Annotated in this window: 54 protein-coding genes and 1 pseudogene; 45 read left to right on the forward strand and 10 right to left on the reverse strand. The window is 72.3% G+C overall.

The window, feature by feature from the left end:
- The 6 genes and pseudogenes from arc to prcA all read left to right on the forward strand — a co-directional run.
- The coding region (arc, locus tag VE614_RS12370) for a proteasome ATPase (RefSeq protein ID WP_324935740.1) at positions 1-1024 on the forward strand (1024 nt) is incomplete at its 5' end.
- Between the two features lie 232 nt (positions 1025-1256).
- Positions 1257-2768 carry a depupylase/deamidase Dop gene (dop, locus tag VE614_RS12375; protein WP_349256430.1) on the forward strand — a complete coding sequence of 504 codons (1512 nt, stop codon included), beginning with the start codon at positions 1257-1259 and terminating at the stop codon, positions 2766-2768.
- A gap of 169 nt (positions 2769-2937) precedes the next feature.
- Positions 2938-3156 (forward strand): ubiquitin-like protein Pup, encoded by a 219-nt coding sequence (locus VE614_RS12380; RefSeq protein WP_324935742.1) that lies wholly within the window; start codon positions 2938-2940, stop codon positions 3154-3156.
- A gap of 138 nt (positions 3157-3294) precedes the next feature.
- A pseudogene (locus tag VE614_RS12385) lies at positions 3295-3458 on the forward strand (endonuclease domain-containing protein); the annotation flags it as partial.
- Positions 3410-4255: a proteasome subunit beta gene (gene prcB, locus VE614_RS12390; protein ID WP_324935744.1), complete on the forward strand. Its 846-nt coding sequence runs from the start codon at positions 3410-3412 to the stop codon at positions 4253-4255. The pseudogene VE614_RS12385 and the gene prcB, both read left to right, overlap by 49 nt.
- A gap of 59 nt (positions 4256-4314) precedes the next feature.
- Positions 4315-5064 carry a proteasome subunit alpha gene (gene prcA, locus VE614_RS12395; protein WP_324935746.1) on the forward strand — a complete coding sequence of 250 codons (750 nt, stop codon included), beginning with the start codon at positions 4315-4317 and terminating at the stop codon, positions 5062-5064.
- A gap of 68 nt (positions 5065-5132) precedes the next feature.
- On the opposite strand, the gene VE614_RS12400 is transcribed toward prcA, so the two are convergent.
- The gene (locus VE614_RS12400; RefSeq protein WP_324935748.1) at positions 5133-6149 is read right to left on the reverse strand and encodes a LacI family DNA-binding transcriptional regulator; all 1017 of its coding nucleotides are present in this window, start codon (positions 6147-6149) and stop codon (positions 5133-5135) included.
- Between the two features lie 116 nt (positions 6150-6265).
- Here VE614_RS12400 and VE614_RS12405 point away from each other — a divergent pair, with 116 nt between their 5' ends.
- The 17 genes from VE614_RS12405 (at position 6266) to VE614_RS12485 (ending at position 23559) form a co-directional block, all read left to right on the forward strand.
- On the forward strand, positions 6266-7525 hold the full coding sequence (locus tag VE614_RS12405) for an MFS transporter (protein ID WP_324935750.1): 1260 nt from the start codon (positions 6266-6268) through the stop codon (positions 7523-7525).
- A 9-nt stretch (positions 7526-7534) separates the two neighbouring features.
- Positions 7535-8896 (forward strand): Pup--protein ligase, encoded by a 1362-nt coding sequence (gene pafA, locus VE614_RS12410; RefSeq protein WP_086169183.1) that lies wholly within the window; start codon positions 7535-7537, stop codon positions 8894-8896.
- A 133-nt stretch (positions 8897-9029) separates the two neighbouring features.
- A complete protein-coding gene (locus VE614_RS12415) occupies positions 9030-10031 on the forward strand; it encodes an FKBP-type peptidyl-prolyl cis-trans isomerase (protein ID WP_324935753.1) in 1002 nt (333 codons plus the stop codon).
- 121 nt (positions 10032-10152) lie between these two features.
- Positions 10153-10524 carry an FKBP-type peptidyl-prolyl cis-trans isomerase gene (locus tag VE614_RS12420; RefSeq protein ID WP_324935755.1) on the forward strand — a complete coding sequence of 124 codons (372 nt, stop codon included), beginning with the start codon at positions 10153-10155 and terminating at the stop codon, positions 10522-10524.
- A 188-nt stretch (positions 10525-10712) separates the two neighbouring features.
- Complete coding sequence (locus VE614_RS12425; protein WP_324935757.1) at positions 10713-11690, forward strand: WYL domain-containing protein; 978 nt, start codon at positions 10713-10715, stop codon at positions 11688-11690.
- Between the two features lie 17 nt (positions 11691-11707).
- Complete coding sequence (locus VE614_RS12430; RefSeq protein ID WP_324935759.1) at positions 11708-12739, forward strand: WYL domain-containing protein; 1032 nt, start codon at positions 11708-11710, stop codon at positions 12737-12739.
- Entirely contained in the window at positions 12736-13026 is a 291-nt protein-coding gene (locus tag VE614_RS12435) for a hypothetical protein (RefSeq protein WP_324935761.1), read from the forward strand. The genes VE614_RS12430 and VE614_RS12435 overlap by 4 nt, the downstream gene beginning before the upstream one ends.
- 20 nt (positions 13027-13046) lie before the next feature.
- Positions 13047-13241 carry a hypothetical protein gene (locus VE614_RS12440; protein ID WP_043499210.1) on the forward strand — a complete coding sequence of 65 codons (195 nt, stop codon included), beginning with the start codon at positions 13047-13049 and terminating at the stop codon, positions 13239-13241.
- A gap of 260 nt (positions 13242-13501) precedes the next feature.
- Positions 13502-13786 carry a Sec-independent protein translocase subunit TatA gene (gene tatA / locus VE614_RS12445; protein WP_324935764.1) on the forward strand — a complete coding sequence of 95 codons (285 nt, stop codon included), beginning with the start codon at positions 13502-13504 and terminating at the stop codon, positions 13784-13786.
- Positions 13787-13833: 47 nt separating this feature from the next.
- Positions 13834-14784, forward strand: coding sequence for a twin-arginine translocase subunit TatC (tatC, locus tag VE614_RS12450; RefSeq protein ID WP_324935766.1), 951 nt, complete (start codon positions 13834-13836; stop codon positions 14782-14784).
- A gap of 30 nt (positions 14785-14814) precedes the next feature.
- Complete coding sequence (locus tag VE614_RS12455; RefSeq protein WP_324935768.1) at positions 14815-15705, forward strand: diacylglycerol kinase; 891 nt, start codon at positions 14815-14817, stop codon at positions 15703-15705.
- A gap of 40 nt (positions 15706-15745) precedes the next feature.
- The gene (locus tag VE614_RS12460) at positions 15746-18598 is read left to right on the forward strand and encodes a DEAD/DEAH box helicase (protein ID WP_324935770.1); all 2853 of its coding nucleotides are present in this window, start codon (positions 15746-15748) and stop codon (positions 18596-18598) included.
- A 380-nt stretch (positions 18599-18978) separates the two neighbouring features.
- Entirely contained in the window at positions 18979-20676 is a 1698-nt protein-coding gene (locus tag VE614_RS12465; protein WP_324935772.1) for an ATP-binding protein, read from the forward strand.
- Positions 20673-21083: a roadblock/LC7 domain-containing protein gene (locus VE614_RS12470; RefSeq protein ID WP_324935775.1), complete on the forward strand. Its 411-nt coding sequence runs from the start codon at positions 20673-20675 to the stop codon at positions 21081-21083. Before VE614_RS12465 ends, VE614_RS12470 begins: the two co-directional genes overlap by 4 nt.
- Entirely contained in the window at positions 21080-21475 is a 396-nt protein-coding gene (locus tag VE614_RS12475; protein WP_324935777.1) for a DUF742 domain-containing protein, read from the forward strand. Before VE614_RS12470 ends, VE614_RS12475 begins: the two co-directional genes overlap by 4 nt.
- A complete protein-coding gene (locus VE614_RS12480; protein ID WP_324935779.1) occupies positions 21456-22076 on the forward strand; it encodes a GTP-binding protein in 621 nt (206 codons plus the stop codon). Before VE614_RS12475 ends, VE614_RS12480 begins: the two co-directional genes overlap by 20 nt.
- Positions 22077-22110: 34 nt before the next feature.
- Complete coding sequence (locus VE614_RS12485; protein WP_324935781.1) at positions 22111-23559, forward strand: cytochrome P450; 1449 nt, start codon at positions 22111-22113, stop codon at positions 23557-23559.
- Here VE614_RS12485 and VE614_RS12490 read toward each other — a convergent pair.
- From VE614_RS12490 to VE614_RS12500, 3 genes are all read right to left on the reverse strand, one after another.
- Positions 23553-24482 (reverse strand): RluA family pseudouridine synthase, encoded by a 930-nt coding sequence (locus VE614_RS12490; RefSeq protein WP_324935783.1) that lies wholly within the window; start codon positions 24480-24482, stop codon positions 23553-23555. The genes VE614_RS12485 and VE614_RS12490 overlap by 7 nt on opposite strands.
- 91 nt (positions 24483-24573) lie before the next feature.
- Complete coding sequence (locus tag VE614_RS12495) at positions 24574-25425, reverse strand: siderophore-interacting protein (protein ID WP_324935785.1); 852 nt, start codon at positions 25423-25425, stop codon at positions 24574-24576.
- Positions 25426-25577: 152 nt separating this feature from the next.
- Entirely contained in the window at positions 25578-26507 is a 930-nt protein-coding gene (locus tag VE614_RS12500; protein ID WP_324936029.1) for a 5'-3' exonuclease, read from the reverse strand.
- Positions 26508-26705: 198 nt separating this feature from the next.
- On the opposite strand from VE614_RS12500, the gene VE614_RS12505 reads away from it, so the two are divergent.
- The 4 genes from VE614_RS12505 (at position 26706) to VE614_RS12520 (ending at position 31292) form a co-directional block, all read left to right on the forward strand.
- Positions 26706-27785 (forward strand): betaine/proline/choline family ABC transporter ATP-binding protein, encoded by a 1080-nt coding sequence (locus VE614_RS12505; RefSeq protein ID WP_324935787.1) that lies wholly within the window; start codon positions 26706-26708, stop codon positions 27783-27785.
- Entirely contained in the window at positions 27778-29607 is a 1830-nt protein-coding gene (locus VE614_RS12510; RefSeq protein ID WP_324935789.1) for an ABC transporter permease/substrate binding protein, read from the forward strand. Before VE614_RS12505 ends, VE614_RS12510 begins: the two co-directional genes overlap by 8 nt.
- A 399-nt stretch (positions 29608-30006) precedes the next feature.
- On the forward strand, positions 30007-30573 hold the full coding sequence (locus tag VE614_RS12515) for an XRE family transcriptional regulator (protein WP_324935791.1): 567 nt from the start codon (positions 30007-30009) through the stop codon (positions 30571-30573).
- Positions 30573-31292 (forward strand): helical backbone metal receptor, encoded by a 720-nt coding sequence (locus tag VE614_RS12520; protein WP_324935793.1) that lies wholly within the window; start codon positions 30573-30575, stop codon positions 31290-31292. The genes VE614_RS12515 and VE614_RS12520 overlap by 1 nt, the downstream gene beginning before the upstream one ends.
- Here VE614_RS12520 and VE614_RS12525 read toward each other — a convergent pair.
- A complete protein-coding gene (locus tag VE614_RS12525; RefSeq protein WP_324935795.1) occupies positions 31204-32328 on the reverse strand; it encodes a TDT family transporter in 1125 nt (374 codons plus the stop codon). The two genes, VE614_RS12520 and VE614_RS12525, sit on opposite strands and share 89 nt — an antisense overlap.
- Positions 32329-32398: 70 nt before the next feature.
- Between VE614_RS12525 and VE614_RS12530 the strand changes: the two genes are divergently transcribed.
- Positions 32399-33346, forward strand: coding sequence for a LysR family transcriptional regulator (locus VE614_RS12530; protein ID WP_324935797.1), 948 nt, complete (start codon positions 32399-32401; stop codon positions 33344-33346).
- A 658-nt stretch (positions 33347-34004) separates the two neighbouring features.
- Here the strand turns inward: VE614_RS12530 and VE614_RS12535 are convergent.
- Positions 34005-34712, reverse strand: coding sequence for a gamma-glutamyl-gamma-aminobutyrate hydrolase family protein (locus VE614_RS12535; RefSeq protein ID WP_324935799.1), 708 nt, complete (start codon positions 34710-34712; stop codon positions 34005-34007).
- Positions 34713-34775: 63 nt separating this feature from the next.
- A complete protein-coding gene (locus VE614_RS12540; RefSeq protein WP_324935800.1) occupies positions 34776-35534 on the reverse strand; it encodes a FadR/GntR family transcriptional regulator in 759 nt (252 codons plus the stop codon).
- Between the two features lie 77 nt (positions 35535-35611).
- On the opposite strand from VE614_RS12540, the gene VE614_RS12545 reads away from it, so the two are divergent.
- The 4 genes from VE614_RS12545 to VE614_RS12560 are packed head-to-tail and all read left to right on the forward strand — an operon-like array spanning position 35612 to position 40138.
- Positions 35612-36976: a glutamine synthetase family protein gene (locus tag VE614_RS12545; protein ID WP_324935802.1), complete on the forward strand. Its 1365-nt coding sequence runs from the start codon at positions 35612-35614 to the stop codon at positions 36974-36976.
- An 8-nt stretch (positions 36977-36984) separates the two neighbouring features.
- A complete protein-coding gene (locus VE614_RS12550; protein WP_324935803.1) occupies positions 36985-38388 on the forward strand; it encodes an aldehyde dehydrogenase family protein in 1404 nt (467 codons plus the stop codon).
- Positions 38385-39167 (forward strand): 3-oxoacyl-ACP reductase, encoded by a 783-nt coding sequence (locus VE614_RS12555; protein ID WP_324935805.1) that lies wholly within the window; start codon positions 38385-38387, stop codon positions 39165-39167. Before VE614_RS12550 ends, VE614_RS12555 begins: the two co-directional genes overlap by 4 nt.
- A gap of 29 nt (positions 39168-39196) precedes the next feature.
- On the forward strand, positions 39197-40138 hold the full coding sequence (locus VE614_RS12560) for a DUF2510 domain-containing protein (RefSeq protein WP_324936031.1): 942 nt from the start codon (positions 39197-39199) through the stop codon (positions 40136-40138).
- A 4-nt stretch (positions 40139-40142) separates the two neighbouring features.
- Here VE614_RS12560 and VE614_RS12565 read toward each other — a convergent pair whose 3' ends face one another.
- On the reverse strand, positions 40143-41345 hold the full coding sequence (locus VE614_RS12565) for an amino acid deaminase/aldolase (protein WP_324935807.1): 1203 nt from the start codon (positions 41343-41345) through the stop codon (positions 40143-40145).
- 1059 nt (positions 41346-42404) lie between these two features.
- Between VE614_RS12565 and VE614_RS12570 the strand changes: the two genes are divergently transcribed.
- The 3 genes from VE614_RS12570 to VE614_RS12580 all read left to right on the forward strand — a co-directional run bounded on the left by VE614_RS12570 (position 42405) and on the right by VE614_RS12580 (position 45175).
- Positions 42405-43196: a hypothetical protein gene (locus tag VE614_RS12570; protein ID WP_324936033.1), complete on the forward strand. Its 792-nt coding sequence runs from the start codon at positions 42405-42407 to the stop codon at positions 43194-43196.
- Positions 43193-44365 (forward strand): type VII secretion-associated serine protease mycosin, encoded by a 1173-nt coding sequence (gene mycP / locus VE614_RS12575; protein WP_324935809.1) that lies wholly within the window; start codon positions 43193-43195, stop codon positions 44363-44365. The genes VE614_RS12570 and mycP overlap by 4 nt, the downstream gene beginning before the upstream one ends.
- 78 nt (positions 44366-44443) lie before the next feature.
- Positions 44444-45175 carry an SseB family protein gene (locus VE614_RS12580; RefSeq protein ID WP_324935811.1) on the forward strand — a complete coding sequence of 244 codons (732 nt, stop codon included), beginning with the start codon at positions 44444-44446 and terminating at the stop codon, positions 45173-45175.
- 10 nt (positions 45176-45185) lie between these two features.
- Here VE614_RS12580 and VE614_RS12585 read toward each other — a convergent pair whose 3' ends face one another.
- Complete coding sequence (locus tag VE614_RS12585) at positions 45186-45554, reverse strand: DUF1844 domain-containing protein (RefSeq protein WP_324935813.1); 369 nt, start codon at positions 45552-45554, stop codon at positions 45186-45188.
- Between the two features lie 343 nt (positions 45555-45897).
- Between VE614_RS12585 and infC the strand changes: the two genes are divergently transcribed.
- From infC to VE614_RS12635, 10 genes are all read left to right on the forward strand, one after another.
- Positions 45898-46575, forward strand: coding sequence for a translation initiation factor IF-3 (gene infC / locus VE614_RS12590; protein ID WP_324935815.1), 678 nt, complete (start codon positions 45898-45900; stop codon positions 46573-46575).
- A gap of 112 nt (positions 46576-46687) precedes the next feature.
- Positions 46688-46882 (forward strand): 50S ribosomal protein L35, encoded by a 195-nt coding sequence (gene rpmI, locus VE614_RS12595; RefSeq protein WP_003977225.1) that lies wholly within the window; start codon positions 46688-46690, stop codon positions 46880-46882.
- A gap of 100 nt (positions 46883-46982) precedes the next feature.
- Positions 46983-47366 (forward strand): 50S ribosomal protein L20, encoded by a 384-nt coding sequence (gene rplT, locus VE614_RS12600; protein ID WP_006141703.1) that lies wholly within the window; start codon positions 46983-46985, stop codon positions 47364-47366.
- A 110-nt stretch (positions 47367-47476) separates the two neighbouring features.
- Entirely contained in the window at positions 47477-48325 is an 849-nt protein-coding gene (locus VE614_RS12605) for an RNA methyltransferase (RefSeq protein ID WP_324935819.1), read from the forward strand.
- Positions 48326-48378: 53 nt separating this feature from the next.
- Entirely contained in the window at positions 48379-49530 is a 1152-nt protein-coding gene (locus VE614_RS12610; protein WP_324935822.1) for a sensor histidine kinase, read from the forward strand.
- Positions 49531-49664: 134 nt separating this feature from the next.
- Entirely contained in the window at positions 49665-50786 is a 1122-nt protein-coding gene (gene pheS / locus VE614_RS12615; RefSeq protein ID WP_324935824.1) for a phenylalanine--tRNA ligase subunit alpha, read from the forward strand.
- Positions 50786-53299: a phenylalanine--tRNA ligase subunit beta gene (pheT, locus tag VE614_RS12620; RefSeq protein WP_324935826.1), complete on the forward strand. Its 2514-nt coding sequence runs from the start codon at positions 50786-50788 to the stop codon at positions 53297-53299. The genes pheS and pheT overlap by 1 nt, the downstream gene beginning before the upstream one ends.
- Before the next feature lie 223 nt (positions 53300-53522).
- The gene (locus VE614_RS12625) at positions 53523-54578 is read left to right on the forward strand and encodes a PP2C family protein-serine/threonine phosphatase (protein WP_324935828.1); all 1056 of its coding nucleotides are present in this window, start codon (positions 53523-53525) and stop codon (positions 54576-54578) included.
- 263 nt (positions 54579-54841) lie between these two features.
- Positions 54842-56182, forward strand: a complete 1341-nt coding sequence (locus tag VE614_RS12630; protein ID WP_324935830.1) for a transcriptional regulator — start codon at positions 54842-54844, stop codon at positions 56180-56182.
- A gap of 229 nt (positions 56183-56411) precedes the next feature.
- Positions 56412-56963 (forward strand): NUDIX domain-containing protein, encoded by a 552-nt coding sequence (locus tag VE614_RS12635; RefSeq protein WP_324935832.1) that lies wholly within the window; start codon positions 56412-56414, stop codon positions 56961-56963.
- On the opposite strand, the gene VE614_RS12640 is transcribed toward VE614_RS12635, so the two are convergent.
- The gene (locus VE614_RS12640) at positions 56960-57217 is read right to left on the reverse strand and encodes a hypothetical protein (RefSeq protein ID WP_324935835.1); all 258 of its coding nucleotides are present in this window, start codon (positions 57215-57217) and stop codon (positions 56960-56962) included. The genes VE614_RS12635 and VE614_RS12640 overlap by 4 nt on opposite strands.
- Positions 57218-57366: the final 149 nt, after the last annotated feature.

The following is a 57366-nucleotide window of genomic DNA, read 5'->3' on the forward strand; positions in this document are numbered from 1 at the left end:
CGAGCTTCCGTTCCTGCACAAGGACCTGTTCGCCGAGTACGAGCTCAAGGCGCCCAAGGGCATCCTGCTGTACGGCCCTCCCGGCTGCGGCAAGACCCTCATCGCCAAGGCGGTGGCCAACTCCCTGGCCCAGAAGGTCAGCCAGGTCACCGGCAACAAGGCGGCCCGCAGCTACTTCCTGAACATCAAGGGCCCTGAGCTGCTCAACAAGTACGTCGGTGAGACCGAGCGGCAGATCCGCCTGGTCTTCCAGCGGGCCCGGGAAAAGGCCAGTGAGGGCACCCCCGTCATCGTCTTCTTCGACGAGATGGAGTCCCTCTTCCGCACCCGTGGCTCCGGTGTCAGCTCGGACGTGGAGAACACCATCGTCCCTCAGCTGCTCGCCGAGATCGACGGTGTGGAGGGCCTGCAGAACGTGGTGGTGATCGGCGCCTCCAACCGCGAGGACATGATCGACCCCGCGATCCTGCGGCCCGGCCGGCTCGACGTCAAGATCAAGATCGAGCGTCCGGACGCCGAGGCGGCCAAGGACATCTTCGGGAAGTACCTCACCGAGCGCCTCCCGCTGCACTCCGAGGACCTCGGCGAGCACGGCGGCGACAAGGCGGCATGTGTCCAGGCCATGATCCAGACGGCCGTGGAACACATGTACGCCGAATCCGAGGAGAACCGCTTCCTCGAGGTCACCTACGCCAATGGCGACAAGGAAGTCCTCTACTTCAAGGACTTCAACTCCGGCGCCATGATCGAGAACATCGTGGGCCGCGCCAAGAAGATGGCGATCAAGGATTTCCTCGAGCACAACCAGAAGGGCCTCAGGGTTTCCCACCTCCTCCAGGCATGTGTGGACGAGTTCAAGGAGAATGAGGACCTGCCGAACACCACCAACCCGGACGACTGGGCCCGGATCTCCGGAAAGAAGGGCGAGCGGATCGTCTACATCCGCACCCTCATCACCGGAAAGCAGGGCGCGGACACCGGACGCTCCATCGACACGGTGGCGAACACCGGACAGTACCTGTAAAAGGCAGGGCGGCTGCGGGTGCCCTCTCCGGGTACCCGCAGCCGACTGTTTTTCCGGCCACGCTGGAGCAGGCAATGACGCAAATGATCTCCCCACCAGCGCAAAGGCGTTCTAGGCTCTTCCGTACCGCCAAGTCGCGCAGTGCGGGGACGGGCACCGCACCGGCGACCGAGCGCCAGCGGTATCTGCGCGGGGCCCACGACCGAGGGCTTCGCCGGGCAAGGAGGGCCGCATGACCGTACGGCGAGTAATGGGCATCGAGACGGAGTACGGGATCTCCGTCCCCGGCCACCCCAACGCCAATGCCATGCTCACCTCGTCCCAGATCGTCAACGCCTACGCGGCGGCGATGCACCGGGCCCGCCGGGCCCGCTGGGACTTCGAGGAGGAGAATCCGCTGCGCGACGCGCGGGGCTTCGACCTCGCCCGCGAGGCCGCCGACTCCAGCCAGCTCACCGACGAGGACATCGGCCTGGCCAATGTGATCCTCACCAACGGCGCCCGCCTCTACGTCGACCACGCCCACCCGGAGTACAGCGCGCCCGAGGTCACCAACCCGCGTGACGCCGTCCTGTGGGACAAGGCCGGCGAACGGATCATGGCCGAGGCCGCCGAACGGGCCGCCCAGCTCCCGGGCGCCCAGCCGATCCACCTCTACAAGAACAACACCGACAACAAGGGCGCCTCCTACGGCACGCACGAGAACTACCTGATGAAGCGGGAGACCCCCTTCTCGGACATCGTGCGCCACCTGACGCCCTTCTTCGTCTCCCGCCAGGTCTTCGCCGGCGCCGGCCGCGTCGGCATCGGCCAGGACGGGCACGAGCACGGCTTCCAGCTCAGCCAGCGCGCGGACTACTTCGAGGTCGAGGTCGGCCTGGAGACCACCCTCAAGCGCCCGATCATCAACACGCGCGACGAGCCGCACGCCGACGCCGAGAAGTACCGCCGGCTGCACGTGATCATCGGCGACGCGAACCTCTCCGAGATCTCGACCTATCTGAAGCTGGGCACCACGGCCCTGGTCCTGTCCATGATCGAGGACGGCTTCATCGCCGTGGACCTGGCCGTCGACCAGCCGGTGCGAACGCTGCACCAGGTCTCGCACGACCCGTCCCTCAAGCGTCTGATCACGCTGCGCAGCGGCCGGACACTCACCGCGGTGCAGCTCCAGATGGAGTACTACGAGCTGTCCCGCAAGTACGTGGAGGAGCGCTTCGGGGCCGACGCCGACGAGCAGACCAAGGACGTCCTCGCCCGCTGGGAGGACACCCTCAACCGGCTCGAGCACGACCCGATGAGCCTCGCCGGCGAGCTGGACTGGGTCGCCAAGCGGGAGCTGATGGAGGGCTACCGGCGCCGCGACAACCTCGACTGGGACGCGGCCAGGCTGCACCTCGTCGACCTCCAGTACGCCGACGTGCGCCCCGAGAAGGGCCTCTACAACCGCCTGGTGGCCCGTGGCCGGATGAAGCGGCTGCTGGACGACGCCGAGGTCGAGCGGGCGATGCTGAAGCCGCCGGAGGACACCCGCGCGTACTTCCGCGGGCGCTGCCTGGAGCAGTACGCCGACGACGTGGCCGCGGCCTCCTGGGACTCCGTGATCTTCGACCTCCCGGGCCGGGACTCGCTCCAGCGGGTCCCAACCCTGGAACCGCTTCGCGGAACGCGTAATCACGTCAAGGAGCTGCTGGACCGCTGCCGCACCGCCGAGGACCTGGTCAGGGTGCTGTCCGGCGGCTGAGCGGGTACCCGGCGTGAGTCGGTCGGGCAGGGTGGAAAACACCGGCTCCGGGAATCATCGAGGTGGGCCCCGTACGTTGGAGAAACTGCGGGGCCATTGTCAGACCCGGCGAGTAGGGTCTGATCTTGACCGAGCAACTGTGTCGGGCGAACCGAGCGGGGTGAGGGTGATGGCGACCAAGGACACCGGCGGCGGACAGCAGAAGGCCACCCGGTCCAGCGAGGAGGTCGAGGAGCAGGCGGCAGAGGCGCAGGCTTCCGAGGACCTCAAGGAGCGGCAGGAGAAGCTGAGCGACGACGTGGACTCCGTCCTCGACGAGATCGACGATGTGCTCGAAGAGAACGCAGAGGACTTCGTGCGCAGCTTCGTGCAAAAGGGTGGCCAGTAAAGGCAGCCTGCCTCATCCGCCTTCGAAACGCAGGGCTGGAGAGGGCGAGGGTACGCCCGGAAGCAGTACACCGGCGCGGTGCCGGGAGCGCGTGGCTGAGTGTCCTGCCGCGCGCGACCGGCGCCGCGCTGTCGTAACCGTTCCGCTTCCGCCGCACATGTGGATCACCGCCACGAGACGGGTAGGGTCCGTGGCGTACTGTGCTTCAACTGCAATTCCGGCCTCGGCCTGTTGACTATTTGGAAGGAAACGCGTGGAAGCCAACACTCGTAGCACCGGGCGTCTACCAGCTGCCTTCCTGACGCCTGGATCCTCTTCGTTCATGGACTTCCTCTCCGAGCACCAGCCCGAGCTGCTGCCCGGCAACCGGCAGCTGCCGCCCACCCAGGGCGTGGTGGAGGCGCCGCACGGCACGACCATCGTCGCCGTCTCCTTCCCCGGCGGGGTCGTGCTCGCCGGTGACCGGCGGGCCACGATGGGCAACGTCATCGCGCAGCGGGACATCGAGAAGGTCTTCCCGGCCGACGAGTACTCGGCGGTCGGCATCGCCGGCACCGCCGGTCTGGCCGTCGAGATGGTGAAGCTGTTCCAGCTGGAGCTGGAGCACTTCGAGAAGGTCGAGGGGGCGCAGCTCTCCCTGGAGGGCAAGGCGAACCGGCTCTCGACGATGATCCGCTCCAACCTGGGCATGGCCATGCAGGGCCTGGCCGTGGTGCCGCTCTTCGCCGGCTACGACCTGGACCGCGGCAAGGGCCGCATCTTCTCCTACGACGTGACGGGCGGCCGCTCCGAGGAACAGGGCTACGCCGCCACCGGCTCCGGCTCGATCTTCGCGCGCGGCGCCATGAAGAAGCTCTTCCGCGAAGACCTGACCGAGGAGCAGGCCACCACCCTCGTGGTGCAGGCCCTGTACGACGCGGCAGACGACGACTCGGCGACCGGTGGTCCCGATGTCGCCCGCCGGATCTACCCGATCGTCACCGTGATCACCGAGGACGGCTTCCGCCGGCTCACCGAGGACGAGTCCTCGCAGATCGCCCGTTCCGTGCTGGAGCGGCGTATGGAGCAGCCGGACGGCCCGCGGGCCGCCCTGCTCTGACCGCGGGCGCTCTGTTGTCAGGTGATCCAGTGACTTCCACAGAAAGGGACGGATAACCGGTGTCGACGCCGTTCTATGTCTCACCCCAGCAGGCCATGGCCGACCGGGCCGAGTACGCCCGCAAGGGCATCGCCCGCGGCCGCAGCCTGGTCGTCATGCAGTACGCCGACGGCATCGTGTTCGTCGGTGAGAACCCGTCCCGCGCGCTGCACAAGTTCAGCGAGATCTACGACCGGATCGGGTTCGCCGCGGCCGGCAAGTACAACGAGTACGAGAACCTGCGCATCGGCGGCGTCCGCTACGCCGACCTGCGGGGTTACACCTACGACCGGGGCGACGTGACCGCGCGCGGCCTGGCGAACGTGTACGCGCAGACGCTGGGCACGATCTTCTCCAGCGCGGGCGAGAAGCCGTACGAGGTGGAACTGGTCGTCGCCGAGGTGGGCGAGACGCCGGAGGGCGACCAGATCTACCGGCTGCCGCACGACGGCTCGATCGTGGACGAGCACGGCTCGGTCGCGGTCGGCGGCAACGCCGAGCTGATCAGCAGCTACCTGGACCAGCGCCACCAGGACGGCATGACGCTGTCGGAGGCGCTGAAGCTGGCGGTCCAGGCGCTGTCCCGCGAGTCGAACGGCTCGCAGCGGGAGATCCCCGCCGAGCGGCTTGAGGTCGCGGTGCTGGACCGCACGCGCCCGCAGAAGCGGAAGTTCAAGCGGATCACCGGCGGCCAGCTGTCCCGGCTGCTGGCGGAGGGCACCACCACCCAGACCGAGAGCGAGTCCGCCGAGGGCCCCGAGGACGAGTAGCCCCCGCCCGAGACCCCCGTTTCACCGTGCGTGTGCCCCGGCTCTGTGGAGGCCGGGGCACACGGCGTTCAGGAGGCCGCCGGCGGGGCCGTGGAGCCGCGGACGACCAGCTCGACCGGGATGTCCCCCCGCGCGGGCGTGCGGCCCTCCAGGACGGCCAGCAGGGCCTGCATACCGCGTTCCCCGAACAGCTCGGCGTCCAGGCGCACGGTGGTCAGCTCGGGGTCGATGGCGGTGGCCAGGGCGAGGTCGTCCAGGCCGGTGACGGAGATGTCGTCGGGGACGCGCAGGCCCAGGCGGCGGACCGCCTTGTAGGCGCCGGCGGCGAGTTTGTCGTCGTCGCAGACGATCGCGGTGGGGCGGGGCCCCGGCGCGCTCAGCGCGGCCTCGGCGGCGGCGCGGGCGCCCTCGATGGAGATCGGCGCGGGCGCGGTGCGCACGGTGGTGCCGGGCACGGCGCCCACCCGCGCGGCCAGCTCCCGGGCCCGGATCTCGAAGGTCCAGGAGGCGACGTCGGCCGCGAGGTGCAGGAAGCGGCGGTGGCCGAGGCCGAGCAGATGCTCGGCGACCTGGCGTACACCGTCGGTGATGTCGAGGTTGACGGTGGCCGCGCCCAGACTGCCGTCCGGGTCGCTGTCGAGCATGACCAGGGGCAGCTGGTCGCCCCGGATGGCGGTGAGGGCGTCGGCGGCCATGGAGGAGGCGATCACGCCGTCGAGGGCGGCCTGGGCCGAGGCGAACGGGTCGCGGGCGGGGCCGATGCCTTCGGGGGAGGGGTAGAGCACCACACCGAAGCCGTGGGCGGCGGCGACGCGGGCCGCGCCGGTGTAGACACCGGCGAAGAACTCGGTGGTGAGCGCGGGGACGACCAGCAGGACCGTGCGGGTGCGGCCGAGGCGGAGGTTGCGGGCGGCCAGGTTGGGCCGGTAGCCCAGCGCGCGGGCGGCCTCCCGGACCCGCTCGGCGGTGGTCTCGGAGACCCGGCCGCGCCACTTGTCGCCCAGCACGAGGGAGACGGCCGCCTGGGAGACTCCCGCGGCCTCGGCGACGTCGCGGCTCGTGGGGCGGGTGCTGGCTCGTGCCACCGTCGGGCTGCTCCTTGGTCGGGATCGCGCCCGGGCTTCGCCTGGACGTGCGAACAGCGCACATGGTACGTATGACGGACGACGTTATACGTAAAACCTCACGGGAGGGCGGGGACATGGCCGCGGGATACCTGGAGATCCTCAGGGCGAGGCACGCCGCCCGGCTGCTGACGGGAACGCTGGTGGGACGGCTGCCGAACGCCACCGCCGCGATCGCGATCGTGCTGTTCGTCCGCGCGGAGGGCGGCTCGTACAGCCTCGCGGGGGCCCTGGCCGCCGTCTACGGCGTCGCCAACGCCGTCGGGCAGCCACTGCTCGGCCGCCTGGTGGACCTGCACGGCCAGCCGCGGGTCCAGCTGCCCGCGGCCGTGCTCTCCGCCCTGGCGATGGCCGTCTTCGCCTTCGCGGGCACCGAGCCGGCCCTGCTCGCCTACGCCGCGGTCGCCGCGTCGGGACTGTTCACCCCGCCCCTGGAGGGCGGGCTGCGGGCGCTGTGGCCGTCGGTGCTGCGCAAGGAGGGCCAGGTGCACACCGCCTACGCGATGGACGCCGTCGCCCAGGAGGTGATGTTCACCGTCGGCCCGCTCCTGGTCACCCTCTGCACGTCCCTGTGGTCGGCCCAGGCCGCGCTGCTGGTGCTGAACGTGATCGGCGTCCTCGGAGCGCTCTCCGTGGTGGTGTCGCCGCCCTCGCGCGCGTGGCGGTCGGCTCCGCGGGAGGCCCACTGGCTGGGCGCGCTGCGCTCGCCGGGGCTGCTGGCCCTGCTCGCCGCGTTCCTGTTCGTCGGCGTGGCGCTCGGCTCCATCACGGTCGCCGCGGTGTCGTACGCCGACGACCACGGCGGCGACGCGGTCTACGGCTGGCTGATGGCGGCACTGGGCCTGGGCGCGCTGGCCGGCGGCGCCGTCTACGGGGCCCGGCAGTGGGCCGGTGCACCCGAGCGGCGACTGCGGGTCCTGGTGGGTCTTCTGGCGGTCTGTTACCTGCCGCTCACGCTGATGCCGGGCCCGGTCCCCATGACGGCGCTGACGGCGCTCTCCGGCGTGTTCCTGGCGCCCGCCATCGCCTGCGCGTTCGTCATCGTCGACCGGCACGCGCCGACCGGCACGGTCACCGAGGCGTTCTCCTGGCTGGTGACCACGTTCACCGTGGGCGCCTCGGTCGGAACCGGGCTGACGGGGCCGGTCGTCGAGTGGGGCGGCGCGCTGTGGGGTTTCGCCGTGCCGAGCGCCGCCGGCGGGGTGTCGCTGCTGGTCCTGCTCGCCACGGGACGGGCCCTCGCAGCTCCCGTGCGGACCGCGGTCGTTGCGTCTTCATCGGAAAATGATCCAAATCGTGCTGCCGAACCCCGTTTCAGTTCGGGGGATCGGGCGTAATGTTCAGTCATGGACCGCCGCATTTTCGGGCTGGAGAACGAGTACGGCGTCACGTGCACGTTCAGGGGACAGCGCCGTCTGTCGCCTGACGAGGTGGCGCGGTACCTCTTCCGCCGTGTCGTGTCATGGGGCCGCAGCAGCAATGTCTTTCTGCGGAACGGTGCCCGCCTCTATCTCGACGTGGGTTCGCATCCGGAATACGCGACACCCGAATGTGACAACGTGATCGAACTGGTCACTCACGACAAGGCCGGCGAGCGCATTCTCGAAGGTCTCCTGGTGGACGCGGAACGACGCCTGCACGAGGAGGGAATCGCGGGCGACGTCTACCTCTTCAAGAACAACACCGACTCGGCGGGCAACTCCTACGGCTGCCACGAGAACTATCTGGTGGCCCGGCACGGGGAGTTCTCGCGGCTCGCGGACATCCTCATCCCGTTCCTCGTCACCCGGCAGCTGCTGTGCGGCGCCGGGAAGGTGCTGCAGACGCCGCGCGGTGCGGTGTACTGCGTCAGCCAGCGGGCCGAGCACATCTGGGAGGGCGTCTCCTCGGCGACGACCCGCTCCCGGCCCATCATCAACACGCGCGACGAGCCGCACGCGGACGCCGAGCGCTACCGGCGCCTGCACGTGATCGTGGGCGACTCCAACATGTCCGAGACGACGATGCTGCTGAAGGTCGGCGCGACCGACCTGGTGCTGCGCATGATCGAGGCGGGCACCGTGATGCGGGACCTGACCCTGGAGAACCCGATCCGGGCGATCCGCGAGGTCAGCCACGACATCACCGGCCGCCGCAAGGTCCGTCTGGCCAGCGGCCGGGAGGCGTCGGCGCTCGAGGTGCAGCGCGAGTACTACGAGAAGGCCCTCGACTTCTGCGAGCGGCGCGGCATCCGCACCGGCACGGTGGAGCAGGTGCTGGAGCTGTGGGGCCGCACGCTGGACGCGATCGAGAGCGAGGATCTCGACCGGATCGACACCGAGATCGACTGGGTCATGAAGTACAAGCTCATCGAGCGGTACCGGGCCAAGCACAACATGACCATGTCGCATCCGCGGGTCGCCCAGATAGACCTCGCCTACCACGACATCCACCGCCGTCGCGGGCTCTACTACCTGCTGGAGAAGAAGGGCCAAGCCGCCCGGATCTGCAACGACTTGAAGATCTTCGAGGGCAAGTCGGTTCCGCCGCAGACCACCCGGGCCCGGCTGCGCGGCGACTTCATCCGGCGGGCGCAGGAACAGCGCCGGGACTTCACCGTCGACTGGGTGCATCTCAAGCTCAACGACCAGGCACAGCGCACCGTGTTGTGCAAGGACCCGTTCCGTTCGGTGGACGACCGGGTGGAGAAGCTGATCGCCGGAATGTGAGCCGGCCTGGGTGTTCCGCACCGAATAGCGGAACGCCACACGGGCGCCGTACGTTACCCGTACGGCGCCCTTCTCACGCCGTAGAGTTGCGCGCACGCCATCCGCAAGATCGACCGATTACGAGGCCCCCATCGTGCGCCGACGCTCACTCATGATTGCCGTTCCCGCCGGACTGGTCACGCTCGCCGGATGCGGTGACGACAAGGCCGATTCGAGCAAGGCCAGCGACAGCGCTTCGCCGACCGCGCCGGCCACGTCCGCCGCGCCGTCGCCGAAGATCGTTGACGGTCCGCTGCCGGCGATCACCGCGGGCACGAAGTTCGACGAGAAGCCGACCGTGGCCAAGGGCGGCGGGGCCCCGTCGAAGGATCTCGCGGTGAAGACGGTCGTCGCGGGCGGCGGGCAGACCGTCGCGGAGGGTGACTACATCCAGGCGAACTACCTGGGCCAGATCTGGGACACCGCGAAGGTGTTCGACAACTCCTACGACCGCAAGACGCCGCTGGTGATCCAGCTCGCCCAGGGCAGCATCATCGACGGCTGGCGGTACGCGCTGACCGGGAAGAAGCTGGGCAGCCGGGTCGAGTTCTCGGTCCCGCCGGCCTGGGGGTACGGCGAGCAGGGCCAGTCCCAGGCGGGCATCAAGGGCACCGACACGCTGGTCTTCGTCGTGGACCTCCGGGGCACCTTCAACGCCAAGAGTTCCGCCAAGGGCACCGAGGTCGCGCAGGAGGACGCGAACCTGCCGAAGGTCGGCACCAACACCGACGGCAAGGCGCCGTCCGTCGAGCTCCCGAAGACGGACCCGCCGAAGAAGCTCGTGGCGAACTACGTCATCGAGGGCGACGGTGTCGAGGTCGGCGCCCAGGACAGCGTCCTGGTGCAGTACAAGGGCGTGCAGTGGGCGGGCGGCAAGGAGTTCGACTCCACCTACGGGCGCAAGGCGCTGACGTCCTTCTCCCTCCAGCAGGTGGTCAAGGGCTGGTCCCAGGGCCTGACCGGCAAGAAGGTCGGCAGCCGGGTCCTGATCGTCATCCCGCCGGACCTGGGCTACGGCGACAACCCGCCCAGCGGCAGCGGCATCGCCAAGGGCGCCACGCTGGTGTTCACGGTGGACATCCTCGCCAAGATGTGAGCCGCCGTCCCGCCGGGCGGGTGTCCGGCCCGGTTCCGCCGGAGTGGCCGGTCACGGCCGCACCGGGCGGGATGAAAGACTGGGCGCGTTACTTGTCGTACAGACGCAGGAGCCTTCAGACGTGAGTATCGAGAAGCCCGAGATCGACTTCCCGGGCGGCGAGCCCCCGGCGGACCTGGAGATCAAGGACATCTGGGAGGGCGACGGTCCCGAGGCCCAGGCCGGTCAGACCGTCACCGTGCACTACGTGGGCGTCGCCTTCAGCACGGGCGAGGAGTTCGACGCGAGCTGGAACCGGGGCACCCCGTTCCGCTTCCCGCTGGGCGGCGGCCGTGTCATCAAGGGCTGGGACCTGGGCGTGCAGGGCATGAAGGTCGGCGGCCGTCGTCAGCTGACCATCCCGGCCCACCTCGCCTACGGCAACCAGAGCCCCACCCCGGCGATCAAGCCCGGTGAGACCCTGATCTTCGTGGTCGACCTCCTCGGGGTCTGATCGTCGTACAGGAGTCGTGAGCGATCAGGGGACGTTCCGATCGTCGTACGAGCCGCGTGCGAGATCCGACCGGTTCCGATCGTCTTGGGCCCATGCCTGTCCGGGCATGGGCCCTCGGCTTTTGTCACGGCGCCACGGAGCGGTACGGTCATCGGTCGGAAGCACCATAGGGAAGGCGAAGGGCGTCGATGGCCATTGCCAAGGCCGAGCGGCTGATGAACCTGGCGTTGTGCCTGCTGGGGACGCGGCGGCCGCTCAGCAAGCGCGAGCTGCGCGATTCCATCGAGGCTTACGTCGAGGCCTTCGGGCCGGGAAACGGTGCGGCGGGCTCCGACGACTCCTTCAACCGCATGTTCGAGCGGGACAAGGACGACCTGCGTGAGCTGGGGCTCGTGATCGAGACCGTCGAGAACATCGACGGTGAGGTCGGCTATCTCGCCCGCCGCGGCAGCAACCGCCTCCCGCCCATCACCCTGGACGCCGAGGAGGCCGCCGCCCTGGGCCTGGCCGCCAAGGTGTGGCAGCAGGCCCGGCTGGCCGGGGCGGCCAGCGGCGCCCTGCAGAAGCTGCGCGCGGCCGGGCTGCCGGAGGACGTGGACCCGTACGAGGCGCACGGCGCCCTGGAGCCGCGCATCCCCGTCCACGAGGCCGCCTTCGAGCCGCTGATGCTCGCCTGCCGCGACCGCCGCCCCGTCGTCTTCGAGTACCGCAAGGCCAATGCCGCCCGCCCCGAGACCCGGCAGGTCGAGCCGTGGGCGCTGGAGTGCTGGCGTGGTCACTGGTATCTGGCGGGCTGGGACCGCGACCGGGGGGCCGAGCGGGTGTTCCGGCTGTCCCGGATCACCGGCAAGGTGCGCTCGCGCGGCGCGCGCTTCACCGCCCCGGTCCCCGACGTCGTCACCGTGCGCGAGACCGTGGCCGGCTGGGCGGGCGAGATCGCCGACCGCAGTGCCCGCATCCGGCTCCGCACCGGCGCCGGCTACCCCTTGCGGGCGAAGGCCACCTCGGTACGGGAACTCGGCGACGGCTGGGACGAGTTGGAGATTCCGTACGGGCACGGACTGGATGCCTGGCTGGTGGAGTTCGGGCCGGACGTGGTGGTCCTGGAGCCCGCGGAACTGCGCGCCGACGTGGTGGACCGGCTGCGCGCCGTCGCCAAGGGCTGAGGAGAGCGGGACAGACAGTGGCAGGCAAACCGGTCAGGCCCGTGAACGCCATCGACCAGACCAGACGGATGCTCTCCCTGGTGACGTATCTCAAGGAGCGCCCCGGCGCCCGGATCGAGGACGTCGCCCGCGCCTTCGGCATCACCGAGGAGGAGCTGGTCTCCGACCTCGACGTGCTGCCCATGTGCGGCACCAGCTTCCGCGGCGGCGATCTGCTCGACATCGACACCGACGGCGAGCGCATCTGGTGGCACAACCCCGCCGCACTCGGCGCGGAGGCGGCCGAGCCGCTGCGGCTCGCCGCCGACGAGGCGACCGCGCTGCTGGTCGCCGCCCGCGCGGTGGCCACCCTGCCGGGCCTGCGCGAGAGCGACCGGCAGGCCCTGCTGCGCGCCACCGCCAAGGTGGAGACCGCGGCGGGCGAGGCGGCGGGCGCCAGCTCCCGGCTGTCGGTGACCTTCGAGTCCGAGGGCGGCGTCTTCGCCGATGTCGACCGGGCGATCTCCGAGCGCCGCCGCCTGTGGATCCGCTACTACTCGCCGGCTCGCGACGAGGTCACCGAGCGCGAGATCGATCCGATCCGGCTGGTCAGCGTCGGCCACACCTATGTCGAGGCGTGGTGCCGGCGCTCCGAGGCGCGCCGCACCTTCCGGCTCGACCGGGTCGCGGAGATCAAGATCCTCGACGAGCCGTCCGCGCCGCCCGAGATCGAGCTGCGGGACCTGTCGGAGGGGCTGGTGCAGCCCGCCGCCGAGGACCCCGAGGTCGTCGTCGAGGTCGGCCCGGGCGGCCGCTGGGTCGCCGAGTACTACCCGCACGACAGCGCCGAGGAGCTTCCCGAGGGCGGTCTGCGGATCACGCTGCGCACCCCCGACCCGGCCTCGCTGCGCCGCCTCGCGCTGCGCCTCGGCCGCGACGGCCGGATCGTCGCCCCGGCCGAGCTGGCCGACAGCGCCCGCCGGGCCGCCCGCGAGGCGCTGGCGGCGTACGAGGACATCGAGGACCACGTTCCGGATGAGCCGTCCGACAGGCAGGAGCAGGGACTGTGAGCGAGTCGGCGTCCGGTGGACGCGGTGTGTCGGTGGCCTCCGCGTTCGCCGGGATGCGCAGTGTCACCCCGGTGGTCTTCAAGGCGGGCTGCCCGGACTGCCGGGGCCGCTTCGAACTCGCCGCGAGCGCCCTGCGGCTGGCCATCGGAGCCAGCAGCCGTACCACGTTCTACTCCTTCACCTGCCCCGAGTGCGGCGCGGCCGTCCGCAAGCCCGCGGGGGAGCGGATCGTCGAACTGCTCACCGGCGGCGGTGTGCGGACCCTGCGGCTCCACTCCACCGTCTAGAACGGTCTAGGCTCGGCATCATGTTCTGGCCGATGTTCGCGATCGCTGTGGGTTTCCTGGGTCTCGCCGTCCTCGGTGTGCTGGCCGTACGGGTGTTCGTGGAGGCCCAGCGCCTCGGCCGGCAAGTGGCGGAGTCCACTCGGCGTATCAACCGGGCCGCCGAGGATCTGGAGCGGGCCGCGGTCAGCACGGCCCGCTCCGTCGACGCGCTGTGAGTGGCGCCGTACGGCTCCTGTGGGTGCGGCGGGTTCATGTGCTTTGAACCGCTTCGCCCTGTCAACTTGCCCCGCCCGGCAGGTACGCTGCTGGTCGCGGTCCGGAAAACGAGGCCCGGACGCGAACCGGGAGGACGCACGGGGATTGCCGGACGTTTACCCCTGAGCGTTACGATCGCTGCCAGCACGGTCGTTCGGACACCTGTCCGACCGGTCGGACAGCCACCCACCCACCCGCCTCGGTGAGAAGGTAAAAGCTTATGTTCGGAGGAAAGCTCGGAGCTCCCGAGATTATTCTCATCCTCGTCGTCATCATCCTGCTCTTCGGCGCGAAGAAGCTTCCGGACATGGCCCGCTCGCTCGGCAAGTCCGCGCGCATCCTGAAGAGCGAGGCCAAGGCGATGAAGGAGGACGGGAAGTCCTCCGCGCCGGCCGACCCGCCGCACACCACCGAAGAGCCCGCGCAGCGCGTCATCCAGGCCGCCCCCGGTGACGTGTCCAGCTCCCGCCCGGTCACCGAGCCGACGGACACGACCAAGCGCTGACGCAGGGCCGGTGACCTCCGGCCCGCCGCACGAGATGGGAACGTGGGTTGCTGAAGTCTGCCCGCAAGAAGGAGAAGGATCCGGAGGGGCGGATGCCCCTCGCGGAGCACCTTCGTGAGCTCCGCAACCGGCTCGCGAAGGCGCTGCTGGCGATCGTGGCCGTCACGGTCGTCGCCGCCTTCTTCTACAACGACATCATCAACTTCTTCACCGAGCCGATCCTCAAGTCGGTCGGCTGCAAGCAGACCTTCGAGGAACTGGCGAAGGCCGGCGAGAACGCCGGTCCGTGCGCGAACATCACGATCAACGGTCTGCTCACACCGTTCACGCTCGCGCTGAAGGTGTCCCTGATGGCCGGCGTCGTCCTGGCCGCGCCGGTCTGGCTGTACCAGCTGTGGGCGTTCGTCGCGCCCGGTCTGCACAAGCACGAGAAGAAGTACGCGTACGCGTTCGTCGGCACGGGCTTCCCGCTCTTCCTGGGCGGCGCCTTCTTCGCCTACAAGCTGCTGCCCACCACCGCCAAGGTGCTGATCGAGTTCACGCCGTTCGGCGTGGACAACCTGCTGCCGCTGGACGACCTGCTCGACCTCGTGACCCGCATGGTCGTCGTCTTCGGCCTCTCCTTCGAACTGCCGCTCCTGCTGGTGATGCTCAATCTCACCGGTGCCATCTCCGGCAAGCGGATGGCCGGCTGGTGGCGCGGCATGATCATGGGCATCACGGTCTTCGCGGCCATCGCCACCCCCAGCACCGACCCGGTGTCCATGCTCGGCCTCGCCGGACCGATCTGGGTCCTGTACTTCGCCGCGGTCGGGTTCTCGCTCGTCAACGACGCCCGCCGCCGGCGCCGCGAGGCCCTCGGCCCCGCCGACGACGAGGCCTCCGAGCTGGATCTGACCCCTGAGGACATCGGCGAGGTCGAGGCCGTCAGCATCGCCCCCGCGCTGCCCGAGCAGGCGACCCGGGACCGGGTCAACGGTTATGACGACGTGACCTGAGGACCGCCGCACACCTCGTAGGGTCACTTCGTGACCAGCGAGATCACCCTCTTCGTCAATCCCACCGCGGGCCGCGGCCGGGGCGCCCACGCGGCGCAGCCGGCCGCTTCCGCGTTGCGGGCGGCCGGTTTCTCGGTACGGACGGTCCTCGGCGAGACCGCCGGGGACGCCCTCACACGCGCGCGTGCCGCCGTCGCCGAGGGCACCGGCGCCCTGATCGCCGTCGGCGGGGACGGCATGGTCAACCTGGCGCTCCAGGCGGTCGCCGGCACCCGGACCCCGCTCGGCCTGGTCGCCGTCGGCACCGGTGACGACTTCGCCCGCGCCCTCGGCCTGCCCGTGCGGAACCCGGCCGCCGCCGGACGGCTGATCGCCGACGCCCTCAAGGACGGCCGGCTGCGCGACATCGACCTCGGCAGGGTCGGGAACCGCTGGTTCGGCACCGTCCTGGCCTCCGGCTTCGACTCCCGGGTCAACGACCGGGGCAACCGGATGCGCCGGCCCGCAGGCCGCCTCAAGTACGACCTGGCGATGCTCGCCGAGCTGGCCGCGTTCCGCCCGTTCCCGTACCGGATCACCCTCGACGACGGCGCCGTGCGGGAGGTCGAGGCGACGCTGGTGGCGGTCGGGAACGGATCCTCGTACGGCGGCGGGATGCGCATCTGCCCCGGCGCGGACCTCACCGACGGGCTCTTCGACATCACCGTGGTCGGGGACTGCTCCCGGCGGACGCTGCTGAGGGTCTTCCCGACGGTGTACCGGGGCGGGCACGTGGATCACCCCAAGGTCACCGTGCACCGCGCGGCGAAGATCGAGATCGCGGCCGAGGGGATCACCGGCTACGCGGACGGCGAACCGCTGGGACCGCTGCCGCTGACCGCGCGCTGCGTCCCCGCGGCGGTCCGGGTGGTGGGCCCCTGAGCTGGGACTATCACCGGATTCACAGGATCGGATCCGGATAATGATCGTCCTGTTGTCAGTGCGGCCCGGTACGCTCGAAAGCACGATGACACAGGACCTCTCACCGGCCGAGCGGTACGCGGCAGCCCGCAGGCGGGCAGCCGAGCAGGCCACCGCCCTCGCGTCCTTCCGCGAGATGTACGACTTCGGCCTCGATCCCTTCCAGATCGAGGCCTGCCAGGCACTGGAGGAGGGGAAGGGCGTGCTGGTGGCCGCGCCCACCGGCTCCGGCAAGACGATCGTGGGCGAGTTCGCCGTCCACCTCGCCCTCCAGCAGGGCAAGAAGTGCTTTTACACGACACCCATCAAGGCGCTGTCGAACCAGAAGTACAACGACCTCTGCCGCCGCTACGGCACCGCCAAGGTCGGCCTGCTGACCGGCGACAACAGTGTCAACTCCGACGCCCCGGTGGTCGTGATGACCACCGAGGTGCTGCGGAACATGCTGTACGCGGGCTCCCAGACCCTCCTGGGCCTCGGCTATGTGGTCATGGACGAGGTGCACTACCTCTCCGACCGCTTCCGCGGCGCGGTCTGGGAAGAGGTGATCATCCACCTTCCCGAGTCCGTGACGCTGGTGTCGCTGTCGGCGACCGTCTCCAACGCGGAGGAGTTCGGCGACTGGCTGGACACCGTGCGCGGCGACACCGAGGTGATCGTCTCCGAGCACCGGCCCGTGCCGCTGTTCCAGCACGTGCTCGCCGGGCGGCGGATGTACGACCTCTTCGAGGAGGGCGAGGGCCACAAGAAGGCCGTCAACCCGGACCTCACGCGGATGGCGCGCATGGAGGCGACCCGGCCGTCGTACCAGGACCGCCGGCGCGGCCGGGCGATGCGCGAGGCCGAGCGGGAGCGGGAGCGCCGCCAGCGTTCGCGTGTCTGGACGCCGAGCCGCCCCGAGGTGATCGAGCGGCTGGACTCCGAGGGCCTGCTTCCGGCGATCACCTTCATCTTCAGCCGCGCCGCCTGCGAGGCCGCCGTCCAGCAGTGCCTGTACGCCGGGCTGCGGCTCAACGACGAGGAGGCGCGCCACCGGGTGCGGGCGCTCGTCGAGGAGCGCACCGCGTCGATCCCGCGCGAGGACCTGCATGTGCTCGGCTACTACGAGTGGCTGGAGGGCCTGGAGCGCGGTATCGCCGCCCACCACGCGGGCATGCTGCCGACCTTCAAGGAGGTCGTCGAGGAGCTGTTCGTCCGCGGGCTGGTCAAGGCGGTCTTCGCCACCGAGACGTTGGCGCTCGGCATCAACATGCCCGCGCGGTCGGTGGTGCTGGAGAAGCTGGTCAAGTGGAACGGCGAGCAGCACGCCGACATCACCCCCGGCGAGTACACCCAGCTGACCGGCCGGGCCGGGCGGCGGGGCATCGACGTCGAGGGCCACGCGGTGGTGCTGTGGCAGCGCGGGATGAGTCCCGAGCACCTGGCCGGACTCGCGGGCACCCGCACCTATCCGCTGCGCTCCAGCTTCAAGCCGTCGTACAACATGGCGGTCAACCTGGTCGAGCAGTTCGGGCGGCACCGCTCGCGTGAGCTGCTGGAGACCTCGTTCGCCCAGTTCCAGGCCGACAAGTCGGTCGTCGGCATCTCCCGCCAGGTGCAGCGCAACGAAGAGGGTCTGGAGGGCTACAAGGCGTCCATGACCTGCCACCTCGGCGACTTCGAGGAGTACGCGCGACTGCGCCGCGAGCTGAAGGACCGCGAGACCGAGCTGGCCCGGCAGGGCGCGTCGCAGCGGCGGGCCGAGGCCGCCGTGGCCCTGGAGCGGCTGAAGCCCGGTGACGTCATCCATGTGCCGACCGGCAAGTACGCGGGGCTGGCGCTGGTGCTCGACCCGGGGCTGCCCGCCGGGCGCTCCAACGGCCACCGGGGCCTGGAGCACCAGGACGGGCCGCGCCCGCTGGTGCTCACCGCCGAACGGCAGGTCAAACGGCTGGCGTCGATCGACTTCCCGGTGCCGGTGGAACCGCTGGAGCGGATGCGCATCCCGAAGTCCTTCAACCCCCGCTCGCCGCAGTCCCGCCGGGACCTGGCGTCCGCGCTGCGCACCAAGGCCGGGCACATCACGCCCGACCGGCACCGCAAGCGGCGCTCCGAGGCCGCCGACGACCGCGAGATCGCCCGGCTGCGGGCCGCCCTGCGGGCCCACCCGTGCCACGGCTGCAACGAGCGTGAGGACCACGCCCGCTGGGCCGAGCGGTACCACCGGCTGATGCGGGACACCAAGCAGCTGGAGCGCCGGATCGAGGGCCGGACGAACACCATCGCGCGGACCTTCGACCGGATCGTGGCGCTGCTGACCGAGCTGGACTATCTGCGCGACGACGAGGTCACCGAGCACGGCAAGCGGCTCGCCCGGCTCTACGGCGAGCTGGACCTGCTGGCCAGCGAGTGCCTGCGGGCCGGTGTCTGGGAGGGTCTGGGCCCGGCCGAACTCGCCGCGTGCGTCTCGGCGTTGGTGTACGAGGCGAGGGTCGGCGACGACGCGCTCGCCCCGAAACTGCCGTCCGGCCAGGGGAAGGCCGCGCTCGGCGAGATGGTGCGGATCTGGGGGCGGCTGGACGCCCTGGAGGAGGACTACCGCATCAGCCAGACCGAGGGCGTCGGGCAGCGCGAGCCCGATCTCGGGTTCGCCTGGGCGGCGTACATGTGGGCCTCCGGCAAGGGCCTGGACGAGGTGCTGCGCGAGGCGGAGATGCCGGCGGGGGACTTCGTGCGGTGGTGCAAGCAGGTGATCGACGTGCTGGGACAGATCCAGGCGGCGGCGCCCGCGGAGGGGTCGTCCGTGCCGAAGGCTGCGCGCAAGGCGGTCGAGGGGTTGTTGCGGGGGGTCGTCGCCTACTCGTCGGTGGGGTAGACCGCCGTGGGCCGGGTGCGGGTGGACTGTCGTTCCTCGCGCAGTTCCCCGCGCCCCTGAGCGCGTCGTCGCTCTGTCACTTGAGCCGCTCACCGTTTGGGTGGGCGGCTTTCGTGTGCCCGTACGGGGTGACGTCACGTGTTCGAATGATCTCGGTCCGTGCAAATGGAGTCGAGGTTACCCGGTGCCCGTGGGCCGTTTCAGGTGGTTGCCGAATATGACATGGCGATGATCCGGTCGGACTAGGCTCGCCCGCAGCGCACCGAGTTGCGATGAATTCGTGCGTCTGTTCCCAATCGTCGTGAATACCCAGACATTTCCATGACTCTTCCCCCCGCAAGCTCGCCCGACACCCAGCCGATTCGTTTCAGAGGGCCCACATGGTGAGTGTTCAAACCCCTCCCGATCGCCGTGAACTCCCGTACCTGCGCGTGCTGTTGCTGCCGGCCATGGTGATGGCGGCGGCGACCGGAGCCGCCGTCGCCGTGGTGGCGCACTCCGCCCGGCTCGCGGTCGGCCTGTGCGGCGGCATCGCCACCCTGCTGGTCCTGCTGACGGCGGCCGATGCGGCCCGGCGCGGCCGGACGTTCCGCCGTCAGCAGGCCGAACAAATGCGCCGCGCCGCGTACCTGGAGCAGCGCCTCGCCGAACAGGACCAGCTCATCGGCCGGATGACCAAGGAAGTACTGCCCCGCTCGGTCCGCCTGCTACGCGGCGGCCTCCCGACCCGCGAGGTGCTGTACCGCCTGGAGCAGACCGAGCCGAGCTGTCGTGACCTGCGCGAACCGCACACCGACCTGCTGAACGCGGTGCTGAAGGCGGTGGAGAGCGAGGTCACCCAGCGTGAGGGTGCCCAGCAGTCCTTCGTCCACGTCGCCCAGCGCGTCCAGGCCATCGTCCACCAGCAGGCCAAGGAACTCCGCGAGATGGAGGAGGACCACGGCCGCAACCACGAGGTCTTCCAGGACCTGCTGCGCATCGACCACGGCAACGCCCTGATCGGCCGTCTCGCCGACTCGGTCTCCGTCCTCGGCGGCGGCCGTCCGGGCCGCCAGTGGCCGCTGCCCGTGGCGCTCTACAGCGTGCTGCGCGGTGCCATGTCCCGGATCCTCGAGTACAAGCGCATCGAGCTGAAGTCGATCGCCAAGGTCAACATCAGGGGCGTCTCGGTCGAGCCGGTCATCCACGCTTGCGCCGAACTCCTCGACAACGCCACTCGCTACTCGCCGCCGCAGACCCAGGTGCACGTCACCGCGCACGAGGTGCAGTACGGCGTGGCCATCGAGATCGAGGACTGCGGCCCGGCCCTCAACGAGGAGTCCCGCGAACGCCTCGAGGAACTGCTCGGCATGGCCATGGAGGGCACCGACCTGGAGGTCATCGAGGACGTCCCGCGGCTGGGTTTCGCCGTCGTCGGCCGTCTGTGCAAGGAGTACGACATGCAGATCTCGCTGCGCTCCTCGGCGTACGGCGGTCTGCGGGCGGTGCTCGTGGTGCCGCGGGTCATGATGACCGACGAGCCCGGCGTGCTCGGCTTCGTGCCGCACGGCATCGGTGCCCAGTCCGTGGCCCCGCGCCCGCCCGGCTCGGTCGAGGGCCCCAAGCGCAAGCCCAAGATCCGGCGCCCCACCAACCCGAAGATCCCCGCCACGGTGTCCATGGAGGACGACGTCCCCGTGGTCACCGAGTGGACGGACACCGGCCTGCCGCAGCGCCGCAGCCGGGTGAAGACCCCGCTCCGCCAGCAGCTGGCCGATGAGGCGGCCTGGGACCAGGCGGTGAAGGAGGCGGCCGAGCGCGCCGCCAACGCCCACCGGATCAAGGACAACCCGTGGCTCACCCCCGACCCGGAGCCGGAGTCGGAGCCGGAGCCCGAGCCGGAGCCGGAGAAGAAGGAGCAGACCCTGCCGGGCATGTGGGTCGAGGCCTTCTACGAGGGGCTGAAGAAGGACAACCCGGGCGACCCCACGGGGTTCACCCGCAACCCGGCGGCCTATCAGCATCTGCTCAAGGAAAACCAGCCGAACCAGGACGAACCGGCCCGTGATCAGACGGGTGACGAGGGGGACCTCACGTGATTCAGCAGCGAGGCAACATCGACTGGATGCTCCGCGACCTCGTCGACGGCACCCTCGGCATCGAGATGATCGTGGTGCTCTCCGCCGACGGGCTGCGGATCGCCCGTTACGGCGGCGACCCCGACGCCGCCGACCGCGTCGCCGCGGCCTGCGCGGGGATGCAGAGCCTGGCCCATGCCCTCACCGGCGAGATCGAGGCCAGCGAGAAGGGCGAGATGCGGCTGCTGCTGATGGAGGTGGACGGCGGCTACTTCTATCTGATGAACGCCGGTGACAACGCCTACATCGCCGTCCTCTCCGACATCCGTACCGAACCCGGGCTGATGAGCGGGCGGATGCGGGACCTCATCGTGCGGCTCGGCACCCATCTCACCAGTCCGCCCCGGCGGAACGGGCAGACCGTATGACTCCTCCGCAACGCCAGAGGCGCCACCCCAGGCGGGAACCGGATCCCGCACCGCCCAAGGAGGGCGAGGGCAGGAACCCCGAACGGCTCTTCCTGATCGGCGAGGGGAACGCCGGCGCCGCCGATATCGACCTGGTCACGTTGATCGTGGCGCGCGCCGAGGCGCCCAGCTCCCTGCCGCCGGAGCAGGCCGCCGTGATCCGGCTGTGCGAGGCCCCGCTCTCCGGGGCCGAGCTGTCCGCCTACCTCCAACTGCCGTTCAGTGTGGTGACCGTGCTGCTCACCGAGCTGCTGACGGCCGGACTGGTGCAGGCGCGCGCCCCGATCGTCCGCCAGGCGCTCCCCGACCGTTCCCTCCTCGAAGCGGTGATGCATGGACTTCAAAAGCTCTGACACCATTCCCGGCCCACGCGCCGAGGACCAGCTGCCGCACACGGCGCAGGCCGCGGTGAAGATCGTGATCGTGGGCGGGTTCGGCGTCGGCAAGACCACCATGGTCGGGGCGGTCAGCGAGATCCGCCCGCTGACCACCGAGGAGACCATGACGCAGGCCGGGATCGGGGTCGACGACAACTTCGGCTCCGAGACCAAGACCGCCACCACCGTGGCGATGGACTTCGGCCGGATCAGCATCTCCGACAAGCTGGTGCTGTACCTGTTCGGCACCCCCGGCCAGGAGCGGTTCTGGTTCCTCTGGAACGGCCTCTTCGAAGGGGCGCTCGGCGCGGTCGTCCTCGTCGACACCCGCCGCCTGGAGGTCAGCTTCGATGTGATGGGGCGGCTGGAGGAGCGCGGTGTGCCCTTCGTGGTCGCCGTCAACACCTTCCCCGACGCGCCCCATTACGGCGTCGAGCAGCTGCGCACCGCGCTCGACCTGGAGTCGGACGTCCCCATCATCGAGTGCGACGCCCGCCGCCGGGCCTCCAGCCGGGACGTCCTCATGACCCTGATGCGCTTCCTGCACACCCTCGCCCTGACCGGCCGGCTCACCTGACGACCGGCCCAAGACGCCTGGAAAGCGACCCACCGTGACGTCTGACATCCCCACCACCACCGGTACGGACGACCTCGCCCTCGCCCCGCCCCCCGGCTGCCCCGCGCACGGGTTCGGCAGTGGCGCCCTCAAACGGCTCTACGGACCCCGGCCGCTGGATCTGCGCTCCCTGTACGAGGACCTGCGCGAGGAACACGGCCCGGTGGCACCCGCCCTGCTCCACGACGACGTGCCGATCTGGGTGGTCCTCGGCCACGCGGAGAACCTGCGACTGGTGGGCACGCCCGCGCTGTTCAGCCGGGACAGCCGGATCTGGACCCCGCTCGTGGAGGGCAGGGTCAAGCCCGACCATCCGCTGATGCCGCACATCGCCTGGCAGCCCATCTGCTCCCACGCGGAGGGCGACGAGCACCGGCGGCTGCGCGGGGCGGTCACCCACGCCATGAAGCCGATCAACTACCGGATCCTGCGCCGGGCGGTCTACCGCCACGCCCAGGCGCTGGTCAACAAGTTCTGCGAGCGAGGCGAGGCCGACCTGGTCAACCAGTACTCCGAGTATCTGCCGATGGCGGTGATGTGCGACCTCCTGGGCATGCCGAAGGAGTACAACGACCGGATCGTGCACGCGGCCCGCGACATGCTCAAGGGCACCGAGACCGCGATCGCCAGCAACGCCTACATCATGGAGGCCCTCGGCCGGCTCACCGCCCGCCGCCGGGCCGAGCCCCACGAGGACATCGCCGGTCTGCTCGTCTCCCACGAGGCCGACCTGACCGACGACGAGGTCAGGGAGCATCTGCGGGTGGTGCTGATCGCCGCGTACGAGGCCACGGCCAACCTGCTCGCCAACGCCCTGCGCATGGTCCTCACCCATCCGGGATTCCGGGCCCAGCTGAACGGCGGCCAGATGACCGTGGGCCAGGCGGTCGAGCAGTCCCTGTGGGACGAACCGCCGTTCAGCACGGTCTTCGCCTACTTCGCCAAGCAGGACACCGAACTCGGCGGCCGGCAGATCCGCAAGGGCGACGGGCTGCTGTTCGCCCCGGCGCCCGGCAATGTCGACCCCCGGGTACGGCCCGATCTGAAGGCCAGCATGATGGGCAACCGCTCCCATCTCGCCTTCGGCGGCGGCCCGCACGAGTGCCCCGGCCAGGACATCGGCCGGGTCATCGCCGACGTCGGCGTCGACGCCCTGCTGCGGCGGCTGCCGGACGTACAGCTCGACTGCGAGGAGGACGAGCTGGAGTGGCGGGAGTCCATCGCCTCCCGCCATCTGGTGGAGCTGCCGGTGCGGTTCGTGACCCGTCCCCAGCAGGACGTGGAGCAGATGCCGAGTCACATGCCGAATCCGCCGAAGGCCCCGTCCTGGGAGCTGCCGCTCGCGGAGCCGTCCCCCGCCGCGCCCACCCCCGAACCCGAGCCGGAACCGGTCCCCGAGCCGGGAGCCTGGCAGCGGTTCCTGAGCTGGTGGCGCGGCTACTGACCGGGCCAGGCGGCGAGCGTCCGCGTGCTGCGGAAGCGGTGCGCCGCCCCCGTCACCGGGTCGGTGAACTCCAGCTTCCGCGCCAGCAGCTGCAGCGGGTCGCGGAAGTCACCGGCCGGGACGGGGGCGGTCACCACCGGATAGAGGGGGTCACCGAGGATCGGCAGCCCCAGCGCGTTCATGTGCACCCGCAGCTGATGGGTCTGGCCGGTGCCGGGCACCAGCCGGTACCGGCCCAGGCCGCCCCGGTGAGCGAGCAGTTCGATCCGGCTGACCGCGTTCGGCTCGCCCGGCACCTCGACCGCGGTGAGCGACCCGCGTTCCTTGACGATCCGGCTGCGCACGGTCCGGGGCAGGGCGAGCGACGCATCGTACGGCGCGATCGCCTCGTACTCCTTGCGCACCAGCCGGTCCCGGAACAGCGTCTGGTAGGCGCCCCGCTCCTCCGGCCGTACGGTGAACAGCACCAGCCCGGCCGTGAGCCGGTCCAGCCGGTGCGCGGCGCCGAGCGTGGGGATGCCCAGCTCGCGGCGGAGCCGGGCGAGCGCGGTCTCGGCGACATGGCTGCCGCGCGGAGTGGTGGCCAGGAAGTGCGGTTTGTCGACGACGACGATGTGCTCGTCGTGGTACACGATCCGCAGCGGGAACGGGACCGGGACCTCCTCGGGCAGCTCCCGGTGGAACCACACGAACATCCCGGGCACGAACGGCGCGTCCGCCGACACCGCGGCGCCGTCCACGCCGACGATCCGCCCGGCGTCGAACATCCCGTCGACGACTCCGGCCCCCGCCCCCGACAGCCGCTCCACCAGGTGGTCGCGGACGGTGGCCCAGGGCCCCTCGGCGGGCAGCCGCACCCGCACCGGGTCGACCCCCTGGCGCTGGGGCAGCGGGGCGGGTGGAATGCGGGTCCTGCGTCTCATCGCCGTCCAGCGTAGGCGCTCCGGCCGGGACGGCTGCGGGCGCCCGCGGGCACGGGGAAGAGGATCACGCGGCGGACAAGGGGGGAGAGGATCACGCGGCGGACGCGCCGACGCCCTCCTGCTCCGCCTCGATCCGGGCGTTCCACTCCCGCTTGGCGGCCTGCCAGCCGTCCTCGTTGTGCCCGAGGCGCCAGTAGCCGGAGACGGACAGGTCCTCGCGGGGAATCCCGCGCTCGACGCGCAGCAGCCGGCGCAGCTCCTTCACGCAGGCGGCCTCGCCGTGCACGAAGGCGTGCACCCGGCCCTCCGGGAAGGGCAGCGCGCGCACGGCCTCGACCAGGGCCCGGCCCACCGGCCGGTCGCCGCGGTGCAGCCAGACGACGTCCACGTCGGAGTCGATCTTCTGCTCCTCCGCGGGGCCGGCGACTTCCACGAAGGCCCGGACCTCGGCGCCGTCGGGCAGTGCCTCCAGGGCGGCGGCGATGGCGGGCAGCGCGCTCTCGTCACCGGCGAGCAGATGCCAGTCGGCGTCCGGGTCGGGGGCGTAGGCGCCCCCGGGGCCCAGGAAGCGGACGGTGTCGCCCGGCCGCGCGCGAACGGCCCAGGGACCGGCCAGGCCCTCGTCGCCGTGCAGCACGAAGTCCAGGGTCAGCTCGCGCAGCTCGGGGTCCCAGGCCCGCACGGTGTACGTCCGGGTCACCGGCCACTGGCCGCGGGGGAGTTCCTCGCGGATCCGCTCCAGGTCGAACGGCTCCGGGTAGGTGATGCCCTCGGCCGGCGGGAACAGCAGTTTCACGTAGTGGTCGGTGTGCGTGCCCGCGGTGAAGGCGGCGAGCCCGGGGCCGCCGAACACCACGCGCTGCATGTGCGGGGTGAGCCGTTCGGTGCGGACGACCTGTGCCGAGTGGGCCCTCCGCGGCTTCCTGGCCGGACGTTCTGCCATGACGGCCTCCCTGTTCCCTCAACTTAGGCTAGCCTAAGTTAGCATTCCCCCCGCCTGGCCGGCACCCTGCCACGCGAGTTCCGCGTGCGTGTCGCCTCCGGGAACACGCGTCGAGCGCCGGCGCAGCGCCCCCGGCGATCGACCGGGTACCCTCACGCGCCCAGCGTCATCAGCAGGCGTCGCAGGGAACCGCCCAGCCCCCAGCGCTCGCCGAGGGCCTGGACCGCCGCGGGGTCGCGCGGCGTACGCGGCAGGGCGGTGTCCACGTCGGGCAGCGGGACGTCGCCGGCGACGCGGACCACCTTCGGGGCGACCGCCAGATACGGCCGGGCCTCGGTCAGCCGCCTGCGCTGGGCCGGCGTGAGCTTGGCGCGCGGGTCCTCCACGGCCGCCAGGATGCCGGCCAGGTCGCCGAACTCGGCGAGCAGCTTCGCGGCGGTCTTCTCGCCGATGCCGGCCACGCCGGGCAGCCCGTCGCTCGGGTCGCCGCGCAGCAGCGCCAGGTCCGCGTACCCGCTGCCGTCGACGCCGTATTTCTCGCGCAGCCACGCCTCGTCGGTGACCTGGAGGGTGCCGACGCCCTTGAGCGGATACAGCACCCGCACCCCGGACGCGTCGTCCACCAGCTGGTACAGGTCGCGGTCGCCGGTGACGATGTCGACCGGGCCCGTGGCGCGGGCGGTGAAGGTGCCGATGACGTCGTCCGCCTCGTACCCCTCCACGCCCACGCGTGCGATGCCCAGCGCGTCGAGCACCGCCTCGATGACCGGGACCTGCGGGGACAGCGTGTCCGGCACCTCCTCCTCGTCCGGGCCCGCCGGGCGCTCCTCGGCGACCCGGTGCGCCTTGTAGGAGGGGATCAGGTCGACCCGCCACTTCGGGCGCCAGTCGGCGTCCATGCAGGCCACCAGGTGCTCGGGGCGATGGTCCTTGACCAGCCGGTCGATGAATTCCAGCAGTCCGCGCACGGCGTTCACCGGCGTGCCGTCCGGGGCCTTCACGGACTCCGGCACGCCGAAATAGGCGCGGAAGTAGAGCGAGGCGGTGTCGAGGAGCATCAGTCGTCCGGTCACGCCCCGCATCATGCCGTACGGCACCGACAGCCGTGCCCGCACCGGCAACGCGTTGCGCCCTGCGCCTCCCCCGTGAACTGGCCCACTTGTGCGTTTGTGGCCGGGCGACCCGGGCAGGGGCCGCCTCGGAGCGATGCCGGTTGCGCACTCGACTGAACCCTGCGCCCCATCGCTCCGTTCTTCTGCCGTCCATGACGAGAGGTACGTGTGTCATCCAGGCTTGAGGCCGATCACCTGTACAAGGTGTTCGGCAGACGACCGGACGAGGCAGTCGACCGGCTCCGCGCCGGTGCCGACCGCGAGGAGCTGCGCGCCGACGGCACCACCGCCGCCGTGATCGACGCCTCCTTCACCGTGGAACCCGGTCAGATCTTCGTCGTCATGGGCCTGTCCGGATCCGGGAAGTCCACGCTGCTGCGCATGCTCAACGGGTTGCTGGAGCCGACCGCCGGCACGGTCCGCTTCGACGGCGAGGACCTGACCGCGCTCGGCGACCGCGAGCTGCGCGCGGTCCGCGCCCGCAAGATCAGCATGGTCTTCCAGCACTTCGCGCTGTTCCCGCACCGCAACGTGCTGGAGAACGCGGCCTACGGCCTGGCCGTGCAGGGCGTGCCCCGCGCCGAGCGCGAGCGGCGCGCCCGCGAGGCGCTGGCCCTGTGCGGTCTGGCCGGCTGGGAGAAGTCCTGGCCCGACGAGCTGTCCGGCGGCATGCAGCAGCGCGTGGGCCTGGCCCGCGCGCTCGCCACCGACGCCGACCTGCTTCTCATGGACGAGTCGTTCAGCGCCCTGGACCCGCTGATCCGGCGCGATATGCAGGACCAGCTGCTGACCCTCCAGAAGACGCTGAAGAAGACGATCGTCTTCATCACCCACGACCTCAACGAGGCCATGCGCCTCGGCGACCGCATCGCCGTGATGCGCGACGGCCGGATCGTGCAGACCGGCAGCGCGGAGGACATCCTGCTGCGCCCCGCGAACGACTACGTCGCCTCCTTCATCCAGGACGTCGACCGCTCCCGGGTGCTGACCGCCGCCGCCGTGATGGACACCGGGCTGCGCGGCGACGAGGGGACCTGCGGCTGCGAGACCGCGACGCCGGACACCCCCTTCACCGAGCTGTGCGCGATCAGCGCGCGCGTGCCGCACCCGGTCGCCGTCCTGGACACCGGGCGCCAGGTCGTCGGCGTCGTCCCGCGGCAGCGCCTCGTCGGCTTCCTCGGTGACGAGGAGGGCGGTCCCGCGCCCTGTGACAACCCGCGCGAGGGGAAGGTGACCGCCGATGCCTAGGCTTCGGCTCGGCGACTGGGCCGACTCCGGTGTCGACTGGCTGCTGAACCACCTCTCCTGGCTCTTCGACGCGGTCAAGGCGGTCGTCGAGGGCATGTACGACGGCATCGACGCGGTGCTGACCGCCCCCGAGCCGCTGCTGCTCGCGGGCATCCTCGCGGTGCTGGCCTGGTGGCTGCGCGGCCTCGTCGCGGGCGTGCTCGCCTTCGCGGGCTTCGCGCTGGTCGACTCGCTCGACCTGTGGGAGCGGGCCATGTCGACCCTCTCCCTGGTGCTGGTCGCGACCGTGATCGCCCTGGTGATCGCGGTGCCGCTGGGCATCTGGGCGGCTCGCTCCCGGCGGGTCAGCGCGACCGTGCGGCCGGTCCTGGACCTGCTGCAGACCATGCCGTCGATGGTGCTGCTGATCCCGGCCATCCTCTTCTTCGGACTGGGCACCGCCGCCGGTGTCATCGCCACGCTGATCTTCGCGATCGCCCCGGGTGTCCGGATGACCGAGCTGGGCATCCGGCAGGTCGACAAGGACCTGGTGGAGGCCGCCGAGGCGTTCGGCACCACGCCCCGGGACATCCTGCTGCGGGTGCAGCTGCCGCTCGCCCTGCCGACCATCATGGCGGGCGTCAACCAGGTGATCATGCTGGGCCTGTCGATGGTCGTCATCGCGGGCATGGCCGGCACCGGCGGCCTGGGCGGCGCGGTCAACGAGGCGATCGGCCAGCTGGAGATCGGCTACGGCTTCGAGGCCGGTGTCGCCATCGTCGTCCTCGCCGTCTACCTGGACCGGATGACCGGCGCCCTGGGCACGCAGATCTCCCCGCTCGGCCGCCGGGCCGCCGCGAAGGCGCGGGCGGCGAGCGGCGCGAAGGCGGTCTGGGCGCACCGTCCCCGCCCGGTGGTCCCGGTCGTCGGCGTGGCCGTCCTCGCGCTGGTCGCGGGCGGCATGGGCGTCTTCGGCTCCTCCGCCGGCACCGCCGAGGCCTCCGCGACGAACGTGGGCCGGGGCAAGGAGATCACCATCGGGTACATCCCGTGGGACGAGGGCATCGCCTCGACGTACCTCTGGAAGGAGATCCTGGAGCAGCGCGGCTTCGACGTCACGACCACCCAGTACGCGGCCGGCCCGCTCTACACCGGCCTCGCCACCGGCCAGGTCGACTTCCAGACCGACGCCTGGCTGCCGACCACCCACGCCGAGTACTGGGAGAAGTACGGCGAGCAGCTCGACGACCTCGGCAAGTGGTACGGGCCGACCTCGCTGGAGCTGACCGTCCCGGCGTACATGAAGGACGTCAACAGCCTCGACGACCTCAGGAAGCACGCCGGCGAGTTCGGCGGCAAGATCGTCGGCATCGAGCCCAGCGCCGGGATGATGGGCCTGCTCAAGAGCAAGGTCCTCAAGGAGTACGGCCTGCAGGGCGCGTACGACGTGGTCGACGGCTCCACGCCCGCGATGCTCGCCGAGCTGAAGCGCGCGTACGCCAAGAAGAAGCCGATCGTCGTGACGCTCTGGTCGCCGCACTGGGCCTACAGCGACTACGACCTGAAGAAGCTGACGGACCCCAAGGGCGCCTGGGGCGAGGGCGACGGGGTGCACACCCTGTCCCGCAAGGGCTTCGCCACCGAGAACCCGGAGGTCGGCCGCTGGCTGAAGGACTTCTCGATGACCGAGCAGCAGCTCACCGGCCTGGAGTCGCAGATCACCAAGGCCGGCAGGGGCGGGGAGCAGGACGCCGTCCGCGCCTGGCTGAAGCGGAACCCCGGCCTGGTGGACCGCTGGGCCCCGGTCGACGGCCAGGGCGGCAGGAGCCGGGCGGCCGGGTGACCTGACGGACCCGGCCGCCCGGGCGAGGGGCGGGCCACACCGACAGGGTGCGGCCCGCCCCTCGCGGCGTACGGCGGACGTACGAGAAGGATCCGGACAACCACACAGCGCTACCCCCATGCCCGAGGCGCGGTCCGGCGGCGGCCAGGAACATCGCGGACCGCGCCCGCATTGAAAAGAATGAGCGAACACTCGTACGGTTCGAGGGCCGGTGCCGACGCGGGGCCGCGCACCCCGGCCGCCCGGAACGGCTGATCCACTGGCGCGAACTGTGGGGTCTCACCCGACGCAGTGTGCCGACGATGTGACGGGGCCCTGAAACGGTTTGCCGAACATGCGTAGGGTGCAGACAACTACTCATCGGCAGGAACACGACGAGCGAAGGAGGGAGCCGGAGCGATGGGCGACCACAAAGAACAGCCCCTTCGGGTGGGCGCGGCCGTCCGGCGGCGCCGCCGGGCCCTGGAGCTCACCCTCGCCGTCGTGGCCGAGCGCAGCGGCCTGTCGGTGCCCTTCCTGAGCCAGGTCGAGAACGACCGCGCCCGGCCCAGCCGCAGCTCCCTGGAGAAGGTCGCCGACGCGCTGCGCACCACCGCGGTGGAACTCCTCGCCGCCGCCGACCCGGCGTGCAGCGTCGACGTGGTGCGCGCCGAGGAGGCCGAGCCGGTGCCCCAGCCGCAGGTGCGGTCCCTGGTCCGCGGCCATCATCAGATGCACGCCTCGGAGTTCACCGGCGACCATGACGCGGGCCGCGAGTTCCAGCACCGCAACGACCAGCTGATGTACGTCGCGGACGGCGCCGTCGAGATCGAGGCGGAGGGCCGGGCGTACCGGCTCGGCCGCGGGGACACCCTGTACCTCACCGGCGGCGTACGGCACCGCTGGCGGGCCACCGTGCCGGAGACCCGGGTGCTCGTCGTGGCCGTGGCGGAGCACATCGAGGCCGTCCAGGACCGGCACCGGTAGTGCGGGTCGTCTCCCTGGTGCCGTCGCTCACCGAGGCGGTGGCCGCGACCGTGCCCGGAGTGCTGGCCGGTGTCACCGACTGGTGCAGCCATCCGGCGGACCTCGACGTCACCCGGGTCGGTGGCACCAAGAACCCGAAGGCCGAGCGGATCCTCGCGCTCGCCCCCGACCTGGTGATCGCCAACGAGGAGGAGAACCGCGCCCCCGACCTGGCCGCCCTGCGCGCGGCGGGCGTCGAGGTGCTGGTGACCGAGGTCCGGGACGTGCCGCAGGCCTTCTGCGAGCTGGCGCGGGTGCTGGCCGCGTGCGGTGCGCGCGGCCGGCCCCGCTGGCTGGACGAGGCGGAGGCGGCCTGGGCCTCCCCGCCGGTCCCGGAGCGGCGTACGACGGCCGTGGTGCCGATCTGGCGGCGGCCCTGGATGGTGCTCGGCCGGGACACCTTCGCGGGCGACGTGCTGGCCCGGCTCGGCGTCGATCACCTGTACGCGGACCACGCCGACCGCTACCCGCGCGTCCCGCTCGACGAGCTGACCGCGGCCCGCCCGGACCTGGTCGTGCTGCCCGACGAGCCCTACCGGTTCACCGCCGGCGACGGTCCCGAGGCCTTCCCGGGACTGCCCTGCGCACTGGTCAGCGGACGGCACCTGACGTGGTACGGGCCGTCGCTGGCCGCAGCACCACGGGTGCTGGGCGCGGCGCTGCGAGCAGCCGTCCGCTGAGCAGTCCGGCCGCCGTCCGCACGGCGGCCGTGGCCCAGGCGGCGGCCAGCACGCCGTACAGCAGCACCGCCAGCCCGTCGAACGCGACCAGGCCGGTGTGCCGGGCCAGGGACTCGGCCCCGGTGACACAGGTGCCGATCGGGAAGGTGAAGGCCCACCAGGTCAGCGCGAAGCCCATGCCCTGCCGCCGGGCCCGCACCACGTGCGCGGTGGCGAGGCCCAGCCACAGCAGGGCGAACCCCATGACGGGCACCCCGTACAGCACGGCCGGCAGGGTGAAGGCGGGGCCGGCCGCGTGCGGTACGGCGCTCGGGGCGGTGTCCGCGAACATGCCGACCGCGGTGGTGGACTGGCCCAGCGGGCCCAGCACCAGGAAGAGCGTCGGGGTCAGCGCGAGCGGCAGCGGACCGCCCGTCAGCAGCCGGGCGAAGACCAGCGGCAGCATCAGCAGCGTGCCGAGCAGACTGAGCCCGAACAGCCCGACACAGGCGAGCAGCAGCGTCTCCCTGGCCTGCCCGGGCGGCAGATGGGGCACCAGCAGCGGCCCGACCGCCGCCGGCACCATCGGGGCGACCAGCGGCAGCAGCCAGACGGGAGTCGCCTGCTCCGGCCGCACCCGGTGGCGCACCGCCATCAGGTAGGGGACGGTGACCGCGACCGCCAGCGCGACCACCGTCCCGGCCGTGAACAGCGTGGCGCCGAGCGTGACCGCCGCCGTATCGCCGAGCCAGTCCCGGCCGAGCGTCAGGGCGCCGCCGCCGACCGACACCAGGGCCATCGCCAGACAGCCGTGGAAGGGAGCCGTCGCCGGATCGAGGAGGTGGGCGCGGGCCTGGTCGTGATGGTGGATCCAGTGCAGGGCGCGGGCGGCGAGCAGGGTCAGCAGCAGGACGAGGGCGACGGCCCAGACGGCGGTGCAGGCGGTGCGCAGCCCCGGGACGGACAGCGGGAGCGCGGCGCCCGCCGTGCCGACGACTGCGGTCCCCATCACGGAGGCGTACCAGTTGGGGCCGAGGTGGCGCACTGCGGTGATCATGCCTTCACCGTCTCCGACCAGGGCGGCTCCCACCAGGGAGGATGTCTCTATGAGGGCATAAACTGGCCTTATGAGCAGGACGAGTGACACCAGCGGACCGAACGGAACGGAGGAATCCGTGCCGGCCGGCTCGCTGGCGCACCGGGTGCCCGACCTGGGCGCCCTTGAGCTGTTGCTGGCCGTGGCCCGGCTGGGCAGCCTCGGCGCCGCGGCCCGCGAGGTCGGCATCACCCAGCCCGCGGCCAGCAGCCGGATCCGCTCCATGGAACGGCAGCTGGGCGTGGCGCTGGTCGACCGTTCGCCGCGCGGCTCCCGGCTCACCGACGCGGGGGCGCTGGTGACCGACTGGGCGCGGCGGGTCGTCGAGGCGGCGGAAGCCTTCGACGCCGGGGCGCAGGCGCTGCGGGACCGGCGGGACTCGCGGCTGCGGGTGGCGGCCAGCATGACCATCGCCGAGTACCTGCTGCCCGGCTGGCTGCTCGCCCTGCGCGCCCAGCGGCCCGACACGGCCGTGTCGCTGCTGGCCGGCAACTCGACGGCGGTGGCCGAGCGCCTGCTCGCCGACGAGGCCGACCTGGGCTTCGTGGAGGGACTGACGGTGCCCGGCGGGCTGGACTCGGTGGTCGTCGCCCACGACCAGCTCATCGTCGTCACGGCCCCCGGCCACGCCTGGGCCCGCCGCAGGAAGCCCCTCCCGGCCGAGGAACTCGCCTCGACCCCGCTCGTCCTGCGCGAGAAGGGCTCCGGCACCCGCCAGGTCCTCGACGCCGCCCTCGGCGGGCTCGCCCGCCCCCTGATCGAACTCTCCTCCACCACCGCCGTGAAGGCCTCCGCCGTCGCCGGCGCGGGCCCCGCGGTGCTCAGCGAACTCTCCGTCCGCGAGGAACTGTCCACCCGCCGCCTGGTCAGCGTCCCCGTCGACCGGGTCAGCCTCCGCCGCGACCTGCGGGCCGTCTGGCGCACCGGCCACCGCCCGGCGGGCCCGGCCCGCGATCTCCTGTCGCTGACGCGGGGATAGGGGGCGGTGGCTCCGCCTCGGGGAGGACGGCCGGCCTGCCCCGATGCCGGGAGATCTCCGCCGTGCGGCTGGAACGCGGGGCCGCGCGCCGCCGGGGCCCGGCGGTGCGCAGGGGGCGAGCGCGTTCCCAGGGGGGGAGTGGCGGCGCCTGCCGGGCGGTCCGCGGCAACGGGGGCGTACGGGCGCGAGAGCGGTGGCGCCTGCCGGCCCGTTCGAGGCAGCGAGGGCGTACGCGTACGCCGGGCGGAGCCATGTGCCTGGGCGCGGAGGGAGGCGCCGGGGACTCGCCGGACGGTCCCTGGTCCGAAACCGGCCCCGTCGGCGGCATCCGCTCCCCTCTGCCCCGCGCGGCGGCACCTTCCCTCCGCGCCGATCCGCGCGGCGGCACCCTCCCTCCGCGCCGATCCGCGCGGCGCGGCGGCACTCTCTCCACCCGTTCGCGCGGCGGCATCCCCGCCGATCCCGCGCCGGCGGCACGCTGCTGGCCTGTGCCGGCGGGCGCGCAGCTCGACGGCCGCACGCTGGGGGCGCGGGGCGGTTCCGGTCTGGAGGAGGAGCTGTCCGCCCGTGCTCCCGTCGCCCGTGGCGCCGCCCCGGACACGGGTCGCACCCGCCCGCCGACGGACCTCGCCTTCCGGAGGTGCCCTGCCCGCCCGGCTCAGGGCGCGGGCCGGGCCGTCGTGGCGGCCTCGACCAGGGCCCGGAGCACGCGGAGGTCCTCGCCCATCTCCGGATGCCACTGGACGCCCAGCGCCCAGGTGTCCGCGCCGGGGAGTTCGATGGCCTCGACGGTGCCGTCGGCGGCGTGGGCGGAGGGGACCAGACCGGTGCCGAGGCGCTCCACGGCCTGGTGGTGGTACGTGGGTACGGAGGTCTCCTCGGGGACGATCGCGGCGTACCGGGTGCCCGGGACCGGCTTGACCGGGTGGCGGCCGAAGACGCCGACGACCTCGGCGTGGCCGTCGATGTGCTGGGTGAGGGTGCCGCCGAGGGCCACGTTCAGCAGCTGCATGCCCCGGCAGATGCCGAGCAGCGGCAGCCGGGCCGCCGACGCCGCCTCGATCAGGGCGAGTTCCCAGGCGTCCCGGGCGCGGGCCGGTGGCCCGGTGCGGGGGTCGCGCCCGGCGCCGTAGCGGGCCGGGTCGACGTCGGGGCCGCCCGCGATCACCAGGCCGTCCAGGCGGGCCACGGCCGCCGCCGCGTGCTCCGGCGCGTCCGGCGGCAGCAGCGCGGCGAGTCCGCCCGCGCGCTGCACCAGCCGCGGATACCCGGCGGGCAGCAGCACCGCCTCCAGGTCCCACACGCCCCAGCGCACCCCGGCCTCCAGATAGGTGCTGACGCCGATCAGCGGCCGCCTGTCCGTCATCCGACCTCCCGCAATGGACTCACGTCATACCTTTGCCGAGGCGCGGACCGCACGGCAAGCCGCTCACCCGAGGAACCCGCGCAGCAGCGCCGCCGTCCCCGCGCAGTGCTCCCGCATGATCTCCCGCGCCCCGTCCGCGTCCCCGTCGAGCACCGCCTCCACCAGCGCGGTGTGCTGGTGCTGGGAGTGCTCCAGGTTGCGCACCAGCAGCGGGATGCAGTCGAGCAGGTCGTTGAGGGTGGCCCGGACCGCCGCGTACCGCGCGGTCAGGGTGGGGGAGCCGGACAGCTCGGCGAGGGTGAGGTGCAGCAGGGTGTCCCGGCGGCGGTAGTCGGCGAGCGGGGCGTTCCGGGTGCCGGCCAGGGCCTCGCGCAACCGGCCCGCCTGGGCGTCCGTCAGCCCGTGCGCGGCGCACAGCCCGGCCGCGCCGGTCTCCAGCACCTCCCGGAAGCGCAGGACGTCCTCCAGGTCGACACCGGCGACCCTGCGCCGCAGTTCGTCCTCGCCGACGGCGTCCGCCCGTTCCCGCACGAACGTGCCGCCGTAGCGGCCGCGCCGCGACTCCACGAGCCCCTGGTCCTGGAGGACCTTCAGCACCTCGCGCAGCGTCACCCGGCTGATCCCCAGCCGCTCCGCCAGCTCCCGCTCGGCGGGCAGCCGCCCGCCGCCGGGCACCAGGCCGAGCCGGACCACCTGGAGGATCTGCTCCAGCGCCTCCTCGAAGCCGTTGCCCGCCCGCACGGGACGCAGCACCGGGGCCAGCCGGTCCCCGGCGCCCGCGGCGGCGTCGGCGTCACCGGGGTCCACCGGATCCAGTGGCATGTGGCCGTGCCCCCTTCCCAATCAATGGTTCTCCCTCATACCTTAGGGCTCCCGGCTGACCGAAGGAGGCCTTCCCCGTGGCAGACCGCACACCTCCGCTCAGCGTCGAGGAGCTGCACGCCCTCGTCGCGGGCGGTGAGATCGACACCGTCGTCCTGGCCTTCCCGGACATGCAGGGACGCCTCCAGGGCAAGCGGTTCGCCGCGCGCTTCTTCCTCGACGAGGTGATGAGACACGGCACCGAGGGGTGCAACTACCTGCTCGCCGTCGACGCCGAGATGAACACCGTCGACGGCTACGCGATGTCCTCCTGGGACCGCGGCTACGGCGACTTCGCCATGCACCCCGACCTCGGCACCCTGCGCCGCGTCCCCTGGAACGCGGGCACCGCCCTCGTCGTCGCCGACCTCGCCTGGGAGGACGGCTCCCCGGTGACGGCCGCGCCCCGGCAGATCCTGCGCCGCCAGCTGGACCGGCTCGCCGAGCTGGGCCTGACCGCCCAGGTCGGCACCGAGCTGGAGTTCATCGTCTTCAAGGACACCTACGAACAGGCCTGGGACGCGAACTACCGCGGCCTGACCCCGGCCAACCAGTACAACATCGACTACTCGGTGCTCGGCACCGGCCGGATCGAGCCCCTGCTGCGCCGCGTCCGCAACGAGATGGCGGGCGCCGGGATGACCGTCGAGTCCGCGAAGGGCGAGTGCAACCCGGGCCAGCACGAGATCGCCTTCCGCTACGACGAGGCCCTGGTCACCTGCGACCAGCACGCGATCTACAAGACCGGCGCCAAGGAGATCGCCGCCCAGGAGGGCGTGTCCCTGACGTTCATGGCGAAGTACAACGAGCGCGAGGGCAACTCCTGCCACATCCACCTGTCGCTGACCGACGCCGAAGGCCGCCCCGCCTTCGCCGGGGACGGCCCGCACGGCATGTCCCCGCTGATGCGGCACTTCCTGGCCGGACAACTGGCCGCCCTGCGCGACCTCACCCTCCTCTACGCCCCCCACATCAACTCCTACAAGCGGTTCCAGCCGGGCTCCTTCGCCCCGACCGCCGTCGCCTGGGGCCACGACAACCGCACCTGCGCGCTGCGCGTCGTCGGCCACGGCCGCTCGCTGCGCTTCGAGAACCGGCTGCCCGGCGGCGACGTTAACCCGCACCTCGCGGTCGCCGCGATGGTCGCGGCCGGCCTGTACGGCGTCGAGCGCGAACTGGAGCTGCCCGAGGCCTGCGTGGGCAACGCGTACACCGCCGGGTACGAGCAGGTCCCCACCACCCTGCGGGAGGCCGCCGGCCTGTGGGAGAACAGCCCCGTCGCCAGGGCCGCGTTCGGTGACGACGTGGTCGACCACTACCGCAACATGGCGCGCGTCGAACTGGCCGCCTTCGACGCCGCGGTGACCGACTGGGAGCTGCGCCGCTCCTTCGAACGGATGTGAGGCAACCCGTGACCCCGACCCTTGAGGTGCTCAACCCCGCGACCGAGGAGGTCGTCGCCACCGTCCCGGCCGCCACCGCCGAGGACGTGGACCGGGCGGTCGTGCGGGCCGTCAAGGCACAGTCGGCGTGGGCCGCGCTGGCCCCGGGCGACCGGGCCCGGCTGCTGCGCCGGTTCGCGCTCACCGTCGACGGGCACCTGGAGGAACTGGCCCGGCTGGAGGTGCGGGAGGCCGGCCATGTCATCGGCAACGCCCGCTGGGAGGCGGGCAACGTCCGCGATCTGCTGGACTACGCGGCCGGGGGAGTGGAGCGGCTCACCGGCCGCCAGATCCCCGTCCCCGGCGGCCTCGACGTGACGATCCTCGAACCGCTCGGCGTGGTCGGGGTGATCGCGCCCTGGAACTTCCCGATGCCGATCGCCGCCTGGGGCACCGCCCCGGCCCTCGCCGCCGGGAACGCGGTCATCCTCAAGCCCGCCGAGACGACCCCGCTCACCGCGCTGCGGCTCGCCGAACTCGCCCTGGAGGCGGGTCTCCCGGAACACCTCTTCCAGGTGCTGCCCGGCCACGGTCCCGTCGCGGGCGACGCGCTGGTCGAGCACCCGGGCGTGGCGAAGATCGTCTTCACCGGCTCGACGGCCGTGGGCAGACAGGTGCTGGCGAAGGGCTCCGCCCACCTCAAGCGCGTCACCCTGGAACTCGGCGGCAAGAGCCCCAACATCGTCTTCGCCGACGCCGACCTGGAGGCCGCGGCGGCCGCCGCCCCGATGTCCTTCCTCGACAACTCCGGCCAGGACTGCTGCGCCCGCACCCGCATCCTCGTCCAGCGCACGGTCCACGACCGCTTCCTGGAGCTGCTGGCCCCCGCGATCGAGGCGGTCACCGTCGGCGACCCGGCCGACGAGACCACCGACATGGGCCCGCTGATCTCCCGGACCCAGCTGGAGCGGGTGCGCGGCTACGCCGACCCGGACGCCCCCGGCATCCGCGGCAAGGCCCCCGAGGGCCCCGGCTTCTGGTTCCCGCCCACCGTCCTCACCGGCGTCGACCCGCACGCGCGCGTGGCCGTGGAGGAGGTCTTCGGCCCCGTCGCCGTCGTCCTCCCCTTCGACGACGAGGCGGAGGCCGTGGCGCTGGCCAACGCCACCGACTACGGCCTCTCCGGCTCCATCTGGACCCGTGACGTGGGCCGCGCCCTGCGCGTCTCCCAGGCCGTCCGGGCGGGCAACCTGTCCGTCAACTCGCACTCCAGCGTCCGCTACTGGACCCCGTTCGGCGGCTTCAAGCAGTCCGGCATCGGCCGCGAACTCGGCCCGGACGCCCTGACCGCCTTCACCGAGACCAAGAACGTCTTCATCAGCAACGTCTCCACCGGCAACGTCTCCACCAGCACGGAGGGCTCCGCACAGTGACCGAAGAGAACATCTGCCGCCGTCTCGTCGGCCGTACCGCCGTCGTCACCGGAGCCGGCAGCGGCATCGGCCTCGCCACCGCCCGCCGCCTCGCCTCCGAGGGCGCGCACGTCGTCTGCGGCGACGTCGACGAGACCCGCGGCAAGGCGGCCGCCGAGGAGACCGGCGGCATCTTCGTCAAGGTGGACGTCACCGACCCCGAGCAGGTCGAGGCGCTGTTCAGGACGGCGTACGACACCTACGGCAGCGTCGACATCGCCTTCAACAACGCCGGGATCTCCCCGCCCGACGACGACTCCATCCTGGAGACCGGCCTGGACGCCTGGAAGCGGGTCCAGGAGGTGAACCTCACCTCCGTCTACCTGTGCTGCAAGGCCGCCATCCCCTACATGCGGCGCCAGGGCAAGGGTTCCATCATCAACACCGCGTCCTTCGTCGCCCGGATGGGCGCGGCGACCTCCCAGATCTCCTACACCGCCTCCAAGGGCGGGGTTCTGGCCATGTCCCGGGAGCTGGGCGTGCAGTTCGCCCGTGAGGGCATCCGCGTGAACGCCCTCTGCCCGGGCCCGGTCAACACCCCGCTCCTGCAGGAACTGTTCGCCAAGGACCCGGAGCGGGCCGCCCGCCGCCTGGTGCACATCCCGCTCGGCCGGTTCGCCGAGGCCGAGGAGATCGCCGCCGCGGTCGCCTTCCTCGCCAGCGACGACTCGTCCTTCGTGAACGCCACCGACTTCCTGGTGGACGGCGGGATCTCGGGGGCGTACGTCACGCCGCTGTAGTACTGCCCCTACAGTGCCGGGATATGAGCATGACACCGCCGCCCGGCTGGTACCGCGACCCCACGGCCCCGCACACCGAGCGCTGGTGGGACGGCACGGCCTGGACCGAGCACCGGCGCGCCCCGGAACCCGCCGGGCATCCGGTGCCGGGGCCGTCCGTCCCCGGCCCGCTGCCGTCCCCCGCCCCGGGCGGCGGCGCGGCGCGCGCGAAGGCCCTCGCCCTCACCGTCGCCGGGGCCGTCCTGGTCGCGGCGGTCGTCACCGGCGCGGTCTTCCTGGCGGAGGACGGGACGGACGGCACCGGCCCGGTGGCGGGCCCCACACCCACCCTCGCGCCGACGCTCCCGACGCAGGAGCCCACCCCGCCCCCGTCGCCCACCCCCACCGAGCCCTCCGCCGACGGCCCTGCCGTCGTCGAGGACCAGCTCAACGGCATCACGTTCCCCCTGCTCGACGGCTGGGTCCGCCCCCGCGACGTCACCCAGGAGAACGTCGTGATGACCACCGACGGCACCTACGAGTGCCCCGTCGGCGCCGGCCTCTGCCGGCACGGCACGGTCTTCTCCCGCACGGCCACCGCCACCGACGAGACCTCACCGAAGGCCCTCGCCGAGGGCGACATCGCCGACGCCGCCGACGAGGCCTACGACCGCGACGCCCTCGGCCGGCGCCGCCACGGCGGCATCGAGTCCCGCCAGCTCGTCGACTCCGGGCCGGTCGCCGTGGCGGGCCGCGCCGGGTACTTCGTGCGCTGGCGCGTCAAGACCGCCGAGGGGCCCGGCGGTTATGTCCAGTCCCTCGCCTTCCAGTCCAGCGTCGGCACCGAGGCGCCGGTCATCGTCCGCTATGTCTTCGACGCGGGCGAGGACGGGCCGCCGCTCGACGACATGGACCGCATCACCAAGGGCATCCGCGTGCTCGGCGACACCGACGCGGGCGGCGGCGTGGGCAGCAGCGTCGGACCCGGCTGAGCCGCTACAGGAACGTACGGCCCTCGCCCCGGTACGTCGGCACGGTCGCCGTCACCCGGTCGCCCTCCACCAGGTGCAGCGCGTCGAACCGCTCGCACAGTTCACCCGCCTTGGCGTGCCGGAACCACACCTTGTCGCCGATCAGCAGATCGTCGGCGGGGGAGCCGAGCAGCGGCGTCTGCACCTCGCCGGGCCCCTCCTGCGGCTCGTAGCGCAGCCCCTCGGGCAGATACGGCACCGGCAGCCGGTCCGGTCCCGCCGCACCGGAGGCCGGGTAGCCCCCGCCGAGCACCGTCACCACGCCCACCCCGGGCCGCCGCACCACCGGCTGCGCGAACAGCGCGGCCGGACGCCCGCTGAACGAGGTGTAGTTGTCGAACAGCCGCGGCAGATACAGCCCGGACCCGGCCGCGACCTCCGTCACCGCGTCCTCCGCCACCGTGTACTGCACACTGCCGGTGCCGCCGCCGTTGACGAACTCCAGGCCCGGCACCACCGCCCGCACCGCGCGCACCACCGCCGCCCGCCGCTCGGCCAGTTCCCGGCGGGCCGCCGCCTGCATCAGCCGGATCGCCCGCGAGCGCACCGGCCGCCCCGCGACCGCGTCCCCGACCCCGGCGACATGCCCCTCGTACGCCATGATCCCGACGACCTCGAAACCAGGCCGGCGGGCCACCGACCGCGCCAGCTCGGCGACCTCGGCGGGGGAGTGCAGCGGCGAGCGGCGGGCACCGACCCGCACCCGGCCACCGAACAGCCGGAGCGAGGTGTCCAACTCCAGGCAGACCCGCACCACTTCGCGCCCGCCGTCCCGCGCCCGGTCGATGAGCGTGAGCTGCGCGGGGTCGTCGACCATCACGGTGACCGCGGCGGCCAGTTTCGGATCGCTCGTCAGCTCCGCGAAGGCGGCGCGGTCGGCGGACGGATAGGCGAGCAGCACGTCGTCGAAGCCGGAACGCGCCAGCCACAGCGACTCGGCGAGGGTGAAGGACATCACGCCCGCGAAACCGTCCTTCGCCAGGACCCGTTCCAGCAGGGCCCGGCAGCGCACGGACTTGCTGGCCACCCGGACCGGCTTCCCGCCCGCCCGGCGGACCAGGTCGTCCGCGTTGGCGTCGAAGGCGTCCAGGTCCACGATCGCCAGCGGGGCGTCGAGATGGGCGGTGGCCCGGTCGTAACGGGCCCGGTCGGCGGCGCGCGCAGTCATGACCGAAGCCTGCCAGACAGGATTACCGCAGGGTAGGGGGATGTTCCGGGCAGATGCCCCGCGGTCGTGGACTGGTTCCCGCAGCGGCGCGGGCAACCCGTAAAGTGACGCGCACGCACGGCGGAACGGCCCCGCGCGGGAGTACCCGCCGGACGGCGGTCCGGCCGTGCGGGTATGCGTGCGACGTGCGGACGGCCGGCTCGCGTACGAGAAGACGGGCGGCCCGTGTGCGAGGAGTCGGGCCCGGGCACGAGGAAGCGGGGGCGCATGAGCACGGACGCGCGGCACGCCCCCATCCCCCCGCGCCCCACCGCCCCGCCCGCGCCCGGCACCCCGGAGCCCCCTGCGGGCCGGAGCGCCACCGACCCGGTCCACGCCGACGGCCCGCGCCCCGCGCCCGCCCCCCGCCGCCCGGACCAGGCCCCCCTCGCCCCGCCCCCGCCGCCCGCCTCGGCCCGCTTCCCGGACCTGCCGCCCCCGCCGCCCCGCGGTCCCGTGCCGCCCCGCTCCGCCGACGCTCCCGCCGAGACCGCCACGGAGCGCACCACCCGGCTGCGCCCCATCCCCGCGGAGCCGTCCCGCGCGGCGGACGCCGACCGCGCGCCCGCACCGGCTGAATCGGTACGCCACCCGTCTCCCGAGCGCCCCACCACCACCGGGTCCCCAGCACCCCGGGCTGCGGGAACCACCGAGCCCGCGGGACGCCGTTTCGCGGCGCCCGGTGAGCTGCGAGGCCACCGCGCCGAGGCGTCCGCCGAGCCCGGAGGGCGCCGTTTCGCGGCGCCTGGCGAGCCCGGAGGGCACCGAGCGGCTTCGTTCACGGAGCCCCCGGGGCGTCGGTTCGCGGCGTCGGGCGAGCCCGCGGGACACCGTGCCGAGGCGTCCGCCGAGCCCGCGAGGCGCCGGTTCACGGCGTCGGGCGAGCCCGCAGATCACCGGTTCACGGCGTCCGCCGAGCCGGCGGCGCACCGGGCCGCCCCGCCCGCCGCATCCGGGCGTCAGCCCGCCGCCCCCGCCCCCTTGCACTCCTGGAGCGCCCCACCAGCCCCCGGACTCGCGATGTCCCACGTCTACGACGACCCCCGCCCGTTCGGCGGCCGAGTGCGCCGGCAGACGGTCGCTGCCGCCGCCTGCGTCGTCCTCGGGCTCGGCCTCATCGGCGGCGCGGTCACCGGCAGCTGGCTCGTCGGCGACTCGGCGGACGCCGGGCAGCGCGGCGCGTTCGCCACGGCCGCCGGGCTCTGGCACAACGTGCCCGTCGACCAGCTCTTCCCGCGCACCGTGACGGGCCGCGGCGCCGGCCCCGGCGGAGCCGACCGCACCTGGACCCGGATCGCCGTCGCCCCGGACTCCGGCTGCGCCGACGCCTTCGACCCGCTGCTGGGCAAGGCCCTCGCCCCCGCCGGCTGCGAACGCCTGCTGCGCGCCACCTACACCGACGCCACCCAGAGCCACGTCACCACCGTCGGCCTGCTCTTCACCGAGGCCGACGCCGCCGGCATGCGCTCCCTGGAGACGCGGTTCAAGAACGAGGACCTGTACCGCCGCACCGACCTGATGCCTCGCCCCTACGCCCCGAGGGGTACCGTCGCCGCCGGATTCGGCACGGCTCAGCGGGCCTCCTGGACCGTCTCCGTGCTCACCGACGCCCCCGTCGTCGTCTACGCCGTCTCCGGCTGGGCCGACGGCCGGGCCGTGGACGACCCGCAGCCCGCCACCGACGCGACGCGCTCCGGCGCCACCACCGCCCCCGCCCAGGCGGGCCTCGGCCACGAGGCGAAGGGCCTCGCCGACCGCGTCGAGCGCGGCCTGCGCAAGTCCGTCGTCGCCGCCTCGGAGCAGCCCTCATGACCCGCCGCCGTACGACCCGCCGGGCCGCCCTGCTCAGCGCCCTGCTGGCCGCCTCCCTCGTCCTCGTGCCGCCCGCCGTCGCGCACGCCGACGGCATCCGCGCCAAGCAGTGGGCGCTGGACGCCTTGCACACCCACGAGGCCTGGCAGACCACGAAGGGCGCCGGCATCACCGTCGCCGTCCTGGACACCGGCGTCGACGCCACCCACCCCGACCTGGAGGGGAACGTCCTGACCGGCAGGGACATGGTCGGCTTCGGCGCCGGCCGGGGCGACCGCGCCTGGGCCCGGCACGGCACCGCCATGGCCGGGATCATCGCCGGGCACGGACACGGCTACGGCGGGACCGAAGGCGTCATGGGCGTCGCGCCCGAGGCGAAGATCCTCCCGGTCCGGGTGATCCTGGAGGACGGCGACCCCGCCCGCGGCAAGGCCCGCAAGACCCGCGGCAACGCCCTGGCCGAGGGCATCCGCTGGGCCGCCGACCAGGGCGCCGACGTCATCAACCTCTCCCTCGGCGACGACTCGGCCTCCGCCCACCCGGAGCCCGCCGAGGACGAGGCCGTCCAGTACGCCCTGAAGAAGGGCTCCGTCGTCGTCGCCTCGGCCGGCAACGGCGGCGAGAAGGGCGACCACATCTCCTACCCGGCCGCCTACCCGGGCGTCATCGCCGCCACCGCCGTCGACAAGTTCGGCACCCGCGCCTCCTTCTCCACCCGCCGCTGGTACGCCACGGTCAGCGCCCCCGGCGTCGACGTCGTCATCGCCGACCCGGACCGCAAGTACTACGAGGGCTGGGGCACCAGCGCCGCCGCCGCGTTCGTCTCCGGCGCGGTCGCCCTGGTCAAGGCCGCCCACCCCGGTCTGACCCCGGCCCAGATCAAGCGCCTGCTGGAGGACACCGCCCGCAACGCCCCGGTCGACGGCCGCGACGATTCCCGGGGCTTCGGCTTCGTCGACCCGGCCGCCGCCATCGAGGCGGCCGGCCACCTCCGGCCGGAGGGCCTGCGCTCGGCCGCCTACGCCGACCAGTACTTCGGCCCCGGTCCCGACGCCACCGCCCGTGAATCCGACGGCACCGGCTGGGCGGGCCCCCTCGCGGGAAGCGTGGGCGGGGTCCTGCTGGTGTCGGCGGTGGTGCTGTGGCGGGGCCGCAGACACCCCCGCTGAGAGCCGGTGGGGCCCGCTCGCTCCCGCTCGTATCCCGCGCGCGTTCCCCCGGCAGCTCCCCCTATAGGCTCGGTGACCGTGGCGAACAAGAACATCCCCGACCCCGGCTTCTCCGACGACGACGGCTCCGCCGATCCCCGGCTGAGCGCGGCGCTCGCCGCCTGGGCCGAGGACCGCACCGCTCTCGGCCCGGTCCTCGAGGCGCTCAAGGACGCCCGGCTGCTGGTCCCCGTCGTCGCCGTGCTCGGCGAGGTGGAGGAGGACGAGAACGGGCTGCGCCGCGAGAAGACCAGCGACATGGCCGTCCCCACGCTGAAGGCCGCGGGCCGGACCGCGCTGCCCGCCTTCACCTCCACCGACTCCCTCGCCCGCTGGGACCCGCAGGCCCGCCCCGTGGCCGTACCGCTGCACCAGGCGCTCCAGGCCGCCGCCCACGAGCAGGCGGACACGGTCGTGCTGGACCTGGCCGGTCCGGTGCCGTTCGAGCTGACCGGGCCCGCGCTGCTGGCGCTCGCGGAGGGCCGGACGACGACGGATCCGCTCGCCGATCCGGCCGTCCTGGAGGCGGTGCGCGCCGCCGTCGCCGCCGAGCCCGCGGTGGTGCGGGCCCATCTCGGCCCGGGCGAGGCGGACGGCACCCTCGCCCTCGTCCTGGACCCCGCTGCCGCTCCCGCGGAGGCCGCCGGCGCCGTGGCGCGGCGGATCGCCGCCGACGAGACGCTGAGGGCCCGCCTGGTGCGCGGCCTCGACCTGGCACTGCTGCCGGCCGGGACCACGCCTCCGGGCGAGCCCTTGTACGTACGCGGATGAGGTGCGGGAACTAGCCGTAGACGGGACCGGTGTACTTCTCGCCCGGTCCCTGGCCCGGCTCGTCCGGGACGAGCGACGCCTCGCGGAACGCCAGCTGGAGCGACTTCAGGCCGTCCCGCAGCGGCGCCGCGTGGAACGAGCTGATCTCGGTCGCGCTGCCGTCCAGCAGGCCGGCCAGCGCGTGGATCAGCTTGCGGGCCTCGTCGAGGTCCTTGTACTTGTCGCCCTCCTCGGTCAGACCGAGCTTCACGGCGGCGGCGCTCATCAGGTTGACGGCCACCGTCACGATCACCTCGACCGCGGGGACCTCCGCGATGTCACGGGTCATGGCGGCGAAGTCGGGCGTCTCGGCGGAGTCCGAGGGGGAGGTCTCACTCATGCCCCACACGATAGGGGGTGCGGGGTCGTGCCCTCCCGGTTAGCCCTTGTCAAGCGATCCTGGTAATCTGGTGGACGACCGGCCGGACACCACCATGTGCTCGGCCCACAAGTGGAGGCTTTCGAACTCCCACCTGACCGCCCCCCGGGGCGGCGGGTCACCGGTCAGACGGTCCCGTCCCCGAGGCGGCGATCCGTCCGAATGCGCGCCCCGCGATGATTCGCGGCGGTGCTCCGGTAGTAGTTCGAGGAGCCCCGCCTGTGATCGTCCGGGGCATTTTTCTTGCTTCGGCGCGGTTAGGTCTAACGAACACAGACGTTACGCGGCTGTCCGCCAGACCGCCGTGTGGTGCTACCGAGGAGGATCCATCAGCGCCGAGCCCCGCATCAACGACCGGATTCGCGTTCCCGAGGTGCGACTTGTCGGTCCCAGTGGCGAGCAAGTCGGCATCGTGCCGCTCGCGAAGGCACTGGAGCTTGCGCAGGAGTACGACCTGGACCTGGTCGAGGTCGCGGCGAACGCCCGTCCGCCCGTGTGCAAGCTCATGGACTACGGGAAGTTCAAGTACGAGTCGGCCATGAAGGCCCGTGAGGCGCGCAAGAACCAGGCGCACACGGTCATCAAGGAGATGAAGCTCCGGCCGAAGATCGACCCGCACGACTACGACACCAAGAAGGGTCACGTCGTCCGGTTCCTCAAGCAGGGCGACAAGGTCAAGATCACGATCATGTTCCGTGGTCGCGAGCAGTCCCGGCCCGAGCTGGGCTACCGGCTGCTGCAGCGTCTCGCGGAGGACGTGGCCGACCTCGGGTTCGTGGAGTCGAACCCGAAGCAGGACGGCCGCAACATGATCATGGTCCTCGGTCCGCACAAGAAGAAGACCGAGGCGATGGCCGAGGCTCGCCAGGCGCAGGAAGCCCGCAAGGCCGAAGCGAAGGCCAACCCCGGCCGCTCGATGAACGCCGCGGACCCCGACGCCGCCAACGCCGAGACTCCGGCCGAGGCTTCTGCCGAGGCGTGATCCCCGGGGGCGCGAGTCCCCAAGGATGTAACCGATACAAGAGCGACGCTCCACCGTGCCCGGTTTTCGTGACCGGGCATCGGAGCGCCACCGACGAGGAGAGAACGGCGCTATGCCGAAGAACAAGTCGCACAGCGGTGCCAGCAAGCGCTTCAAGATCACCGGCTCCGGCAAGGTGCTCCGTGAGCGCGCCGGCAAGCGCCACCTGCTCGAGCACAAGTCGTCCCGCGTGACGCGTCGCCTCACCGGCAACGCCGAGATGGCCCCGGGCGACGCCGCGAAGATCAAGAAGCTTCTCGGCAAGTGAGGTCGGGCGCGTGAGCGCCTGATCCACTGCGCAGACCGGGACCCAATCGTTTCCGGGCCGTGTGAGGACACCCACGGCCCCGCTACAAGGAGTAAAACAAGTGGCACGCGTCAAGCGGGCAGTCAACGCCCACAAGAAGCGCCGGGCGATCCTCGAGCAGGCCTCCGGCTACCGCGGTCAGCGTTCGCGCCTGTACCGCAAGGCCAAGGAGCAGGTCACCCACTCGCTGGTCTACAACTACAACGACCGCAAGAAGCGCAAGGGTGACTTCCGCCAGCTGTGGATCCAGCGCATCAACGCCGCTGCCCGCGCGAACGGCATCACGTACAACCGCTTCATCCAGGGTCTGAAGGCCGCGAACGTCGAGGTCGACCGCAAGATCCTGGCCGAGCTGGCCGTGAACGACGCGAACGCGTTCGCCGCGCTCGTCGAGGTCGCGCAGAAGGCGCTGCCGTCGGACGTCAACGCGCCGAAGGCCGCGTGACGCCGCGCTGGCTCTGAGCCGACGTGACTGGACGGACCCGTGGGCTGTGCCCGCGGGTCCGTTGCGTTGCGCAAGACGAACCTGCTGATGCTGACGAAGGTGAACTGAAGATGCCCCCGGCCACCCCCGAGCTGATCTCCCCCCGCTCCCCCCGTGTCTCCGCCGCCCGGCGGCTGGCCAAGCGGAACTTCCGGGGCAAGGAGCGGCTGTTTCTCGCGGAGGGGCCGCAGGCCGTGCGGGAGGCGGCGGCGTACGGGGACACCCTCGTCGAGCTGTTCGTCACCGTGGAGGCCGCGGAGCGGTACGCCGACATCGTCGGTGAGGCACGGGACGCCGGCGCCCGTGTCCACCTCGCCTCCGAGCAGGTGATCGCCGACATCTCCACCACCGTCACCCCGCAGGGCCTGGTCGGTGTGTGCCGGTTCGTGGACACGCCGTTCGAGGAGATCCTCCGGGCGCGGCCGAAACTCGTCGCCGTCCTCGCGCATGTCCGCGACCCCGGCAACGCCGGAACCGTGCTGCGCTGCGCCGACGCCGCGGGCGCCGAGGCGGTCGTGCTCACCGACGCCTCCGTCGACCTCTACAACCCCAAGGCCGTACGCGCCTCGGTGGGCTCCCTGTTCCATCTGCCCGTCGCCGTCGGGGTGCCGGTCGAGCGCGCCGTCGCCGGGCTCAAGGACGCCGGGGTGCGGATCCTGGCCGCCGACGGGGCCGGCACCGACGACCTCGACGACGAGCTGGACAAGGGCACCATGGGCGGCCCCACCGCCTGGGTCTTCGGCAACGAGGCCTGGGGGCTGCCCGAGGAGACCCGGGCCCTCGCGGACGCCGTGGTCCGCGTCCCCATCCACGGCCGCGCCGAGAGCCTGAACCTCGCGACCGCCGCCGCCGTATGTCTCTACGCGTCGGCCCGAGCGCAGCGCGCCTCCGGAGGGTGCCGATCCGTCACCGAGAGCTAGTAGGGTGACGGGCTCGGGGGCCCACTCAACCATCCGAGAGGTGGGATACGGGGATGAGCGTCGGCACGAGCAGCGCACCGGGAGCACGGGACGTGCGGCACCCGCCCGCGCCCCCGTCCGGTGACCCGGCGGCGGGCCTCGGGATCGCCCCCGACGACCTGCCCGACGGTCTCGTCGTCGCCGATGAGCACGGCCGGGTGATCTGCTGGAACGCCGCCGCCGAGCGCATCGCCGCCGTCACCGCCGCCGACGCCCTCGGCCGGCCGCTGGAGACGGCCCTGCCGTTAGAGGATCTGGAGGGCCGGCGCTGGTGGCAGTTGACCGACCCCTACGGCGGTCTCGCCATCCGGGTCCGCCAGCCCGAGCGCAATCTGCTGCTGCCGGGCGGCCGCGAGGTGCTGGTCTCCGCCCGCTATGTGCGCAGCGAGCCCACCGGGCCGGTCCGCCGGGTCGTGGTCTCGCTGCGCGACACCGAGGCCAGGCGCCGCACGGAGCGCAGCCACGCCGAGCTGATCGCCACCGTCGCCCACGAGCTGCGCTCCCCGCTCACCTCGGTCAAGGGCTTCACCGCGACGCTGCTGGCCAAGTGGGAACGGTTCACCGACGACCAGAAGCGGCTCATGCTGGAGACCGTCGACGCCGACGCCGACCGGGTCACCCGGCTCATCGCCGAACTGCTCGACATCTCCCGCATCGACTCCGGACGCCTTGAGGTGCGCCGCCAGCCCGTCGACATCGGCGCCGCCGTCGGCCGGCACATCCAGGCGTACGTCGCAGCCGGCCAGCCCGCCGACCGGTTCCTGCTGCGCATCGAGCAGCCACTGCCCGATCTGTGGGCCGACCCCGACAAGATCGACCAGGTGCTCAGCAACCTGCTGGAAAATGCGGTGCGGCACGGCGAGGGAACCGTCACCATCGACATCACGGCCACGGCGTCCCCCCGCGAGGGCGAGTCCGCCGAGAACGCAGCCACGTCGGTCACGGTGAGCGACGAGGGGCCCGGCATCCCGGAGGAGTCCATGAACCGCGTCTTCACCCGCTTCTGGCGGGGCAGCAAGCGCGGCGGCACCGGCCTCGGGCTCTACATCGTCAAGGGCATCGTCGAGGCCCACGGCGGCACCATCACGGTCGGCCGCGCCCCGCAGGGCGGCGCCGAGTTCCGATTTACGCTGCCCGTGGGGGCACCGGCGTATCTCGCCCAGTGACCCACGGGCGCATTCGTCCACCTCCACCCCGTTAGACTCGGCCTTTGGCACCTTTGTGTCCCGAAAGCCATGACGCCATGTCCATGAGTCGGTGACGGGGACCATCCGCCAGCCAATCGGAAGCACGGGAAGAGATGTCGGCACCGAATAAGTCGTACGACCCTGTCGAGGTCGAGGCGTTGAAACCGGAAGAGATCGAGCGCATGCGGGACGAGGCGCTCGCCGCCTTCGCCGCCGCGGACTCCCTCGACGCGCTCCAGGAGGCCAAGGTCGCCCACACCGGCGGCACCTCCCCGCTGGCCCTCGCCAACCGGGAGATCGGCGCCCTGCCCCCGCACGCCAAGGCCGAGGCCGGCAAACGCGTCGGCCAGGCCCGCGGCGCGGTCAGCAAGGCCCTCGCCGCCCGCCAGGCCGAGCTGGAGGCGGAGCGGGACGCCCGCGTGCTGGTCGAGGAGGACGTCGACGTCACGCTGCCGTACGACCGCGTCCCGGCCGGTGCCCGCCACCCGCTGACCACCCTGTCCGAGCGGATCGAGGACATCTTCGTGGCCATGGGCTACGAGGTCGCCGAGGGCCCGCAGGTCGAGGCCGAGTGGTTCAACTTCGACGCCCTGAACATCGGCCCGGACCACCCGGCCCGCGGCGAGGCCGACACCTTCTTCGTGGAGGGCCCGGACGGCGGCGCCGACTCCGGCGTCGTGCTGCGCACCCACACCTCGCCGGTGCAGATCCGCTCGCTGCTCGACCGTGAGCTGCCGGTCTACGTGATCTGCCCGGGCCGCGTCTACCGCACCGACGAGCTGGACGCCACCCACACCCCGGTCTTCCACCAGGTCGAGCTGCTCGCCGTGGACGAGGGCCTGACCATGGCGGACCTCAAGGGCACCCTGGACCACATGGTCCAGTCGCTGTTCGGCGAGGGCATGAAGACCCGGTTGCGGCCGAACTTCTTCCCCTTCACCGAGCCGTCCGCCGAGATGGACATGGTGTGCTACGTCTGCCGCGGCGAGTCCGTCGGCAACCCCGACCGCCCCTGCCGCACCTGCTCCAGCGAGGGCTGGATCGAGCTGGGCGGCTGCGGCATGGTCAACCCGCGGGTGCTCACCGCCTGCGGCGTCGACCCGGAGAAGTACAGCGGCTTCGCCTTCGGGTTCGGCATCGAGCGGATGCTGATGTTCCGCCACAACGTCGAAGACATGCGAGACATGGTCGAGGGTGACATCCGGTTCACCCGGCCCTTCGGGATGGAGATCTGATGCGGGTCCCGCTTTCTTGGCTGCGGGAGTACGTCGACCTGCCGGCCACCGAGACCGGCCGTGACGTCCAGGCCAAGCTCATTTCGGCCGGTCTGGAGGTCGAGACGGTCGAGCAGCTCGGCCACGACCTCAAGGGCCCCCTGGTCGTCGGCCAGGTGCTGACCATCGAGGAGCTGGAGGGCTTCAAGAAGCCGATCCGCTTCTGCACCGTCGACGTCGGCCAGGCCAATGGCACCGGCGAACCCCAGGAGATCGTCTGCGGCGCCCGCAACTTCGCGGTCGGCGACAAGGTCGTCGTGGTCCTCCCCGGCGCCACCCTGCCGGGCGGCTTCTCCATCTCCGCGCGCAAGACCTACGGCAAGACGTCCCACGGCATGATCTGCTCCAGCGACGAGCTGGGCATGGGCGACGACGGCACCAAGGGCATCATCGTGCTGCCCCCGGAGACCGAGGTCGGCCGCGACGCCATCGAGCTGCTGGAACTGGTCGACGAGGTCCTGGACATCGCCGTCACCGCCAACCGCGGCGACTGCCTGTCCATCCGCGGCGTGGCCCGCGAGACCGCCATCGCCTACGGCCTGCCGCTGCGCGACCCGGCCCTGCTCGACGTCCCGGCGCCGAACGCCTTCGGTTACGCGGTGAAGATCTCCGAGCCGCTCGGCTGCGACCGCTTCACGGCGCGCACCGTCTCCGGGCTGCGCCCCGAGGCACGCTCGCCGATCTGGCTCCAGCGCCGGCTCCAGAAGGTCGGCATGCGGCCGATCTCCCTCGCCGTCGACGTCACCAACTACGTGATGATGGAGCTGGGCCAGCCGCTGCACGCCTACGACCGCAAGCTGGTCCAGGGCGCGATCGGGGTGCGCCGGGCCGAGGAGGGCGAGAAGATCGTCACCCTCGACGGCGTCGAGCGGACGCTGCACGCCGAGGACCTGGTCATCACCGACGACCGCGGCCCCATCGGCCTCGCGGGCGTCATGGGCGGCGCCAACACCGAGATCGCCGACCACGAGGACGAGGAGGGCGCGACCACCGACGTGGTCATCGAGGCCGCGCACTTCGACGCCGTCTCCATCGCCCGCACCGCCCGGCGCCACAAGCTGTCCTCCGAGGCGTCCCGCCGCTTCGAGCGCGGCGTCGACCCGCAGGCCGCCTCCGCCGCCGCCCAGCGCACGGTGGACCTGCTGATGCTGCTCGCGGGCGGCACCGCCGACGCCGGCGTCACCGAGGTCATCGCCCCGTCCGCGCCGCACACCATCACCGTCCCCGCCGACCACCCGGACAAGGTCGCGGGCGTCAGCTACGGCCGGGAGACCGTCGTACGGCGACTCCAGGAGATCGGCTGCGACGTGTACGGGCAGGACGAGCTGATCGTCACCGTCCCGTCGTGGCGCCCCGACCTGCTGGAGGCCAACGACCTCGCCGAGGAGGTCATCCGGCTGGAGGGCTACGAGAACCTGCCCTCCACCCTCCCCAAGCCCCCGTCCGGCCGCGGTCTGACGCACCGGCAGCGGCTGCACCGCCGGGCCGGCCGGGCGCTGGCCGGCGCCGGCTATGTCGAGGCCCCGAACTACCCGTTCGTCAGCGAGCAGGTCTTCGACCAGCTCGGCCTGGACGCCGACGACCCCGCCCGCCGTGTGGTCAAGCTGGTCAACCCGCTCAGCGACGAGGAGCCCGCGCTGCGCACCTCGCTGCTGCCGGGCCTGCTCGGCGCCCTGCGGCGCAACGACGGGCGGGGCTCGCACGATCTCGCGCTGTTCGAGACGGGCCTGGTCTTCCACCCGCGCGCGGAGCGGCCCGTCGCCGGGCACGTGCCGGTCGACCGCCGTCCCACCGACGAGGAGATCGCCGCGCTCGACGCCGCGCTGCCCGAGCAGCCGCGCCACGTCGCCGTCGTCCTCGCGGGCGCCCGCGAGCAGGCCGGCTGGTGGGGCAAGGGACGCCCGGCCGACTGGGCCGACGCCGTCGAGGCCGCGCGGCTCGTCGCCCGCGAGGCGGGCGCCGGTCTGATCGTCCGCAAGGGCCGGTACGGGCCGTGGCACCCGGGCCGGTGCGCCGAGCTGGTCGTCGTCGCCGACGGCGCCGAGCAGGTCGTCGGCCACGCGGGCGAGCTGCACCCGCGCGTGGTGAAGGCGCTCGGGCTGCCCGAGCGGACCTGCGCGATGGAGGTGAACCTGGACGCGCTGGAGCGGGCCGGCGACGACACGCCGCAGGCGCCGGGCATCTCCACCTTCCCGGTGGCCACGCAGGACGTCGCGCTCGTCGTGGACGAGCCGGTGCCGCACGCCGAGGTCGAGGCCGCGCTGCGCGAGGGCGCGGGCGAGCTGCTGGAGGGCATCCGGCTGTTCGACGTCTACGAGAACGCGGAGCAGCTGGGCGACGGGAAGAAGTCCCTGGCGTACGCGCTCCGCTTCCGGGCCGGTGACCGGACGCTGACGGTGGACGAGGCGTCGGCCGCGCGGGACGCGGCAGTCGCGCTGGCCGCCGAGCGGACCGGGGCGGTGCTGCGGGGCTGAGTTGCGGCCCCTGCTGAGCGGGGTGCTGTGCGATCGTGAGCGGCCATCGGTCGGCCTTGGTTGATCGCGCAGCTCCCCGCGCCCCCTAGGGAGTGCCAGTCACCTCACTCGATCGAGTGAGGTTTTTGGCTGATCTGTCCTGACGGGTCGTGCGGTCGACAGAATCGGACCGGCCTTTCGGGGCCGGTCTGCGCTGTCCGGGCCTACATGGGGGGCCATCGGCATGATCCGTATCAGGGCACGGGCCCCCGGCCGCCGGGCGCTCGCGCTGGGGCTGCCCACCGCCTGGGGCGCCGCGGCCGTCGCCTACAAGCTGGCCTGCCCGCTCGCCCAGCAGGACGGGCTCGGAGCGCGGATCGTCTCCAGCGCCGTCTTCTTCGCCGTCGGCACCGGGCTGGTCCTCCATGCCCGCCGGGTGCTGGTACGCGAGCTGAAACAGGCCAACGAGGTAGCCGGTGCCGCGCAGGGGACCCTGCTGCGGCCGCTGCCGCCGCGGGTCGGCGGGCTCCGGGTGGCCGCCGCCCAGTTCTCCGCCGACCGGGGTGCCGGGGTGGGCGGTGACCTGTACGAGGTCATCGCGACCGAGCACGGGGTACGGGCCGTGATGGGTGATGTGCGCGGCCACGGGATCGGTGCCATCGGGACCGTCGCCGCCGTGCTCGGCAGCTTCCGGGAGGCCGCGCACGACGAGCCCGACCTCGGCCGGGTGCTGCGCCGGCTGGACCGTGCCCTCGCCCGCCATCTGCGCGAACGCGCCCGGGCGGCCGGCCCGGACAGCCCGGTCGCCGAGGAGTTCGTGACCGTGCTCCTGCTGGAGATCGGCCGCGAGGGCGAGGTGCGGGCCCTCAACTGCGGTCACCCCTGGCCGTACCGGCTCCTCGAAGCCCGGGTCGAGCCGCTGTCCGGGGCCGAGCCGCTGCCGCCGCTGGGCCCGTTCCCGCTGCCGGCCGAACTGCCCGCGGTGGGCTGCCCCGCGCTCCGCCCCGGCGAGGGGCTCCTCCTGCACACGGACGGCGCGGAGGACGCCCGCGACGCGCACGGCCGGTTCTTTCCGCTGGTGGCCGTGCTCGCGGAGGCGCTGAGCGCGGGAGTCCGCACGCCGCAAGCCCTGCTGGGCGCCGTCTTCACGCGGCTGCTGAAGCACACGGCCGGACAGCCGGCCGACGACGTGGCACTCCTGATCCTCCACAACGAGCCCCAGCCCCGATGCGCCCCCTCAGCGGCGCGGGGAACCGCGCGAGCAGCCACCACGCACCCGCAGCCCACGAACCGCCTGTGACCCTGCCGAGCCGGCGGCAGCCATCCGCCCCGCCACGGAGTGTCGGGCAGGCGGCGGGGCGGACGGCTCGGACACGGGCCGCCACACTGTACGAGGGGGAGCCGGCGGCCCGGCCGGCCTCTTTCGAGGCATTTCAGTCAACCGGCTGAAAACCCTCCGCGACAGCGCGCGCACAGTGCGGATAGGAGCACTCCGTTCACACCCCGTGTGAAGCCGGCTTCACTACGCTGTCAGCACCGAGCCACCACCTGGGGGGCGTCCCTATGCAGCCCAACACCCTGCTCGACGCGATTCTCGACGAGGCGGGCATCTCGCACGCCGGACTGGCCGCGCATGTGAACCAGGCCGGACGGGCGCGCGGACTCGCGCTCCGGTACGAACACACCGCCGTGGCCCGCTGGCTGAAGGGCCAGCGCCCGCGCGGCCAGGTGCCGGACCTGATCTGCGAGGTGCTCGCCGCCCGGCTGCACCGGCCGGTCACCCTCGACGACATCGGCCTCGGGGTGCCCGGCGGCGAGCCGACCGGCCACGGCGCCTCGCTCTCCGGATTCGTGGAGCGGGCGACCGCCCTGTGGCGCTCCGACGAGCAGCAGCGCCCGCACATCCTGGGCGCCCCCGCGGTCACCGGCACACCCGCCGTGATGCCGGTGTGGGAGTGGGAGAACCCGCCCGAGGACGTCGACGTCTCCCGTGGCGGACGGCACCGGGTCACCCCGGCCGACATCGAGATGCTGCGCGCCGCCCGCACCCACTACGAGCAGATGTACCGCAAGGCCGGCGGGGTGGCGACGCGCACCCGGATCGTCGGCTTCCTCAACGCCGAGGCCGCGCCGCTGCTGCGCGGCGGCTACACCGACGCCACGGGGCGTCAGCTCCACCGGGCCACCGGAGGGCTGGTGGCGATCGCGGGCATCTGCGCGTACGACTCCGACGCCCACGGCCTCGCCCAGCGCTACTTCCACCAGGCCCTGCGGCTGGCCAAGGCCAGCGGCGACCGGGGGCTCGGGGCGTATGTGATCGCCCTGCTGGTCAACCAGTCGCTGTACATGAGGGAGTACCGGCAGGCCGTCGCCTTCGCGGAGGCCGCGCTGCGCACCGCGGGCAGGCACATCACCCCCGCGCTCGCCTCCGACCTGTACGCGATGCAGGCGAAGGCGTACGCGCATCTCGGTGACGGCAGCAGCGCCCTGTCGTGCATCCGGCGGGCGGAGCAGGCCGCCGACCGCATCCGGCGCGGCTACGAGCCCGACGAGACCGGCTATGTGCAGCCCGGCCTGGTCAACGTCCAGGTGGCCGAGGCGCTGCTCAGTCTCGGCGAGCTGGCGGCGGCCCGGGAGCACGCCGAGGCGGCGGTCGACACTCCCGCGCACGACCGGGGCCGGGTGCACCGGCTGGCCATGCTCAGCACCATCGAGCTGCGCCAGGGCAACGCGGAGAAGGCCGTGGACACCGCGGTGCGAATGGCCGAGCAGGCGCGCGGGATGGAGTCCCAGCGGCTGCGCGACAGACTCCGGGCGGTGCGCGAGCATCTGATGCGCAGCGGCGGCGCGGGGACGGCCGAGGCCGCCGAACTCATCGACGGGGCCTTGCGCGTACCGCTGTAGCCGCCCCCTCGGCGACCGCCTCCCCGGCAACGGCGGGCCGTGTGCGTCACCGCCGTGCACCGCGACTCACCGGGCTGCACCGCCGTGCACCGAGATTCATCGTGATCCTCTGCGACGCCCCGCGACACGCTGCGCCCGCCGCCGCGCGCGAGCGGCCCGCCGTGCGCCCTGCTGCCCGCCCCGCTCCTGCTGCGATATTGCCCCTTACTCAGCGGAAGGTGGCAGAACCGTGCAGTGGACGAAACAGACCGAACAAACTGTGTATGAAAACCGCTGGTTCAGCGTCAATCTCGCCGATGTCGAGCTGCCGAACGGCCGGCATCTCGACCACTTCCTGATACGGCTGCGGCCCGTGGCCGTCGCCACGGTGGTGAACGAGGCCAACGAGGTCCTGCTCCTGTGGCGGCACCGCTTCATCACCGACAGCTGGGGGTGGGAACTCGCGGCGGGCGTCGTCGAGGACGGCGAGGACATCGCCGCGGCGGCCGCCCGGGAACTGGAGGAGGAGACCGGCTGGCGGCCGGGACCGCTGCGCCACCTGATGAGCGTGGAGCCGTCCAACGGGCTCACCGACGCCCGGCACCACATCTACTGGGCCGACGCGGGCGAGTACATCGGGCACCCCGTGGACGACTTCGAGTCGGACCGTAGGGAATGGGTCCCGCTCAAGCTCGTCCCCGACCTGGTCGCCCGTGGCGAGGTCCCGGCCGCCAACATGGCGGCCGCACTGCTGTTACTGCACCATCTCCGGCTCGGCCAGGACGCGCCCCCTGGGGCCTAGCGTCCGAAGGCCTGCCACAGTGCCACGACGAGTGCCCCGATCGCGGTCACCGCCGTGATCGAGGGCAGCGGCCAGCGGGCGTGTTCGAGGGTGACGAGGCGGGTGTGCAGCTCGTCGACTTCCTTCGCGGTCTCCTCCGTGCGGTGGGACAGCAGGGCCAGCCCGCCCTCGACGCGCGCGTAGGCGACGTCGAGGCGGCGGCGTAACTCTGCGAGTTCCTCCAAGGAGACGGAAGTCTTGGGGTCGGCGGTCACGAACCGCTCCTTTCCGTGGTCGTCTCACATCCCTTGCATACGTCTCCTGAGTCAACTCGCCTGGTGGGCGCGTGGGGAGTGTGTGCGCACGGCATATGCGTACCCGCGGCGCACACGGTGTGTGAATCACACGGGCCCGGCACCCCCGT

Source organism: Streptomyces sp. (assembly GCF_035645055.1).
In the GTDB taxonomy this organism is placed as follows: Bacteria; Actinomycetota; Actinomycetes; order Streptomycetales; family Streptomycetaceae; genus Streptomyces.

Excerpts from the sequence above, each read along its gene's own strand:
- dop (WP_349256430.1), top strand. The coding sequence starts at position 1,257 with ATGACCGTACGGCGAGTAATGGGCATCGAGACGGAGTACGGGATCTCC.
- VE614_RS12380 (WP_324935742.1), top strand. The coding sequence starts at position 2,938 with ATGGCGACCAAGGACACCGGCGGCGGACAGCAGAAGGCCACCCGGTCC.
- VE614_RS12405 (WP_324935750.1), top strand. The coding sequence starts at position 6,266 with ATGGCCGCGGGATACCTGGAGATCCTCAGGGCGAGGCACGCCGCCCGG.
- pafA (WP_086169183.1), top strand. The coding sequence starts at position 7,535 with ATGGACCGCCGCATTTTCGGGCTGGAGAACGAGTACGGCGTCACGTGC.
- VE614_RS12425 (WP_324935757.1), top strand. The coding sequence starts at position 10,713 with ATGGCCATTGCCAAGGCCGAGCGGCTGATGAACCTGGCGTTGTGCCTG.
- VE614_RS12440 (WP_043499210.1), top strand. The coding sequence starts at position 13,047 with ATGTTCTGGCCGATGTTCGCGATCGCTGTGGGTTTCCTGGGTCTCGCC.
- tatA (WP_324935764.1), top strand. The coding sequence starts at position 13,502 with ATGTTCGGAGGAAAGCTCGGAGCTCCCGAGATTATTCTCATCCTCGTC.
- VE614_RS12460 (WP_324935770.1), top strand. The coding sequence starts at position 15,746 with ATGATCGTCCTGTTGTCAGTGCGGCCCGGTACGCTCGAAAGCACGATG.
- VE614_RS12465 (WP_324935772.1), top strand. The coding sequence starts at position 18,979 with ATGGTGAGTGTTCAAACCCCTCCCGATCGCCGTGAACTCCCGTACCTG.
- VE614_RS12475 (WP_324935777.1), top strand. The coding sequence starts at position 21,080 with ATGACTCCTCCGCAACGCCAGAGGCGCCACCCCAGGCGGGAACCGGAT.
- VE614_RS12480 (WP_324935779.1), top strand. The coding sequence starts at position 21,456 with ATGGACTTCAAAAGCTCTGACACCATTCCCGGCCCACGCGCCGAGGAC.
- VE614_RS12490 (WP_324935783.1), bottom strand. The coding sequence starts at position 24,482 with ATGAGACGCAGGACCCGCATTCCACCCGCCCCGCTGCCCCAGCGCCAG.
- VE614_RS12495 (WP_324935785.1), bottom strand. The coding sequence starts at position 25,425 with ATGGCAGAACGTCCGGCCAGGAAGCCGCGGAGGGCCCACTCGGCACAG.
- VE614_RS12500 (WP_324936029.1), bottom strand. The coding sequence starts at position 26,507 with ATGCGGGGCGTGACCGGACGACTGATGCTCCTCGACACCGCCTCGCTC.
- VE614_RS12510 (WP_324935789.1), top strand. The coding sequence starts at position 27,778 with ATGCCTAGGCTTCGGCTCGGCGACTGGGCCGACTCCGGTGTCGACTGG.
- VE614_RS12515 (WP_324935791.1), top strand. The coding sequence starts at position 30,007 with ATGGGCGACCACAAAGAACAGCCCCTTCGGGTGGGCGCGGCCGTCCGG.
- VE614_RS12525 (WP_324935795.1), bottom strand. The coding sequence starts at position 32,328 with ATGATCACCGCAGTGCGCCACCTCGGCCCCAACTGGTACGCCTCCGTG.
- VE614_RS12530 (WP_324935797.1), top strand. The coding sequence starts at position 32,399 with ATGAGCAGGACGAGTGACACCAGCGGACCGAACGGAACGGAGGAATCC.
- VE614_RS12535 (WP_324935799.1), bottom strand. The coding sequence starts at position 34,712 with ATGACGGACAGGCGGCCGCTGATCGGCGTCAGCACCTATCTGGAGGCC.
- VE614_RS12540 (WP_324935800.1), bottom strand. The coding sequence starts at position 35,534 with ATGCCACTGGATCCGGTGGACCCCGGTGACGCCGACGCCGCCGCGGGC.
- VE614_RS12560 (WP_324936031.1), top strand. The coding sequence starts at position 39,197 with ATGACACCGCCGCCCGGCTGGTACCGCGACCCCACGGCCCCGCACACC.
- VE614_RS12565 (WP_324935807.1), bottom strand. The coding sequence starts at position 41,345 with ATGACTGCGCGCGCCGCCGACCGGGCCCGTTACGACCGGGCCACCGCC.
- VE614_RS12570 (WP_324936033.1), top strand. The coding sequence starts at position 42,405 with ATGTCCCACGTCTACGACGACCCCCGCCCGTTCGGCGGCCGAGTGCGC.
- mycP (WP_324935809.1), top strand. The coding sequence starts at position 43,193 with ATGACCCGCCGCCGTACGACCCGCCGGGCCGCCCTGCTCAGCGCCCTG.
- VE614_RS12585 (WP_324935813.1), bottom strand. The coding sequence starts at position 45,554 with ATGAGTGAGACCTCCCCCTCGGACTCCGCCGAGACGCCCGACTTCGCC.
- rpmI (WP_003977225.1), top strand. The coding sequence starts at position 46,688 with ATGCCGAAGAACAAGTCGCACAGCGGTGCCAGCAAGCGCTTCAAGATC.
- VE614_RS12605 (WP_324935819.1), top strand. The coding sequence starts at position 47,477 with ATGCCCCCGGCCACCCCCGAGCTGATCTCCCCCCGCTCCCCCCGTGTC.
- VE614_RS12610 (WP_324935822.1), top strand. The coding sequence starts at position 48,379 with ATGAGCGTCGGCACGAGCAGCGCACCGGGAGCACGGGACGTGCGGCAC.
- pheS (WP_324935824.1), top strand. The coding sequence starts at position 49,665 with ATGTCGGCACCGAATAAGTCGTACGACCCTGTCGAGGTCGAGGCGTTG.
- pheT (WP_324935826.1), top strand. The coding sequence starts at position 50,786 with ATGCGGGTCCCGCTTTCTTGGCTGCGGGAGTACGTCGACCTGCCGGCC.
- VE614_RS12625 (WP_324935828.1), top strand. The coding sequence starts at position 53,523 with ATGATCCGTATCAGGGCACGGGCCCCCGGCCGCCGGGCGCTCGCGCTG.
- VE614_RS12630 (WP_324935830.1), top strand. The coding sequence starts at position 54,842 with ATGCAGCCCAACACCCTGCTCGACGCGATTCTCGACGAGGCGGGCATC.